The organism is Phosphitispora fastidiosa (assembly GCF_019008365.1).
GTDB lineage: Bacteria > Bacillota > Thermincolia > Thermincolales > UBA2595 > Phosphitispora > Phosphitispora fastidiosa.
Genome location: NZ_JAHHUL010000026.1, coordinates 1 through 50,459, shown reverse-complemented (window position 1 = coordinate 50,459; position 50,459 = coordinate 1). Strand labels below are relative to the sequence as shown.

Here is a 50,459-nt window from a genome sequence, read left to right as displayed (position 1 = left end):
TCATCTAGGTAAATATTGGAAATTAATGGAGAAATGACTCCCCCCTGAGGGCTTCCAAGGTCTGTTTCCTCCCACACCCCGTCTTTCATTACTCCCGCTGTCAAGAACTTCTTGACTAGCTTCAAGATACTGCCGGCACTAATTTTTCGGTTAATTCCCTTTAAGATTAATTCATGGTCCAGCCGGTCAAAGCATTTGGACAGGTCCATATCCACTACATGGCATAGGCCATATTTGTTTATGAACATTTCCGCCTTTGCCACTGCCTGATGACAGGAGCGTCCCGGTCTGTATCCATAGCTTGATGGATGAAAGTCGGGTTCAAAGATAGGTTGTAGAATGTTAAGAAGAGCTTGCTGAACTATTCGGTCTCTTACAGTGGGTATTCCAAGCGGACGTTTAGTTCCGTCAGCTTTTGGTATTTCCACTCTTAACACTGGGTCTGGTTCGTAAATGCCGGTTTTCAGTTGGTGATGAAGTCGGTTTAGTTCCTCTTGCAAATTTATGCCGTATGCTTCCACGGTTCTTCACGATTTCGCGTCAGTTCCTTCTTGTAACTCTCCAGGCGTCTCTAGCTCTCTGGCAATCTTACCTTTCCTGTCACCTTACTCTGACTAAGCGGACGCACCCTTCAGCAGGTTCGTCACCCCCGATTGGGCCGTTCCCTTCGGCCTTTCATCCTCAGTTATCTTCTTGTCCCATCGCTCTGTTCCTTAGTTGCATACTTTGATTTACCTTCGTCCCTTCGCAAGTACAACTGCTTTTGGCTGGTTGTACCCCACTGCAATTGAATGCAGTGTCCTCCCGGTTTTGTCCTCCAGTCTGTTGCCAGCTTTCGCAGGCCGGGAGTTTATCACTACTACGTACTCATCTGCCACCCCACACCACTTCGCCTCTCCCTTGTGTTTCCACTTGTTCGAGCCTACCCTTCACTGAGGGATGATGCCGGGCTTCTCCGGTTAAATGTACTTGCCTGAGTCTGAACCCATCCGTCCTAACTCCCCAGATTTTCCAGCTTTCGGGCTTTCCCATTTCTTGCAGGGTTACCCATCTGGAGAGCCAACCTCGGTTCACTTCCGCTATGTTCCAGACTCCCCCTTCAGCTTCCTTCAGACCACACCGTTAGCCAGTGACGCCCTTGCTTACGGGTTATCTTCCCGCTGGTTAGGTGATAGGGTTTCTTTCAACCCATCGGCCCGGTACACATGCCGGACGAACAAAAAAAAATGGTCCGCTAAGACCATTTTTGCTTAAACTTAACCGGCAATTATATTTTGATTAATATCTTCAATTCTATTGCAGCCTGTGAGTATCATCGCCTGTTTTAATTCATTGACCATTTTTTTCATAACCACCTTGATACCGTCAATACCTCCGCCAAAAGCTCCCGTAACCAGCGGTCGACCAATAAGCACAGCATCTGCTCCAAGCGCTATCAATTTTAGTACATCGACCCCGTACCTTACTCCGCCATCAGCCAGAATAGTTAGTTCATCTTTAACGGTTTCGGCTATTTCAGGCAGCATCTGAGCCACTCCCTGAGTATGATCCAATATTCTGCCGCCATGATTTGATACCACAATTGCGGCAGCCCCGACATTCATCGCGATTTTTGCTTCATCTGCTGTCATAATACCCTTAATAATAAACGGAAGTTTCGTCATCTTAACTATACTGTAAAGTTCTGCCTCTGTTTTGGGTCCCACCGGCTGGTTCTGCAGAGCCATTGTTATCAATCCGGCCCCGTCAATATCGATGCCAATGGCTAAAGCACCCGCTTCTTCAGCCAGTTTAATACGTTGTCTTATTTCGTCATTTGAGCGGGGCTTAATGAAAGGAATTCCCCAGCCGTTTTCAGTTTTAATTGCATCCACTCCGGAATTATACATGCTTGGGTCTGCCCCGTCTCCCGACATTCCAATTGTCCCTGACTGCCTGGCCCCAGAAATAACAGTTCCAATAAACTCTCTTTCACTTAGCGCTCCTCCCATATTATAAGGTGTTCCAGTCATAGGCGCCGCTAATATCGGGAAACTTATTGTCTTATTAAATAAACTGGTTGATAAATCCGGTTCCATAGTGCCATGCATTGTACGTAAAGCTAACTTATATTTTGCCAAAGCCTCCAGATTAACCTGAAATCCTGCCCCAGTGCCAACCCCTCCCATTCCCGGGACTTCACCGGCACAGGCTTTGCCGTCACATGCCGGACAAACCCGGCAAAAACCTTTCAACTTTTCCCGTGCCTTTGTTCTGATGTCTTTTAAGTCCACGGCATCGCCCCCTAATATGAATAATTTACTTGCCGACTTTTAGTCAAATATTAGCAGCTCTGAGTCGGTGGGTATTCATAATATGCAAAACCAAATACCATTATTATATCTTCATCCCCGGTATTGGCTACCCAATGCCATATGTCCGGCGGGACAAAAATGGCATCGTTTTCCTTAAACGGGATGCATTCATCATTTAGACGGAGTTCTCCCTGTCCCTTAACAACCATCATAAATTCTTCGACCTTGTGTGCAATCGGTTTGGTAACAGTTCCAGGAGTAAAACATGAAAAACCCACTGATGCATGATTATCTTGTACAGTTTCTCTGGTTATTAACAATTTAATCCAACTATCGTTTGCGAGCCTCTTAGTGGGAACGCTAGCCATGGAAATAACTTTAGCCTTACTCATAACTTACCTCCATTTAAGTTATTTTTCAATTAGTACTTTAGCCGTTGATCTTCGTTTTTTGTTCTTGACGCTTGCGAGCAATATGAGAGAATACGACCGCAATAATTAGCGCTCCTCCATAAAAGAGATGCTGGACATATGTCTGGAGCCCTAAAATTGTAAGGCCTGTTATTCCGATGACCAGAAAGTACACTGCAAAAAATGAACCCCAAGGATTGAACCGGCCCGGAACAATTGAAGTTGAGCCAAGGAAAACCCCTGCAAAGGCAGGCAGCATATAGGATAATCCTGATGTAGGATCTGCTGCGCCGGTTGTACCGGCGTAGAGTATTCCGGCAAAGGCGCTGAAAAGACCAGATAACATTAAGTTAATCCAACGCAGCTTATTGACGCGTATGCCGCTCAGCCGGGCAACATTCCGCCCCCGACCGACAAAAAGAATACGCCGTCCAAATGAAGTGAAATCATATAGATACCATACAAATGCAGTCAAAATCAAACCGTAATAAAACTCTAAAGGTATTCCCAAAAGCCTTTTCACCACCACTAGATTAACTAAGCCCGGTGAAATACCACTAATGGTCATTGAATCACTTATTAATAAAACAATCCCATTCAACACTGTTCCAACACCTAAAGTAACAATAAAGGGATCAATATCAAATAAAATCGTGAAGGCACCGTTTACCACACCAACCAAAACCCCCATGGCAAGTGCCGCCAGGATTGCTACAACAATTGGCACATGAAGCTGGGCATTTAAAACCCCAAGCATCATCGCTGAAAGAGTAAGCACACTAGCAATAGATAAATCCATGTCTCCGCTCGTCATTGGAATTAGCAAACCTAAAGTCAACACAACAAGAACTGCCTGTGAACCCAAAATAGTAGCAAAGTTCATCCCGGTGAGAAATGTTGAAGGAGCTAGGATTCCGAATACAATAATAACAATACCTGTAGCACCTAAGATTGCATAACGCTCAATAGCCGAAGTTATCACATTACTTTTTTTAGCATTTGGGGTTTTGCATTCTTTATTAATAACTGGCTCGTCATTCGTCTGTTTCATACTTTTTTCTACCATTCTGTTATTCCTCCTGTCACAAAGATACAACATTGTCCAGGCTATTATAGCACTGTTCGGTAATACGTTCCTTAGTGATATCAATTCCAATAAGCTCTCTGACAACAACTCCATGAGCAAAAATCAAAACCCTGTTACATATTGTGGCTAGCTGCTCGTAATCAGAACTTGCACAGATTACTGAGGTTCCACTTTCGGCTGCTTCCCTGACGATTTTAAATAGCTGCTGCCTGGCGCCTACATCCACACCCTGGGTTGGTTCATCCAACAGCAGTATCTTAGGATTGGTTTGAAACCATTTTGCCAGCAATGCTTTTTGTTGATTACCTCCGCTTAGATTTTGAAAATCTAAACGTGGATTACCGGGACGAACATCAAACTCAGTCAAAAGGGAGTGCGTGGCATTATACATGTCTTTTCGATTTAACCTTAACTTTCTAAAGTAGTTTTGAATGACTTGTATAACCACATTATCCAGTATTGAAAGTGTTCCGATACCGCCTGAGTTCTGGCGATCCCCAGGAATCAAAGCGAGCCCTGTCGAAATAGCTTTATTGGGACTCATTCTCGACAAATCGAAGGATTCACCATCCATTTCCAGGTGACCGCTGGCTTTATCCGCGCCGAAAAGCAGATATGGTATTTCATGAAACCCCGACCCAACCAAACCGGTCAGCCCCAGAATTTCACCTTTTCTTAAGCTTAAGGATACATCCCTGATAATTTTTCCGGAAAGGTTATTCACAAATATATCAATCTTTTTGTTATCAGTAATGGAGTTTCTAAAATCAACTGTTTCGAGTTCGCGCCCGATAATAGCAGAAATTAGCTGCTCTTTAGTTGTTTGACTGGTTTCTACAGTTTTAACTACATGTCCGTCTCGCAATATTGTGATTCTGTTTGTTATTTCCTTGGCTTCATCCAGGTCATGTGAGACAAACAAGACACTTAGCCCGATTTTAGCAATTTCACGAACCAGCCCGAAAAGTTGGTCTATTCCCATTCTTGGTAAAAATACAGTGGGTTCATCCAGAACAAGCAGTCCCCGATTTGATTGTTGTACTGCTTCCTGAGTCTGGATTTCTTTTACTGCACGCACTATCGCCAATAAGGCACGTTCCACCTGGGTCAGGTCTGAAACTTTATCAGATGGATCTATATTCAGATTAAATTGCTTGAATATCTCCTTAGCAAGTTTTCGTTCTTTAGACCAGGATATATTCCATCTGTTTTTTGATGCTATTTCCCCTATCCGAAGGTTTTCAAGTACACTCAATGAGGGTATCAGTCCCAAATCTTGATGCACAAAGCTCATGCCAAGTTTCCGAAATTCGCCAACGTGGAGAGGAAGCTTTATAACCCGGCCATTAATTTCCAGACTTCCACCCGGATCCGGAGCGTGGTAGCCGGCTAATATCTTAATGAGAGTGGACTTTCCGCAGCCGTTTTGGCCAAGTAAACCATGCACTTCTCCTGGCTTTATATTGATATGAGCATCACTCAGGGCACGTTGACCTCCGAAAGTCTTTGAAATGTGTTTCATTACGAGGGTATCAACATTATCTTTCACTCTATCATCCCCACGCCTAAAATTTGTTATATGAACGTTCATATTTAACAAAATATGAACGTTCATATATTTGATTAACTACTTCAAATGAATTATTTGGAGATTCCCCACAGTTTGTTATATCCCTCTAAATATGCGTCTCCGTAGCCTGTTGATAGCTGAGCCGGGTTACCGGCCTTCTCTATATTACTCTCATCCCAAATGTAGAGTGGAATATTTTCGTTATCTACAAAAGGCAGTCCGGCAATAAGTCGCATTTCTGCGTCCATAATTGCTCTGCTAATCCAGTCAAGGTTTTCGCCGATATCCATCTCTACTTTGCCTTGACGAATAAAATCAAGGACAAATGGTGTGCCGTTAAATGTGGCAATTTTTACCCGGTCAGCCGATTGGGTGGTTTCAATTGCGGGTACTACAAATTGAGACATACTGTCATAAATTGGAACAATATAATTAAGTTCAGGATCCCTGATTATCGCTGATTGAACCTCAGACTGAATTTTTGTTGACCAGTCGGGGATGGGTACATTGACATAGGTAACCTTTGCGGAAGGGCACATCTGTTGGAATTCGTCCTTAATTCCATTGACGATGGACTCTGTAGATACAACTTCATTTGAACTGATTACAAGTACATTTGGTTTACCATCCGTCTTGAGAATGGTCCAGTCTGCTAATAATCTGCCGGCCTTGTTATAATCAATTCCCAGGTTTTCCGTAACATAGGGTATTTCCTGTTCAAAACCACTTAAATGTGTGGAAACTACTTTCACCCCGGCTTTTGTAGCGGCTTCAACTTGTGGTTGGAGTACGGAGGGGTTGGTTCCGCCAAGCAAATCAATTAGGTCATACTTTTGATTAAGACCATGGTTCATTCCCTGTACCCACTGGGATGGTTGTCCCTGGTTTGACCATTCAGTGAACTCGAACCCGATTTCCTCTGCTACTTTTTTCATGCCAACCTCGATATTCTCAGTGAACGGATTAGCGCTGGAAACGGGAATACTTAGGATACTTTTTCCCTTCATAACTGCTTTGGCATCAAAGGGTTCCCCTGGGGCTCTGAATTCCGGAAGAGTCTTATACTGCTCAATTTGCTCGGTTACATAGGACAAATCCACTTTTGCATCTGCATCTTCGGGTTTATCCGCCGGGGGATTTGAAGAAGTCGACGTTCCCCCGCAAGCAACAGCAGTTATGGAAAAAATCATTAAAACCATAAACAGGAAAAAGACTTGTACACGTTTCAAATGCCATTCCTCCTATTAATATCTTATTTAATTTAATGTCTTATTTAATTGTTTCTAGCTACCCTTTGGAATTTGCCTTCCACCATTCGGCGATTTCTGCGCGGGTGGCAAACCAGACATCTGTGTATCTGTTCGCATACTCTAAAAACCGCTGCAACCCGCCAATCCGACCCGGGCGTCCAATAATCCTGGGATGCAGCCCAACAGACATCATTTTGGGATGGGTTGCAGATTCAGCGTATAAAACATCAAAAGTATCTTTCAAATAGGTATAAAAGTGGTCAGCAGTTAAAAAGCCAGGTGATTGCCAATAGCAGAAGTCGTTTACATCCGGAGTATATGGAAGCACCAGATGCTTCTTTCCCGATACTTCAACAAAATAAGGTACATCATCATTGTAGGCATCAGAATCATATAAGAATCCGCCTTCTTCTACAACCAATTGTCTCGTGTTTACACTGGGTCCATAACGACAGTACCAGCCTTTCGGACGCTGCCCTGTTGTTCGGATAAATGATTCGATGGCAAGCCTGATATGCTCGCGTTCTTCATCTTTTGACAGGCGAAAAACTTCCTCCCACCTGTATCCATGGCTGCACACCTCGTGGCCCCCATCAACAACTGCTTTTGCAACCTCAGGAGCCTTTTCAAAGGCCACAGCACACGCAAAAAATGTTGATTTAACCTGAGCCTGCTCAAGGGTACGTAATGTGCGCCAGATACCTGCACGTGATCCATATTCGTACATAGACTCCATGGCCAAGTTACGGATTTCTGGGGGAAGCGGGTAAGTACCCCATTCAGTCAATGGTTCCTGATCCGGATCACCTGCAGCAAACGACCTTTCAGACCCTTCTTCATAATTCACAACTATATTAATAGCTAAGCGAGCTCCATTGGGCCAACCTACAGTTGGAAATCTGTTACTATATCCGACTAAGTCACGCATTGATTATATCACCTCTGAATTGGATTTTAGCAAACTTCATCATCAATCTTGGGCCGATATACATCACCTCCATAGATTTCTAAAAACCGAAAACTTCCCCCTTTCTTTTTGCCATTTAATATTGGGCGATCGTTTTAGCTAAATAAAGCCCTAATTAATGCATTTATTAAATAAATTATTAGCAAGAAACATGCCAAGCCGTTTTACCATCGGTAATGCTTGATTTATCCCATATTTGTCTCAGTATAGCATCTAATAATTAGATGCATTATTGCATCTTGATGCATTTTAGCATATAATTACACCAAATACTATCAGAGGAAAAATCAAATAAGAAGGGTGGATAATGAATGAGTGTTTTATCTCAGTTAAGTCACCTCGATCCTGAAGACATAAAGGACTTGATGTTGATTATTGGTTTGGCCTTTGATCAAGTTACTATTTCAGATAATAAAGGATTTATTAAAAAAGTTTACAATCCACCTGAAATAACCTTTGGTATCCGTGACATGGTTGGGATGAATGTTAAAGACTTAGAAAAAAACGGTGTTCTATCAAAATCTATAACGCTGACTGCCATTAACAGCAAAAAACAAGAAACCTTTGTTCAGAACATAAATAATGGCAAAAGGATAATGGCTACAGCTATACCCATCTTTGACAATAACAATAATTTAAAAAAGGTAATCACTTTTTCCAAGGATATTACCCATTGCAGTGACCTTGAGAAACGATTAAGAGAATCAGAAGAAATGATTTCTTGGTATCAAAAAGAGATAGTAAGAATTCGGAACGTAGAGCTTGACGACTTTATTTGGCGCAGTGATACCATAAAAAAGGTAATAGAAATGGCCCATCAGGTTGCGTACACTGAAGCTACTATAACTATTTATGGTGAATCTGGGGTAGGAAAAAGTTTACTGGCAAAATTCATACATAATAACAGTAATCGCAGGAATAATCCATTTGTTTCGGTAAACTGCGGGGCTATTCCGGAAAATCTAATTGAGTCAGAACTTTTCGGTTATACCAAGGGCGCCTTTACCGGCGCCGTTAGAGAAGGTAAATCCGGGTATTTCGAACACGCCAATACAGGTACGGTTTTTCTGGATGAAATAGGAGATATGCCTTTACAATTACAAGTAAAACTTTTACATGTTATACAGGATAGAGAGGTCTACCGAATCGGGGGCCTTAACCCAAGAAAATTAGATATAAGGTTAATCACTGCTTCTAACAAAAACCTCCGTGAGGAAGTTTCCAAAGGCTCCTTCAGAGAAGATCTCTTTTACCGGCTTAATGTTATTCCGATAACAATCCCTCCATTACGAGAACGCAAGGAAGATATCCCGGTTATGGTGGAATATTTTCTCGATAAATTCAGCATCCGCTATCATAAGAGAAAGAAACTAAGCCCTTCGATTATGGACAGGATTATGAAATGTAATTGGCCAGGAAATGTCAGAGAATTAGAAAATTATATTGAACGATTAGTTATTATATGCAATTCGGATATTATAACTGAAAACGACTTACCAAATTCCTTTTTGGAAGAAATCTGCGGAAACCAAATTTTGCCTGTTCTTCCAAAAGAAGCACGGTCACTAAAAGAGGTCAAAGAAATAACGGAAAAACAGATGATCATTGAGGCATGTAAAAACTCAAAGTCAACCAGGCAGTTGGCCCGGCTATTTGGGGTTAATCAGTCCACCATTGTGAGAAAATTAAAGAAATATAATATAGATTTTAATTCCCCTTAAAATAAGCTAACCACCTGCATCATAGCAGGTGGTTAGCTTATATAAAAAGAGAGGGCGGTAGATTTACCGTCCGCTCTTTTTATAAGTACTCTGACCTATGTCTTACCTGGCAGTTAGCTCAAGGGGCTCACTCATACCATGCCATTCCAAGATTACGGCAATAGTATCAATGCAGCTTGTCATTGCTGCGTCTTCTCCGCTAATGCGGCCTGTTATGTTAAGGTATCCGTTCCTGTCCAGGGAGGTTTCTCCCTCCCCTCCGCCATGCTCTGTATTATATGAATACTTGACAGGCCCTACATTTGACAAGTTTGGACCTTTGTATTTTAGACTTAGATTCCAGGAAACAGTATTGCTGTAACTAAATTTGCCGGATAAACTTTTTATCCCGGTTTCATGTATTTTCTCAACATAGCTGGCTGTCCAGTGGCTGCTCTCACCCTCAAATATTATACCGCTGCCATCATTGCACCCATTTACAAACAACGTGGAAACCAGCAGGAATAAAAGAAAACGGCACACGGAATTGATCCCCCCTATTCTAAATTATCATCAACTAATTCTTCATTAGTTATTGTATTCCTGCATAATTTTCATAATATTCCGAATACGGCATTATAAAGTTAATCGGGACCCCGATAGGGCAATAAATACAAAAAAGCTTCCGGGTAAAAACCCGCGAAGCCCTGATTTTACTGGAGCCGAAGAAGAGAGTTGAACCCTCGACCTACGCATTACGAGGACTTAGTTTAAATCCTTTTGCATAATGTTAGATTTTTCATGAATGTGAGAAAGCCTTGAATCTCGAGGCTTTCAAAGTAATCCCAAATAAATCCTTCTAACATTACGTTGTAATTAAAATCTGGTTGTCCAACAAACAATGCGGTTTTATCCTTTCCTCGATTTGTTTAATTTGATTTTTTATTGCATACCTACTCGTCCTTATCTGTTTTACCCTTCAGATATTTGGACATCTCTTTGTCAAACTGCGAAATATAATCCTTGTCCTGCCGAACTCGGAATTGCTCGTAAATTTCTTCAGCCTTTTTTACTGCATCTTCATGAGAAACTTTTCCTTTTCCTTCGAGGACATTTCTGCGGTTGTTCTGCAAAAAATTATCTGTTTCTCGAAGCCAGTCCGCCATGCTCATTGGGACTTCATCCTCAGCCATTAACTCCGCATAGTCAATGAACATTGTCACGATTCGGTTCATTCGTGAAAGTTCCTTTTCATTGAGGTAGTTTTTCGCAATCGCCACATCTTGTTTTATGATTTTCCCGTCTGGAGCTGCTTTCCAAGTAGTTAACCCCATTGTGGGATGCTCAAGATTAACCCTCTCGGCGATCAATTCTGCTGCAGTTTTGCCTGTTATGGCATAATGGAGCTTATTCTGCACAAAGGCATAAAATTCTCGTGTCAGGTTACAGAATTGAACCTTGCGACTAACTTCACGGCTACCCTCGGTTTGAACTATTAAAAAATCCTTAATAGTTGAATCTGAATCCAATTCTTCATCATCCAGAATGTTTTTGATGTGAATGTTTATGTTGGCGGTCGTCGTTTCAAACAGCTCTGCAATCGCTTTTTGAGTCATCCAAAAGTTTTCGTCTTCAAAACGAACTGAAACGGTAACTTTGCCGCTATCTGTCGTATATAAAATGATTTTATCTTCATGCTTCAACTCGTATCACCTTCTATATATGAAATAAATTACCTCTATTACGAAGTAATTTGATTTGCTAAGATTTTAATCCTCTCGAATTCGATGGGCTAAAATCGTTTGAAGAATTCTGTTATTTATATAAATTAGTTTAAACTCTGGTGAAATCCACGAGGCAAACTCAAAGGCGATATCGGAATGCGCAAAGGTAGCTGCATAACGGCCTTGTTTCGAAGTCATACCGATAGCTCCTGTTTTTTCAATCCACTTTTTAGGTGTCAAAACGAAACTATTGAGTCCAGCTTCATTTTCAATTGCCTCGAATTCGAGGCAATTGAAAATCGGATTATTTAATCTCTCCCATAAACCGAGGAATTGCACTACGTTACGATTTCGCATCCAGTTCTGTATCACATAACCCGGATTTTCGTCTGTTTTATACTTTGCAATATCAGTCAAAGAAATATGGTCATTGTCATCTCCGTCGGAAATAACGGCGATTTCAGTCCCTTTAGCGAAAATAGTATCCTTAAAGTTTTTAACCTTTGGCATCGAATTTGCCCCCATTCAATATGTAACAAGCTATAGAATCTCAAATATAATACAGGAAAATCGTACCATATATCGAACACATGAGCGGGCTGATGCTCATTTATGTGCCTTATGATTCGGCTGCATTGAGAATCTGCTTCTTGAGCAAGCTTAGTGTATGCTTTTACATGGGCGTCAAAGTCATTAATCGGTGGCATCTGAGGGAAGGAACCATTCTACCGCCATCTGTTCTAATCCAATAACCCCTGTTTTCGTTAACAGCCTGTAATTTCATTTTTCCCTCCTAATATACCAATCTTTCGACAGTTAATTATAAAGATACAACTAAACGACAGCATTTTCCTCCTTTTCCCCAGGTAAATTTTGGTGTGCTTAACCATAGTCCCCACTTTTTAAAGATAAACACCAAAATAGTCTCCGCTCAAAATAACCCCAAAAAAACAAAAACCGCAATCGCTTGCGGTTGTAAGGTTTCCAATGGAGCCGAAGAAGGGAGTTGAACCCTCGACCTACGCATTACGAGTGCGTTGCTCTACCACTGAGCTACTTCGGCATCAAAGTCAGATAAATTTGCTGCAACAAATATTATAGCAAACATCGCCCCCAAAGGCAACAGGGACAATTTTCTGTTGGCTTGAAGAGCACGGTTATGTTAATATAAAAGAAACTTACTTTATATGGAGTTTTGGCCATAGATATCAACAGGAGGACTGCAAGTGACTGCTGCTAAAAACAAAAATACCAAACATAAAACTTCCGGGAAACAGACCGGTGATAAAAACTGGTCCCAGTTCAGCATTGTATCCCTGACAATTGTTGCCATAATTACACTTACTCTGATAGTGTTAAGCTGGGCAAATGCCCCAGAAGGACAGCCGGTTTCCGATAACCGCCCGCCGGTTTCCGAAACCGGTGAGCAGCCATCCGATAAGAAGCCATCCGATAATGAGCCATCCGGGAATGAACCTTCCGAGAACCAGCCGCCCGCCAATGAGCCTTTGCCAACCGATATAGAGCTTGACAAGGTTCCCGGGCAGACTGACGGTACAGCCTGGCTGTCCATGTCAGGCAAAGAGAAACTGGATGTCGTCAAAAGGGCTATGTCCAACTGGGAGATAACCGGAGTTCAGGTAAACCGTGATGCAGACTGGTTTGTTGAAGCCCTGGACATGTTCTATGAAGATAAACACGCAGACACATCACAGGTCAAGGTAAGTGATGCCATGTCAGTCCTTGGCTTGAGCGGGGGTGCCTTTGGCAGATAGGAAGTTTATCCGATAATATTCTCTACCTGTTCTTCCCTGAGTACTCTGGCTATAAAAATCTCCGGGTTTTTGGACAGGTCTATTTCTTTTATAGACTGCAGTTTAATTTCATTGGAATCATACATTACCCGTATCACTGGCCTGGTCTGCTGCCCCTTGTTAACATCAACAACTATCCCGGTTTCACCCGTGTTCAGGGAAACAACGCTGCCAACAGGATATATGGCCACATTCTCTATAAATACCCTGAGGACTTCAGGGTCAAACTGACCTGTCGAGTTAATAATGATGTCCACAGCCTGGTGAGGAAAAAAGGCCTGCCTGAAAGGCCGGTCCGCCAGGAGCGCATCAAAAACATCCGCTACTGCCAATATCCGTGCAAACAGGCCAATCTCTTCTCCCCTGAGCCCCCCCGGATATCCGGAACCGTCCAAGCGCTCATGGTGCTGCAGGACAGCAAGGGTAACCTCCTCAGGCAGGTGATCACACTCCCTGATAATTTCAAAGCCGTAAGCCGAATGCTTTTTGACTTCTGCAAACTCCTCAACAGTCAGTGGACTGGGCTTGTATAAAATGTGCTTAGGTACCCTGGCTCTGCCCACATCGTGGAGCAGCGCCGCTGTGCCCAAATTTTTAAGCTGCCCTCTTTTTAGTTTAAGAAACAGCCCCAATATCAGGGAGAGCATGCACACATTAAGGGAATGCCCAAATATATAGGTATCCAGTTCTCTGACCTCTGTAAGGTGCAGCAGGACCGCTCTGTCTTTTAACACCGTGCGCAGCATATTGTCTACCGTGCGTTTTATTGTCCCCTTGTTTAACTGGCTGGACAGAGTTATCTCTCTGAAAATGCTTTTTATGGTCTGCGTAATCTCTAACCTGGTAAACTCATTTTCTGCTGCTGAAAAGAGTTTATGTACCACCACACTGTCTGTTTCAATTATTTCAACAAATCTTATTTGGGAGCTGGACAGCTGTTTTAAATGATATTCATTAATCACAGTTCCGGGAGTAAGCAAAACAGAACCGTCACCGGCACAAACGGCCTTTCCTATTACCATTCCCTTTTCAGCCTTTTCGGCAGGCAGTTTCTTCATATCTCTCACCTGGTGGATAGATTATGTAAATGTTTACTAAATTCTGCTAATTGTCCTCTAAATCCTGCTAGAATTATAATTATTCATTCAAACCCAAAATAGGCTTTCCTACAACCTTCGAGAAAAATATCGTAATCTGGAAGGTGAAAAGGAATAATCTGCCGAATTACTTTATTAAACTTGAGTCAGGAGGAGATTGATTTGGCTAAATACCGAAAAATGCTGCGGTCATTTAAGAATTATCTTGATAACTTAAGTTCTCTTGACTATGCAGAGTTAAAAGACTGTATTAATTCAGATGTTGTCTGGGATGATGGTTACACCAGACGCAACCCGACTGCATATGAACTGTTTGCCACTCATGAACACCTTGATTTTGCCAAAGAGGATATATTCAAATTTTCCGGAATTACCCTGGACCTGGAAGCCTTTGAAGCATCTGCAGCCAAAGTCGAAGAAATCTGGCAGAAGAGGCTGCCGGAGCTATTTCCCGGACATGAATTTATACTATATAAAGACCGCCATCACAGGCAAGTGGCTTTTTGCCGCAAGAGGACCGGAGTTACCGAAAATCCCGTAGAAATAATCCGATACCTGACAGATGAACACCACAATATCAGGTGGAATGCCCTGTTATCGTCAACTCTCTACCCGGACCCGCAGTTGGTGCCCCATATCCTGAAAAGGCTGGATGATGATGATATTTATAATGTGCTCAAAGCCATCATTGCCCTTGGAGCATCAAAAGACGAAAGTGTTATCCCCATTCTGAAAGAACGGTTTCTCCTTCTGGAAACCGGTCCTGACGGCAAGCAGTATGTCAATGACTTTTTTGCCTATGACCTTTTCAGAACAATCCTCAAACTTGGTGACAAGGGATATAGCGAAGTATTCGGACTTTTTAAGAATTTTAAGTCCCTTGATATACATACTCTGGAGCATCTGTGTGAGCTCCTTGGCAAAACCGGTAGAAATGAGGTTCTGGAAATACTTCTTGAGATATATTTTACCGAACCCGAAGGGTGTGAATGTGCCCTTACCGGGCTTCTCAGTATGGAAGAAGATGCGCTTGCGGAAATTGTCCCCAAGCTATCTCATCCAGACCCGGATATGCGCAAAAAGGCCATGCTGTTTATGGCAAATTGTTATTTGAGCGATGCCAGAGGCTATCTCCTAAAGGGACTCAATGACCCCATCCAGCATGTACGGGAAGCAGCTGTTCAAGGCATCGGGCGTTTCTACAGCAGGACAAGGAAGAAAATCCTCACAAAATGCCTGGATGATAAGGCAATAGTCGTCAGGGTCCGCGCCATAGAAGCGCTGGGAACGCTGTTTGACCCAAAACTCCTGCCTACATTTCAGATGCTGTGTCTGGACAAAAACCCCAGGGTAAGGCATGAGGCCATGAGAGCAGTGGCATCGCTGGACTCAACCGAGGCGATGAACTTTCTCAGTGAATTGTATGATCAGGTTCCCAGGCAGGATAAAATACGAATTATCGACTCACTTTATGCCTTTACCGGTAACCCTACTTACCTGAAGCAGCTTGTCTCCAAAGCCCTTAATAGTGATGATAAACGACTGGTTCAGGAAGCAACCGAACTGATGGAAATGATGTAAAAAAAAAGCCCCCACATAATTGTGAGGGCTTTTTTTTTACATCATTCCAGGCATTCCGCCGCCAGGCATTCCACCAGGCATTGGGCCATCTTTTTCAGGTTTATCGGCAACCACAGTCTCGGTTGTCAGAAGCATTGCCGCAATACTTGCAGCATTCTGCAGCGCTGAACGGGTCACCTTGGCCGGGTCAACAATACCTGCTTTGATCATGTCAACATACTCTTCAGTAGCAGCATTGAAGCCAACCCCAGAACTCTGTGCCTTGACTTTCTCCACAATTACTGAACCTTCCAGTCCGGCATTATTAGCAATCTGGCGAACCGGTTCTTCCAACGCCTTTTTCACGATTTTAATGCCAACAGCTATTTCACCGGCAGCCTCAATCCCGTCAAGTGCGGGGATAATATTAAGAAATGCAGTGCCGCCTCCGGGGACAATACCTTCCTCAACAGCAGCCCTGGTAGCATTGAGGGCATCCTCTATGCGCAGTTTCTTTTCTTTCAATTCAGTTTCAGTAGCAGCGCCAACTTCAATAACGGCTACACCGCCTGACAGCTTGGCGAGACGCTCCTGAAGCTTTTCACGGTCAAAATCTGAAGTAGTGTCCTCAATCAGGGTCTTAATCTGGGCAATCCTTTTTTCAAGTTCAGCCTGATCACCTGCGCCGCCAACAATAACAGTTTCTTCCTTCTTCACCTTAACCTGGCGGGCCCGGCCAAGCTGCTGAAGGGTAGCATTTTCCAGCTTGATACCTACATCCTCTGAGATAACCTGACCGCCGGTGAGGACTGCGATATCCTCAAGCATAGCCTTGCGGCGGTCGCCGAAACCTGGAGCCTTAACTGCCACACAGGTAAATGTGCCGCGCAGTTTGTTCACAACCAGAGTAGGCAGGGCCTCACCATCAACATCCTCGGCGATAATCATCAGCGGCCTGCCTGCCTGAACAACCTTTTCCAGTACAGGAAGGACTTCCGCAATGGCGCTAATCTTCTTATCACAGATAAGTATGTATGGCTCATCCAGAACTGCTTCCATTTTATCAGTGTCAGTAATCATGTAAGGCGAGATATAACCGCGGTCAAAGTTCATCCCCTCGACCACATCCAGGGTGGTTATAAAGCCCTTGGACTCTTCAACGGTAATAACCCCGTCCTTGCCTACCTTTTCCATTGCCTCTGCAATCAGGTTGCCAATCTCCTCATCACTGGCTGAAACAGAAGCAACCTGAGCGATAGCATTCTTTTCTTCAATAGGCTTGGCTATTTTTTTGATTTCTTCAACTGCTACTTTAACTGCCTTCTCGATACCGCGCTTGATAATCATCGGGTTAGCGCCGGCAGCCACGTTTTTCAAACCTTCACGAATGATTGCCTGAGCCAGCACGGTTGCTGTAGTAGTACCATCTCCGGCCACATCATTGGTTTTGGTGGCAACTTCTTTAACCAGCTGAGCGCCCATATTCTCAAATGGGTCTTCCAGTTCAATTTCCCTGGCAATAGTAACACCGTCATTAGTGATCATCGGGGAACCGAATTTCTTATCCAAAACAACATTTCGGCCTCTTGGGCCAAGAGTAACCCGGACAGCTTCAGCAAGCTGGTTGACACCGCTTTCCAGAGCGCGGCGCGCTTCTTCTGCAAATAAAATTTCCTTAGCCAAAATTAATCAACCTCCTCGAACTTGGATTCCTTAATTTAACAATCTGCGTTTGAATTGTTATTCAACGATTGCCAGAATGTCTCGTTCATTCATGATCATGCATTCTTCACCATCAATCTTGATTTCATTGCCGGCATACTTGGAATAGATAACCTTGTCACCGACCTTAACCTCCAGGTCTACTTTCTGACCATTTTCCAGAAGCCTGCCGCTTCCTACTGCCAGGACCTCCCCCTGCTGTGGTTTTTCCTTGGCGGTATCGGGAAGTACTATCCCACTTGCGGTTTTCTCCTCAGCAGCCAAAGGTTTTACTAAGATTCTGTCACCCAAAGGTTTTACATTCATGACGACCCCTCCTTTATTGGATTTAAGTATTTTCTTTTTTGTTAGCACTCAACAGAGTCGAGTGCTAATACACTATTTATAATATAAAATGAGAATTGGAAAATCAACTTCCTGTAATCGTCAAAATTACAGTGTTTTAGTCCAAAATCTCATTTTACGTTAATCTTACCTTATTTTTCTTGCATTATCATTTAATTTCTTTAAATTGAATTTCTCCTTAAAATCCAATTAAATTCCTACACAATATTAATTTCCATTTTGAGATAGATTTATACATTTATTCCCGTGCTTTTCTGAAATTTTGACAACCCTTATTAGGTAAATAACCACTACCGGGCACACTCCGAATCTGTCCCCTTGAGTATATCCAAACCATGGGGCAAGCACTCCAGGATCCATCCCAGGTTTTCCCGTACAGCCTTGGGACTGCCGGGAAGATTTATGATCAGAGTCTGTTTTCTGATTCCGGCTGCGGCCCTTGAGAGAACAGCTCTTGGAGTTACCTTGTACCCCTCCCGGCGCATTAGTTCAGGTATTCCCGGAACCATCCGGTCAACAACCGTAAGAGTTGCCTCAGGGGTAACATCTCTGGGGCTGAACCCGGTTCCCCCGGTGGTAAATATAAGATCAAGTTTTTTTACATCAGCAAATTCAATCAGTTTATCCTTTATTGTTTCACATTCATCTGGGACTACTATGTATTCCAGGACCTCTCCGTTTATTCTGGCAACTTCTTCCCGGATCACACCGGCGCTGATATCTTCCCGCTCACCCCGGCTGCCTTTGTCACTGGCTGTGATAATTCCCACTTTATACATAAACAATCCCCCCTGTTATGCTAACTCCACGGCATCTCCAACTTTTACCAGGCCTCCCGTGAGAACCTTGATGAAAATCCCTTCCTTGGGCATTACACAATCACCTGCCTGGTAATAGATGGCACACCTGTCATGGCACACCTTGCCAATCTGAGTGACCTCCCCCAGGGCCTCACTGCCAATCCTGAGTTTTGTCCCCACAGGCAGGTCAACCAGAACCAGCCCCTCTGTGGTAAGATTTTCAGCAAAGTCACCGGGATTTACATCCAATCCCTTAGCCCGCATTTTCTCGATGCTTTCTAAAGCCAGCAGGCTTACCTGGCGGTGCCAGTCCCCTGCATGGGCATCACCCTCAAGCCCGTGGTCAGGTCTTAATATTCCCTCACCGATATTCTTTTTCCGCATGCCCTTTTTTTCACTGGTACAGACAGCTATAATTTTTCCACCCATTTCTCTTCTCCTTCCCTTCCATACCGGCCGCTTTTACCACCGGTTTTTTCCACCAGCCTGACCGCTCCAATCACCATATCCTTATCTATGGCTTTACACATATCGTAAATGGTCAGCCCAGCCACAGAGACCGCAGTCAAGGCCTCCATTTCCACACCCGTTTTGCCGGTTGTCCGGACCGTGGCCTGAATCTCTACCCTGGACCCGGCTTCATCAGGTCTAAACTTCAAATCTGCTCCTGTTATAAACAGCGGGTGACACATAGGAATGAGGTCACCTGTCTTTTTGGCAGCCAAAATCCCGGCGACCTGAGCCACCGCCAGGACATCACCCTTGGCAATCCCGCCTTCCCTGACAGCCTTCAGGGTTTCCGGTTTCATTCTGACTTCCCCTCTGGCAACCGCAACCCGTATGGTGTCATTTTTAGCAGTCACATCTACCATCCTGGCCCGTCCATCCTTATTAAAATGGGTCATTTCACTCAATAAAATTCACTCCTGTCTGTCACACCATCAACCACATCACTGTTTAGCCGCGCCCCTTTTCAGCCGCGCCCCTTTTCAGCCGCACCCCTTTTCAGCCGCCGATCTGGGTCATCCAGCGCCTGTTTCCGGCCCAGCCTGCCTGCTCCATATTATGCTTTTCCGGTTTGCTGCTGATAGCAAACCGGATGACATCAGCCAATTGCTCAGGTGAAGCCCCCTCCCTTAGGGGAGTTTTCAGATCAATCTCCTGCGGAGACTGCAGGCACGGGCGCAGCTGACCTTCAGCAGTAAGGCGCAGCCTATTACAGTCAGCACAGAAATGATTGCTGATAGGGCTGATAAAGCCTATGGTCCCCATAGCGCCCGGTATCCTGTAAGATTTCGCCGGCCCGTTCCCGGCAACCTTTTCAGGAACCAGCTCATGCCGGTTCTGCAGTATCTTAATCAATTCAGTAGTCGATACAAAGCTTTTCCGGTCCCTTAAATCACTTACACCAATTGGCATCAGTTCAATGAAACGGACATTGAGCGGCATTTTAGTAGTCAGCTCGGCAAAGTCATATACTTCCTCTTCATTGAAGCCGCGAATAACTACTGTATTTATTTTAACAGGGTCAAACCCGGCTTCAAGAGCAGTCTCCACACCCAGCCAAGCATCACTAAGCCTGCCTCCCCTGGTAATCCGGCGGAATTTTTCTGGCACGAGGGTATCCAGGCTGATATTTACCCTCCTCAATCCGGCTTTCCTCAGTTCTGCAGCCATTATGGGCAGTAGAATTCCATTAGTGGTCAGGGCAATATCATCAATTTCAGGAATATCGTTAACCCTCTCAATAAGTGACGAAATTCCCTTACGCACCAGCGGTTCCCCTCCGGTAAAGCGGATTTTCCTGATTCCTGCCATGACCGCACTGTTAATCACTCTGATAATTTCCTCAAGGCTCAGAATTTCCTCGTGGTTTATCAGCTCAACACCCTCTTCAGGCATACAGTACACACACCTGAGATTACACCTGTCGGTAACAGATATCCTAAGATAATTAATTTTACGGTGAAATGCATCATTCATTCGGATCATCCTTCCCAGCTCAGCTCAGGTGAGAACACCCTTAGTCTCTCCGATAAACCTCCTGCCCCATGGCTCGGGTGCTGTATCCGCCCAGGCCCTCCACTGCAGTCCGGAAATCGGGGTCATTGAGGACACCCAGCAGACTTTTGATATGATCGGTATCCCAGTGTGCCTGTGGAATAACCAAGTCATACCTCTCCTCGGTTACCGGAACAAAATCCAGCTTCAGGGCATTGGCGGCAGCCCTTATGCCGAGTCCGACGTCAGCGCTGCCCCCGGCAACGGCTGCGGCAACAGCCATATGGGTGTAATCCTCCCTGTCGTATCCTTCGATATCCTCAGGGTCAACCCCCTCTTTTTTCAGGTAATAATCCAGCAGGATTCTGGTTCCCGCGCCCTTCTGCCGGTTGATAAACCTCATATTGGGCCGTGCCAGGTCAACAAAGCTGCGCACACTGCGCGGGTTCCCGCGGGGCACCATAAAACCCTGCTCCCTGTATACCAGGTTGATTAGTATCACTGGAACTCCGGCCAGTAATTTTTCCACATAGGCAGCATTATACTCCCCAGTAGCCTCATCCAGGAGATGAACACCTGCCAGATGTGCTTCCCCGCGTCTTAAGGCCAAAAGACCGCCAAGACTGCCTACATGGGCTGAAGAAAGGCTCCGTCCGGGATACATCTGCCTCAGGGAATTACCGAGAATATCGAGAGATACATCATGGCTGCCTATAATAACCATAGTATTTTCAATCTCATTTTTGTCCCTCAGAAGTTCTACTTCCACTTCACTACCGGCATCATGTCCCTCCATAAACCTGGGGATTTTCAGGATTCCATCAGCTCTGATCAGAGAAGTCAACACCCCTGCCCCGCGGGAAATCGGGGTGGCAATCACCTTTTCACCAACCCGGCCCAATTTTACCCGGACAAACTCGTCCACTCCCTGGGGAGAAACAAGCTTGCGTGACAGGGAGGCATTCATCACCGGCCTGCCAACTATGGAAATCCCCGCTTTTGCTGCAATTACCGGTCTTAAAAATAGCTCACAATCAAGTATTGCTGACACCGGGTAGCCCGGTATACCCAATACCGGTTTACCACTAATAACTCCGAGTACGACAGGTTTACCGGGCTTTATTGCAACCCCGTGGACCACAACTTCTCCCAGTTCTCTTATAATTGCAGAGGTGAAATCCTCCGAACCCGCCGAGGAACCTGCATTGACAACAACTATATCTGACTGCTCAACTGCATTCCGGATTTGTTCTTTTAAAATATCATATTCATCAGCATTGATGGCGGTCCGCACAGCCTGTCCGCCCCATTCGCGGACCAGTCCCCCGATGATCCTGGAATTATACTCTATGATATCTCCTTTTTTCAGGTCTGTCCCTGGTTGAACCAACTCAGTCCCGGTAGGCATTACGGTAACCACCGGCTGCCTGTGGACCTTAACTTCAGTCACCCCTCCGGCAAGAATCCCTCCGATATCCATAGAACGGAGTACATGATTTGCCGGAACAATCATTTCTGTTGCCACAATATCCTCACCAAGGGGCCGGACATGCTGCCAGGGAGCTGCTGCCGCAATAATTTCGATTTCACCGTCAGCAGCAAAATGCACCTGTTCAATCATAATCACGGCATCACAGCCTTCGGGCAGCGGATCCCCGGTGTCCACCGGAAATGCCCTTGAACCAACCTTGAGCCTTACAGGGTTGGTTTCGCCAGCCTTAAATGTATTTTCAGCCTTTACTGCCATCCCATCCATAGCACAGGCATGGTAGTGAGGTGATGATACCTGTGCAAAGACCGGCTCAGCAGTGACGCGCCCCTGGGCCTCATCCACAGCTATAAGTTCACCGGGCAGCGGTTTCAGGGCGTCCAATTCACTGAGCCTCTCTGAGTACTTGCCAACAGCCTCCTCCAGAGGAGTATTATCCAAATAGACATTTCGTTTCACCAATATTTTCACCAACCCAAACAGAATTCGAAAAACTCAAACCAATACGGCCTTAAAACAGAATTACCTTTACCTCTTCTCCAGTTTCGAGCCCTTCTTTAGCCATAGGAACAATCACTACCCCATCAGCCTTAACCATTGTCATTATCAGGCCCGATTTACCCAGAACAGGCTCAGCTCTAAGCCCCCCGTTTTCGTCTTTCAGGGCCACCCTGATATAGTCCAGCCGTCCGCTGGCTGAAGCCATACTCCTGCCCATCAGGGCCCGCACCGTCCTGCGTTCCGGGGAGGTAAAATCCAGGCCCAGCAAGGCTCTCACCAGAGGAACCAGGAATATATCGGCTAAAACCATTGCTGAAGCAGGATGACCGGGCAGTCCCAGAACCGGCCTATTATTGACCACCCCAAGGATGGTCGGTTTACCCGGTTTCACCGAGACGCCGTGAACCAGGACACCCGGTTTGCCAATGGTATCAAGCACCCGGGAAGTAACATCCCTGGTCCCTACTGAGCTGCCCCCAGAGACAACAACAATATCGGTTTCTGCTACCGCCTTTTTCACGGTCTCCTCAAGGCTGGCAAAATCGTCCCTGATAATGCCATAGTTTATCGCCTGTCCACCGGCCTCAGTCACGAGTCCGGCAATAGCGTATGAATTAATATCCCTGACCTGTCCGGGGCCCGGTGTCCTATCAGGTTCCACAATCTCGTCACCGGTTGACAAAATGCCTACCCGCGGTTTGCGGGCAACATGGCAGGATACAATCCCGATGCCGGCCAGCCCGCCCATTTCCTGAGGCCTGATAACAGTCCCGGCTTTTACCAGAACCTGACCTTCTCTGATGTCCTCTCCCTTTTGAACCACATTCTCTCCCGGTGCAACGGGCCGCACGACCAAGATAGTCGCACTGTCCAGTTCTTCGGTGTATTCCACCATAACAACAGCATCAGCGCCATCTGGCAGCATTCCTCCGGTTGCTATCCTCACTGCGTGCCCGGGTTCCAGACCGGTCCGGGCTGCTTCCCCCATCATAACCTCACCGGAAACCTCCAGCATGGCAGGCATAGCTTCAGCAGCTCCAAAGGTATCGGCGGCCCTGACAGCAAAACCATCCATGGTGGAACGAGTGAAGCCCGGAACATCAATCCCGGAAACAATATCCCGGGACAGAACCCTGCCAAGGGAATCGAGAACAGACACCTGTTCCTCAGCCGGTTCGTTGAGGGAGATATTATTCCTAAATGCCTTCCAGGCTTCGGCCACACTTGTAAGTTTAAAGAGTTCAGTCATTGGAACCTCCATTATTTAAAAAGCTTGGCTTTATGCTAGAAACACCCCAGCTGGCAGCTTTTTATTTTAATCTTCAGCTCATCAGCCGCTTTTCCTATCATGAGCAATTCCACATCCAGCCTTTTTGCTAACTCATGGGCAGCAGCACAGCTTATCCTGCCCTCCGGAGCCGCTTCTTTTACCGCTTCCAAAACCTTATCAGGAATTTTGTCCATCTCTATTACCTCCCTTTGTTAAGTCTTTTGGAAATACGATTTCCTTTTAATTCAAGGTTTTGCGCTTATACTTTATGTTCTTTTCTTAACTTAGGCTCTGGTAATGACCGCGAAATATGGTGAGGTATTGTATAAGGTTTTCCTTGCACCGCCGCCGTTATGAGTCTAGCTGCAAATGAGTCATTTCCAGAGCCTGCTGATTGTAAAAAACATATATATGCGCAAAAACACCCCTGGGAAAGGGGTGTCGTGACAGCATTCATCTCCTTTCCAAATACGGGAGGCATCACAGTTTCCTGCGATACCCTTTGCCGGTTACCCGGCAACGGTTGACGGGCCGTACCCGAAGGTCTTAGGCCATGCCAACTCGGAGTTATTATCTTCTTATTTTCATATTATACCTTTTTTATTCGATTTTCGCAATCAGCACAAACCATTCTACATACCTGGTCTCCAATTATGGTAAAATAATAATATGAAAAATCATATTAAAAAGGAGTGTTTTATTTGATTATTACAACTACACCCAGTATTGAAGGGCAAAAAATCACCCGTTACCTCGGTCTTATCGCCGGCGAGGCTATTATGGGGGCAAATGTGGTCAGGGATCTTTTCGCCAGTATCACCGACATCGTCGGGGGTCGTTCCGGGGCTTATGAAACCAAGCTAGTTGATGCCCGGACAATTGCCATCAGAGAAATGGCCGAAAGAGCTGAGCGTCTGGGAGCAAATGCCGTGGTCGGGGTTGACCTTGATTACGAGGTCATCAGGGAAGGTATGCTGATGGTTACTGTAAGCGGAACTGCTGTAGTCACTGAACAGGCATAGATTAACTGAGCTTATCCAGCAGCCTTGAGATTACTGCGGAAAATTCCCCCCAGGTAATCGGGGCATCCAGGTTGTGGCTGCTGTCTACCAAGCCCTCCTCCCTAAGGCGCTTAAAGTGTTCTACAGCCCAATGGGGAGGCGCTTCCGGCTGCTGGGGCGCCGGCTGCGGAGGCGCTAGCTGCAGAGCCCTGATGATGCCATTGACTGTTGCCGCAGCAATTTTATCCCGAAACAAAGGGTCTTGAAGCCGGGCAGCATCCTCCCTTGTATCAATAAATAAATTTTCCGTCAGAATTGCCGGCATATCTGTTTCCCGTAATACGGCAAAATTGGCCTCTTTAAACCCTCTATCAAGAAAACCGGCTGATACATAAAAGTCCGCCGCCGCCCGGTGGATAACTTTCGTTATCTCCCGCGAAGCGGTGGAAGCTGCAGGATAAATGTAGCTTTCAAAACCCGTTCCCCCTCCTGCATTAACATGTACGGAAACAAACAGGTCCGCACCCTCCCTGTTTGCAAACGCGGCCCTGTCGGAAAGACTGACAAAAACATCACCATTCCTTGTCAGGCTTACATCGGCATAATCAACCAGCTTATTCCTGATTTTCTGAGCTATATCCAGGTTAATATTCTTTTCCTGTAGACCATAGCCCTGTGCACCCGGGTCATGCCCGCCATGTCCCGGGTCTATTACTATTTTAGGCGTCATTTTCCATACTCCTTTCTGCAAAAGAATCATTCTGTAATCCTGGTTTATTCTATTCCCCGGAGCATGAAAAAGACAATAAAACAAAAAGTGGCAGTTATCTGCCACTCAGGCTGCTGATAAAGTCAGTAATTTTGAGCTTAAAATGTTATGAGACAGGGGTAGATGTGTTCCGGAGGGCGGAGTCTGTCGTCCGTCCGAGCACGTCGAACGGGCTCTTTGCGCTTTAGCGCTTAGAGCCCGTTGTACCCTTTGGGTAGACCGCAAAGCGGGAGCGGCTGCCGGCGGAGATGTCTGGGGGTCCCCCCGATCCGTCGAAGCCCCGGCCTTTCTGAAAGGCCGGGGTTCGGTAACGGATTGGGGGCCCCGCCCGTGGAATTCATCTACCCCTGTCCATGTTACAGTTTAATAATTAAAAATATGGGGTTTGTCAATAAGCTGAAAGTGGCAGATATCTGCCACTTTCCTTGGTTTCATGGTTAATTTCAGATCAGTTCAGCCGCAATCTGGGCGAGTTCGGAGCGCTCACCCTTAACAAAGGTTACATGACCGGCCAGCTTAACCCCCTTGAATTTTTCCACAACATATGTCAGACCGTTGCTGCTGGAGTCAAGATAGGGATGGTCAATCTGGTAGGGGTCCCCGGTAAGGACTACCTTAGAGCCTTCTCCGGCCCTGGTCAGGATAGTCTTAACTTCGTGTGGTGTCAGGTTTTGGGCCTCATCAACTATGATGTACTGCCGCGGCATAGTCCGTCCCCTGATATAGGTCAGGGCTTCCAGTTCAAGCTGTCCTTTGTCTTTAAAGTAACGGATCATTGTATCGATATTAGTAGACTTGGGTTTATCATGGTCACCCCGGTCAACTTTATCTTTTTTGGTCTCTTTCCCGACACCGAAAATATATTCCAGGTTGTCATAAATGGGGCTCATCCAGGGCCGCATTTTTTCTTCCTTGTCACCGGGGAGGAAACCGATATCGCCTCCAAGGGGTATTACCGGCCTGGTTACCACCAGTTTTTTATAACTTTCGTCATCAATAGTCTTTTCCAATCCGGCTGCAACTGCCAGCAGGGTTTTTCCCGTACCGGCCTGGCCTACCAGAGTTACCAGTTTAATGTTATCATCCATCAGCAGCTCCATAGCATAGCGCTGTTCCTTGTTCCGAGCCCTGATGCCCCAAGCTTCTGACCCGGCATGAATTAATGGCACCAGGCCTTTCTTATCAGGGTTGTATCTGGCCAGAGCAGACTGCCCTGTTTCTTTAATATCCACCAGGTAGGCAAACTGATTGGCATACAATTCCTCAGGGTCGTCTTCCGGCTTCTCCCATGGAAGAAAGCTGTTGCTATAAAACTGGTTAATTATCTCGGGAGCCACTTTTATCTCGAGACTACCGGAATAAAGTTCCTCAATATTCACCTTATCTGTTTTGTAATCCTCTGCTTCTACTCCGGCAACATCAGCCTTAATTCTGAGATAGGTGTCTTTGGTCACCAGGATAACTTTCCGGTCCGGGAATTCTTCCTTATATGCCATAGCAACACAGAGAATCCTATTATCCGCCTTAAACTGCTCTAAAGCGCCAGACAAATTCTGTACCTTCTGGTGATTCAGCTCTACCTTCAGAGTCCCGCCCGTCTCTAATAGTACCCCTTCAAATATCTTACCCTTGTGACGCAGTTCATCAATCAGCTTGGCGACACGGCGCGCATTCCTGCCCACTTCATCCTGCCTGCGCTTCTGGTTATCCATTTCCTCAATTGCTATCAACGGGATGACCACATCATTGTCTTGAAATTTGAAGACAGCCAAAGGGTCATGAAGCAAGACATTTGTGTCGATGATAAAAATCTTTTTCAAAACATCGCCGCCTTTCATGTCTTAACTGTATTGCGTATTAACTGTGTTAACATATAGTATTCGACACTGCTGCCCGGTTTCCTTTATTTTTGCCCTGCACTAACTATGAGTTAAATATACAGCAGCTTGTGGTCGTTATTACCCAGCAGAGGAAGTCCTGCCAGGTCATTTATAAAATCGCTTCTGTATTTGAACAGGTATGGTAAAATGTTGTACACCCGCTCCTGCCAGTTATTGCGCGGAAATAGCTGTTTTTCAATATTATTAAATCTGGTGACCAGGGTATCACAGGACTTCCGGTGGTACTGATGCGTTTTTTTCCTGAAGTATTCCAACTGGTGGAGCAGCTTGCCCTGGCTTTCCTTTCCGTGTCCGGTCAACTCCTTATCAGTTCCGGCAACCTTCAGGATGAAATTCCGGTATGACTGTTCCACCTCGGCCGCATAAGCGTCAAACATTTTATCAATTCCAAGTACATCCCTGTCTTCAAGCTGTTTCTGCAGCTCCCTGTGCAGGCCCTCAACGCCTTCAGCAAGTGAAACCCCGTACTCCTTGATACTTTTGGCAATGCCGGGTTCAATCAACGAAATATTGGCTCTGGGATAAATTACCGGCATCCTTTGGTTAAACAGCCGGTAAATATCCCGGTAGAGGGCATAATAGGAAATCTCCCCCGGTCCTGCAATATAGGCCATTATCGGCAGCAGCACATCCTGAGCCACCGGACGCAAAACCACATTGGGGCTGAAGAGTTCCGGGGTCTCCCTGGCAGCTGCCAGGAGCTCCTCCAGGGTCCATTCCCCTGCTCCGCCCCTCACGCCAAAGCTTTCGCCCAATCTGAACAGAGGCAGCCTTTCACCATTTACATAAATAAACATATTAGCATTATCGTTGTCTTTCTCCACCTGGGGCTCCACACCCAAATCCCTTACCAGGTCAGCGACGGCGCTCAGTTTTGCACTAACCGGGGCGCTATTACCGAGAAATTCCTCAAAAGTACCGCTCCACAGGCGGCGCAGTTCCCTGAGCAGCGGGTTCACCATTACCAGTCCGTGATCCTTAAAGAGCCAGGTCATGATACGGGCAAACCATTCAGCAAGGTTAGCGCTGTTCCGAGCCATTTCGCTGACTTTCTCTAAAATTTCCCCTTTCCATTCCGAGGGGTTTGTACATTCTTCCAGCCTGGCAATAAGGTCAAAAACCGCCTCATCCACACGAACGTGGCCAATTGAATACTTTCCTCCAGGGTCATGTTTCAGCCTTAGGCGCTCAATATTTTTCTCCCGGTTAATCACGTAAATGTGGTCAACCTCAGCAAAATCATGGTCCTCAGCAGCAACCCAAAACATGGGAATAACACTTCTCCCAGTCCTGGCAGTAAGTTCAGCAGCAAGCTGCACAGCGGTAATGGCCTTATAAATTGTATACAGTGGGCCGGTAAAGACGCCCGCCTGCTGCCCGGTGATTACCACTGTGGTGCCGGGGTCCTCCAGTTTTTGCAGGTTCTGTCTGGTCAGGCCGCCACACTGTAATGTTTCGTTATATTCAGTTAAAATACAGACCAGCGTTTTCCGGTCCGTATGATAATCCCGCATAATTATGTCATGCCTGTCAGCAAAGGAACCGGGATTCCCGGGGTCGTGTTCAAAGAGATGGGCCACCTGTTGAAAATCATTCAGGTACATATTGACCAGCGGGCTTTTATATTGTACAGCAGCAGATTCCAGTTTCAAGACTCTCTCTCCTTCAAAATTACGGTTTCACGGTAATCCGGCCTCCGCCGGCCCCGGTAACCTCACCAATTATTACAGCCTCTTTAATGCCTCTGCGGTGCAGGTTTTCTGTCAGCAGGGAAACCTTCTCCCCGGGAAGGGAAATTAACAGTCCTCCTGATGTTATCGCATCAGCAAGTATCAATTGCTGAGTCTCGTCAATTTCCGGCTCAAAATCAACAAACTGTCTGATATATTTGAGATTCGCCCTTGTGCCTGCGGGAACTATACCCATTTTTGCATATCCGTAAGCCGGTTCCAGGACTGGAACACGGGATGCATATATGCTGATTGCTGCATCACTGCCCCGCGCCATCTCAGAGGCATGGCCCAGCAGTCCAAAACCGGTAATATCGGTACATCCGTTAGCGCCAACTTCCTGCATAGCCTCAGCAGCTTCCCTGTTGAGGGCAGACATTACCCGGCAGACAGCCTCAATCTCATCGGCAGTAGCCAGACCACCTTTAATGGCCGTAGTAATAATCCCTATTCCCAGAGGTTTGGTTAATACCAGGGCATCACCCGGTTTGGCTCCGGAGTTTGCCATCACCCTGTCCGGGTGAACAACTCCGGTAACCGACAAGCCGTATTTTGGTTCATCGTCCTCTACAGAATGGCCGCCTACAAGTACAGCCCCGGCTTCCCTGACCTTATCAGCCCCCCCTTTTAAAATCTCGGCAAGTACCGCAAGTTCCAGTTTGCCGGTAGGAAAGCAGATAATATTCATAGCCGTAAGGGGTCTCCCCCCCATGGCATAAACATCACTTAGTGAATTTGCTGCCGCAATCTGTCCGAACAGATACGGATCATCAACAACTGGGGTGAAAAAATCCACGGTCTGGATTAGGGCTGTATCCTCATTAAGCCGGTAAACCCCGGCATCGTCATTGGTATTCAGTCCCACCAACAGATTCGGGTCAGGCAGGGATGGCGGCAGCAGACTGAGTACCTCGGCAAGGTCCTCCGGACCTATTTTGGCCGCTCAGCCGGCTTTGCATGAAAGCGATGTCAGTGTATGTGCTGTCTTAGCTTCCGTCAAATCCTCACCCCGTTTCCATGATTCTCTGCAGGTTTATGGCAATAACTTCACAGTCATTGGCAAGCAGTGTCCTTGGGTCAAATAACAGCCGGTCTTTCTGGATCCTGGCTAGAATGGGAGGTTCCATCTCCCGAAGCCTTTTTTCCAACTTGTTCACACTCATAGACAGAGGCCTGACGGAAACAAGAAATGTCGGGAGATTTTCTTCCGGCAGAGCGCCCCCGCCTACCTGAGAAAAACCTGCCGTTATCTCTGTTTCGATGCTGTCTCCTGTTTTCTCCCGCAGCAGGCCCTGCAGCTTCTCCGCCCTTAACCGTATTTCCTCAGACGGCATCATAATCATCCTCAGGGTGGGTATCTCGGCAACTGCCGTCTCCTCTTCAAAGTACAGGCGCAGTGTTGCCTCCATGGCAGCCAGGGTAAACTTGTCCACCCTGAGAGCCCTGGTAAGCGGGTTTTGCCTTATTTTGTCGATAATATATTTCTTACCTACTATAATGCCTGCCTGGGGTCCGCCGAAAAGCTTATCCCCGCTAAAGGTCACAATATCCACACCTGCTTTGATACTCTCATTAACAGTAGGCTCATGTGTGATACCATATTTCATAAAGTCAACCAGGACTCCGCTGCCCAAGTCTTCATATACAGCAATACCCTTTTTCCTGCCCAAGCCTGTCAATTCCCCGGCTGACACCTCAGCCGTAAAACCGATCACCTTATAATTACTGGTATGTACCTTTAACAGCAGCGCAGTATCTTCAGTGACGGCGCTTTCATAATCCCGTAAATGGGTCTTGTTAGTAGTGCCAACCTCCACCAAGAGAGCGCCGCTCTGTGACATAACATCCGGGATTCGGAAAGAACCGCCAATCTCCACCAACTGGCCCCGGGAGACAATAACTTCCCGGTCCTTGGCCAGTGTGTTTAACACCAGCAGCACCGCAGCGGCGTTATTATTTACTGTCATTCCTGCTTCAGCCCCGGTCAGCCGGCACAGCAGCTTCTCGATATGTGAATACCGTGTCCCCCGTTCGCCTGTGTTCAGGTCCAGCTCAAGATTGGAATAATTGGCAGCCACATCATTAATAGCTTTAACTGCTGAACCGGCAAGGACCGCGCGGCCCAAATTGGTGTGTAATACAATACCGGTTGCATTTATGACCTTCCTCAGATTTGGGCTGATCTTTTCCTGAACCTTTTTTGCCACAACGGCAGCAATTGTGTCCAAATCGGTTATTGTATCCGGTGTCTCATCTCCCGCCAGAATAGCTTCCCTGATACCCTGGACCGTTTCTGAAGCAGCTTCAGAAATCAGGGTATGCGGACAGCGGGATTCGAGCTGCTTAATTCTGGCCTGTTCCAGGATTATATTTATTGCCGGAAGTTTTCTTAACAAATTCTGTTTATTATCCATAAAATACCCCTAACTTCATTTCTTCTAGTAAAATCTTGCAATATAACTATTTATCTCCATTATGACTTTTTCTCCATTATGAACTTTCATCTACAATATAATTTATTTCTACAATACCGCCTTATTTCCTTTTTACGGCATTTGGTTTTACCAGATTAATTCCCTGTACTTCTAATTCTTGCCAGTATTCGGGGTTTTATACTCTACCGTAATCACCCTTAGTGGGAGCATTATTTTTTCACTTTTTAAATTCCCCCCTCTGATTTCAAGAGAACAGTCAGTTTCCGGAATACCTTCAGGAATGCTGATTACGACAGTCCCCTGTGAAAGTGCGCCCGGTTTTATCACTACCTGGGGTTGAGAGGGACCATGCAGTTCATATTTTCTGCCATCCTTAACAGCAATACCTATATCAGGGGCAAAGTCCAGCTGCGTCTTGCCGCTGTTGGCAACCAGCAGGTCGATAAATTTCAGTTCCATATCCTCCTCAGCCGCCGGCCTTGTTTCCACACCAATCACAGCAATTCCAGCCTGCCCGCACCATTTTCCTGCAACTGTCCCCATACCGGCCACAAAAACGCGGTAATCCATTTCTTCAGCGCCTGTGCCGATATCATGGCTCTGCAAAACGGCAAAGCCTGCGGCTGTCAGAATCAGCGCTGCCGCAAGTATCAGCAGCCTGATTTTCCTGATTATTATAATCATAAAAAACCCTCCTTTGTAACTAGTACGCCGAAGGGTTTTTAATAATTCACCAAAAATCATGCTAAAGAGTGGTAAAATCTAGTTTATATCCCGATCACTGCGTTCAAGGGCTGCAGCAATAAAGTCGATACTTCCGCCTTCCTGTATCATATTAATAAAAACAACGACTAATTCGGGGTCCCATTGAGAACCGGCACCCGCGTCAAGTTCATTAAGAGCCTCATCAACAGTCATCCCGGGTCGGTACGGACGGTCAGAAGTCATAGCGTCAAAGGCATCTGCCACAGCCACTATTCTTGCCATCAGGGGTATTTTTTCTCCCTTCAGTCCGTCAGGATAGCCCTTTCCGTCATACCGCTCATGGTGATGCCTGATTATTGGCAGCATATCCCTGGCAAACTTCAGGGACAGGCAGATCCGTTCCCCAATTCCCGGGTGTTTTTTGACCTGCTGAAACTCAATACCGGTCAGCGAACCCGGCTTTCTGAGAATTGAGCCGCTAATCCCAATTTTACCAATGTCATGCAGCAGGGCCGCCCCCCGGATTATGCCAAAATCACGGGTATATAATCCCAAAGCATCGGCAAGCCTGACACTGAACTCGGCAACCCTCTCGGAATGGCCCCTGGTATAAGGGTCTTTAGCCTCAACAGCAACAGCAAGGGCGTAAATTATACTCTGGCTGTCATCAAGGGCCTTCAAGGACGCCTCCAACTCCTGGTTAAGCGCCATTAACTGTTGTTTCTGGCACTCCAGTTCATCCCTCTGATCTGTGAGTTCACCGTTTTTTCCCTCAAGCTCAAGGTTCAACTCATAGAGAGAACGGGTATACTCCTGAATGGATGCTGCCATATAATTAAAGGCATCAGTAAGCTGTTCGATTTCATTACCGGCCAACTGCCGGTATATCATACAGCGGCTGCAGGCATCCTCCTGATGATTACCTTTATCGGATTCACAGCATCTGCTCTTGGGTACAAGCCAGCATTTAAGATTTGGGCTGTTATATGCCGGACATTCAGGAAACTCGCACTGCTTAATCAGCCAACACCTGTTGGGGTTATCTGTGGGGATCTGGACTTCCAGTTCACCCCTGGCAAAACTGATAGCTGAAGTCGACATACTTTGCAGTGGTATCACTATAGCCCTATACAGCCAGTACAGGGCCGCAACAAAAACCAGAGTGAGCACAGCCAGGGTAATTTTAATTTCGTTATCCATCTCGTGCTGCATCTGCAGCAGCGGCGCCTCTTTCAGACCAACATAGAGGGAACCGATGACCCTGTTGTTAATATCCCGAATGGGCTCATATGCAGTAACATACCAGTCATTTACCACAAAAGCCCGCCCCAGATACTTTTCTCCCTTACCAAGGACCGTATCTTCCACAGGGGTTGACAGCAGGGTACCCATGGCCCTTTTCCCGTCTTTATCAGGAACTGTTGTAGAAATGCGGATGTTGTCCATAAAAATCGTCGCACTAATATTATATTCACTATTGAGCCGGTCAACTATATCAAACCTGTTATTAAGAATACGTGCCGTCACAAAGACCCCATGCATTTTTCCGCCGACATAAACAGGTTTAGCCGAAAACATAGCCATAGCGCGTTCTTCCACCGGATATTTAACCCCCCTGGAATTAGGCGTCGGCACAACCGGAACCTTTACCATATCCAACAGACCTTCTGCCTGGAGGACTTCAGCTGGAATAATGTCAAAACCGCTTACAGGCTGGCCTTTTAGCCCTTTTTGCACAGCCTGCAGGGACATAAAACTGCTTTTTATCCCGAGATAATCACTCAAACCAGAAGTCCGGTTGCAGGAATATAAAATATTCCCTCCGTTATCTATGTAAAACACCAGGTCAGGCCTGAGGGGCCGGTCCCAGGTTTTTGCCTCCCGGCAGACCATCCGAAATGTGTCGGCATTTGGGCCAATGTGGTTGATTTCCTGGGCCAACAAATCAGTCTTAAGGGAAAAGCTGTCGGTACTGCTGTAAAGATAGCTATGGGCAAAACTCAAAATTTCATTTACTTTGTCCTCGCCCTGGAGTTCCACAATATAATAATGAGTTGAGGAACTTATCCGGTAAACAAAGACACCCATAATCGCCAGAAACATAACTATGACCTTGGTTCTAATGCTAAGTCTATTCAGTTCCCTTCTAAACTGTTGAATAAAGCCCACGGTAATGCCCACCTTTTTCTTGTTAGGTTAATTGAATACTTCTACAATCATTGACAAATTTCCTCCAATTTCTTGATTCAATCTTCAATTCCCTTAATACTACTAAATATATCCAAGTAATACTACTTTGCTTAATACATAAGAGCAAAACGCAAAAATGCAGCCATCCCGAATAAGGATAGCTGCATTTCAGAGGATTCCCATCCTTCAAGCCTGTTTCAGTCTGTAAACAGGAAAAATATTTTTATGGGCAATAACCGTTTGGGCAAGAGTTCCCGATATTACCTTGGCCATATTGTAAATAGTATTCATCCTGGTATTCTGAATCACCATTTGGGGCATGAACCCGGCAATATTGACAATTCCCTGGATATTTACATGCCCCACCTCAGGCAGGGTCTTGGACACCCCGGTTCCTGGTTTTAAAGGTTTCCTGGCGAAAGTAATCTTTTCGACATTCATTGCCCTGCCCAGGCAGGCATCTATTGCTATCACAAAGGCCTCAGCATGCAGATGGTTTATTCTCTCAATAGTTACATCAAGGTTCTGGGCGTGTACCGGCTTGTCCAGAGTGCCATAAACATTAGCATACCTGCATTCTTCCAGCAGGAAGGTACCTACCATCGGTCCCAGGCTGTCGCCGGAAACACGGTCGGTTCCCACACATACGATTACCATTTCGCGGTAATCAATTGACAGGCTCGTCAGGGAGTTTAACAGGTTTTTTTGTCCTTCAATATCACTGTAATGAAAACAAATATCCATAGCTACCCGCCTTTTTAATTATTTTTTTTTGGGGCTCGTCTGATTTGCTCAAACCTATTATATAAAATCAGGTGTGTCGAATGCCCAAAAAATAAAAAGACGGGGGGAAATAAGTTATCGCGGTATTATGACATTATACCCTTTCTCGGTAGATGTAGCTGTGGGAAATGACTTCGGGTGAATGTGGTGAGGTTTTGTACCGATTTTCCGCACTGCCGCCTGTGAGTCTAAACTGCCACCCCCCCGGCAGCAAGGCAGCGTCCCCGAACTCGATGGCTCATTGGGCATTACCAGTAAGATGGCCGCCTCTCGTTTTGACAAGTCAAAAATCCCCGGCGGCCTTCGCCATCTTCGGACATGCGGGGACTCCCTGCCTTGCTGTCGGTGGCTTGCAGCCAAGACTCACAACGGCGGCAGTGCCAGGAAAATCTTGCACAACACCTCACCACATGCAGAAGGCATTTCCCACAGCCAATACCAGAGAAAGAATATAATACACAAACCGCTAAAATATATAGAAATAAGACAGGGGTAGATGTGTTCCGGAACACGGAACTCATCTACCCCTGTCCATATTAAATTTTAGCTCACTTTTTCCACCTTAACAGCTGCTACCTTCAGTTCAGGTATCTTGCAAATAGAATCACGCGCCGAATTTGTCAGGAAATTGACCGGAGCTTCAGCGAAGTGGAATGAAGTAAATACCATACCCTGCTGGACCATATCGGTAACCTGGGCCTTAACGCTAATCGAACCGCGGCGGGAACTGACTTTAACCAGTTCACCGTCACTGATGCCCAGTTTGCATGCATCTGCAGGATTTATTTCGATAAATTCCTCGCTATAGATGGTATTCAGCCCTTTGGTCCGGCGGGTCATCGTACCTGTATGATAATGATACAGGCGGCGTCCGGTGTTGAGTACAAACGGGTACTCCGCATCCGGCAGCTCTGCCGGAGGTTCAAAGTCTACCCCGGTAAACTTGCCCAGACCGCGGGAGAATTTACCATCATGAAGGTAAATGGTCCCCGGATGCTCCGTATTGGGGCACGGCCACTGGATGCCTTTTTCCTCAAGGCGGGCATAGGAGATACCAGCATACTGCGGGGTAACTCCGGCAGCCTCATCAAATATCTCAGAGGCGCTGCCATACTCATGGGGATATCCCAATGCAGTAAGGACTTCTGAGATAACCTCCCAGTCAGCCTTGCCGGCCAGTGGCTCAATTGCTTTGCGCACACGCTGCACCCGGCGCTCGGTATTGGAAAAGGTACCGTCTTTCTCGGCAAAACTGGCTCCAGGCAGGACCACATCAGCCAGCATGGCGGTTTCTGTCAGGAAGATATCCTGGACAACCAGGAATTCCAGATTTTCCAGAGCCTGCTGGACGTGAGTGATATCCGGGTCACTGAGCATAGGGTTCTCACCAAGGATATACATTGCTTTCATGTCACCATGGTGGGCTGCATCCATCATCTCACCAACAGTAAGACCAGCTTTAGCGGACTGAGGAACGCCCCACGCCTTGGTAAATTTTTCAACATTCTCCGGAACAGCAACCCCCTGGTATCCGGGGAACACATTTGGCAGCGCCCCCATATCGCAAGCGCCCTGAACGTTGTTCTGGCCCCTGAGGGGGTTCACGCCGCTGCTGGGTTTGCCTATTTGACCTGTCAGCATTGCCAGGTTAGCGACAGCCAGGACGTTATTGGTACCGGAAGTATGCTGGGTAATCCCCATCGTATAGAAGATTGCCGCACTGCCCGCCTTGGCATAGCCGCGGGCAATTTCCCTGATAGTTTCTGCCGGAACACCAATGATACCGGCATAATTCTCCGGGGTAAAGTTTTCCACAGCTAACTTCAGTTCTTCAAAGCCTTCGGTGCGGTTGGCCACAAATTCCTTGTCATACAGTCCTTCGGCAATGATTACATTACACATCGTATTAAGCAGCGGAATGTTGGCCCCCGGTCTCAGGGGAACATGCACATCGGCAAGTTCAGCTATCTCAGTTTTTCTCGGGTCAACTACCACCAGTTTGGCCCCACGACTGACAGCTTTTCTCATTTCAAGGCTAATTATGGGGTGGGTCTCAGTGGTATTCGAACCGATTACAAAGAGATAATCACATTCACTGATTTCTCCAATGGAATTAGTCATTGCGCCACTCCCAAATGAAGTTGCCAGACCGGCAACAGTAGCGGAGTGTCAGAGACGCGCGCAGTGGTCTATGTTGTTGGTACCCAAAGCCACCCGTGCCAGCTTGTTCATGAGGTAGTTTTCCTCATTGGTGCAGCGGGCGGAACTGAGTATCCCTATAGCTTCACTGCCATTTTCCTCCTTGATTTCTTTCAGCCTGGAAGCCACATACCTGATGGCTTCATCCCAGGAAACCTCAACAAAATCGCCATCTTTGCCGCCTTTTTTGATCAGCGGCAGTGTCAGGCGGTCAGAACTGTGGATAAAGTCATAGCCGAAACGGCCTTTGACACAAAGATGCCGGCCATTGACTGCACTGGTCGGGTTGGAGGTTACACCCACAACCTTTCCGTCTTTAACATTAAGATCAAAGTTGCAGCCACAGCCGCAGTATGGACAGGTTGTCTTGACCTTTTCCACTTCCCATGGGCGGGCGATACCCTGCATGTTCTTCTCAGTCAGAGCCCCGACCGGACAAACAGCAACACAACTGCCGCAGTTCACACAGCCGGCTTCCTTCTCACCCAGTCCCATTTCAAGGGCCGGGCTTACTATTGTAGTAAAACCGCGGGAAACAAAATCAACCACATTACGGCCCACTATCTCAGCACAGACACGGACACATTTGCCGCAGAGAATGCACTTATTAACATCCCTGGTGATTACCACGCTGGATTCGTCAACCGGCACATTGGTTTGTTCTCCAATAAAAGTAGTCTTTCTCAGCCCATACCTGTATGCATAATCAGCCAGCCGGCAGTCCCCGAACTTCTGGCAGGTCATACAGTCCTGCGGATGGTTAGCCAGGAGCAGGTCCAGGATGGTCCGCCGGGCTTCCACTACGGCTGTTGATTCTGTTTCCACTTCCATGCCTTCAGTAACCGCGGTTACACATGAAGGCGGAAGATTGCGCCAGCCCTTTATTTCAACCACACATATCCGGCAGGCCCCTGGCTTGGACAGCTCAGGGTCATGACAGAAGGTCGGGATATCTATCCCAGTCTGCTGGGCAGCTTCCAGTACGGTTATCCCCGCCTGGACCGTCACCTTCCGGCCGTTTATGGTAAGGGTTACGTTGTCAGCCATATCAGCTTCCCCTCCTTCCTATTTTTTCAGTGCATTGATTTTTTCCACAATCGGAGCGATACCGAGGGCTTCTTCCCATGAGACCTCAACAAACTCGCCATCCTTGTTGATCAGCGGCAAATCTGTTCTGTCAGCATTCTTCATAAACTCGGTACCCAACCGGCCCTTCAGGCACAAAGGCCTGCCGGCAGAAGGGTTCTTGGCAGTAACGCCAACTACCTTTCCGTTCTTATAATTAACATCAAACTTGCATCCGGAGTCACAGAAGGTGCAGGTAACTTCCTCCCTGGAAAACTCCCAGGTACGTCCCTTACCCATCATATTCCGGTCAGATAGGGCTCCGACAGGACAGATGGAGACACAGCGGTTGCAGTAAACACACGCAGAATCCTTCAGCTCAGTATCCATGAAGGTGGCAATCTTGGTATTGAATCCCCTGAAGGCATAATCAATTACATTTCTCTCAGCGACAGCCTTACAGATAGCTACACATTTACCGCAAAGGATACACTTGTTAGGATCTCTGTAGATATACGGGTTGCTGTCATCAACAGCAAATTGCTTTTTCTCACCTTCATATGGAGTCGGACTGCTCACTCCATAACGGTAGGCATAATCCTGAAGCTTGCAGCTGCCGCTCTTCTCACAAGTCATACAGTCCAGCGGGTGATTGGCAACCAACAGCTCAAGGATAGTCTTTCTTGCCTCAATAACCGCAGGAGACTCAGTCTCTACTTCCATTCCCTCAACAACAGCTGTTACACATGAAGGAGGCAGGTTTCTCCAGCCCTTAATTTCCACAACACAGATGCGGCAAGCGCCCGGCGCTGTCAGGTCTTTTTCATGACAGAATGTCGGCACAGAATAACCACACATTTCCGCAGCCTCAAGAACCATAATTCCTGAAGGCACGGTAACCTTTTGCCCATTTATGGTTAAAGTCACATTGGCCATAATTTAGCCCCCCCTCTAACCCTTAATGATGGCATCAAATTTGCATTTTTCGATACAGCTTCCGCATTTAATACACTTGGATGTATCGATTTCATGAGGCTCTTTTTTCTCACCGGTAATTGCTCCAGCCGGGCAGACACGGGCACAGGCGCCGCAGCCTTTACAATTATCAGCAATAATTTTGTATTCCAGCAGAGCGGTGCAAACGCCCGCAGGACACTTCTTATCATTTATATGGGCTTCATATTCATGGCGGAAGTACCTCAGAGTAGCCAGAACCGGGTTAGGAGCTGTCTGCCCCAAACCGCAGAGGGCGGTATTCTTAATAACTGCACCCAAAGTCTCCAGAGTGGTGATATCTTCAGGGATACCCTTGCCGTCACAGATTTTCTGAAGAATTTCCAGCATCCTTTTGGTACCCTCGCGACACGGCGTACATTTGCCACAGGACTCTTTTTGGGTAAAGTTCAGGAAGAACCTGGCCACATCGACCATACAGGAGGTCTCATCCATGACCACAAGACCACCGGAACCCATCATAGCCCCAAGAGCTATCAGGGAATCATAGTCAACCGGAGTATCCAGATGCTGCTCTGGGATACATCCTCCTGAGGGGCCGCCTATCTGGACAGCCTTGAACTTCTTGTCATCCATGATACCGCCGCCGATTTCAAAGATGATTTCCCTCAGGGCAATGCCCATGGGAACTTCAGCCAAACCGGTGTTCCTCAGTTTACCTGTCAGGGCAAATACCTTGGTACCCTTGCTTTTTTCCGTTCCCAGGGTGGCAAACTGGTCAGCGCCATTAAGGAAAATAACAGGTACGTTGGCATATGTTTCCACATTGTTTATATTTGACGGTTTCTGCCAAAGACCTTTCACTGCCGGGAAAGGCGGTCTCGGGTTTGGCATCCCGCGGGAACCTTCAATGGAAGCCATCAGAGCTGTCTCTTCACCACATACGAAGGCTCCGGCGCCCTCTTTGATATGCAGTTGGCAGCTGAATCCGGTACCCATAATATTATCACCCAGAAGTCCCAGTTCCTCAGCCTGAGCAATAGCTACTTTCAGCCGTTTGATGGCAAGGGGATACTCGGCCCGGACATAGATATAACCTTCGTCTGCGCCAATGGCATAAGCGCCAATCAGCATCCCTTCAAGCAAACTATGGGGGTCTCCCTCAAGGACGCTCCGGTCCATAAAAGCTCCGGGGTCACCCTCATCTGCATTACAGATAATGTATTTCTTAGGCCCGGGGGATTTGGAAGCGAATTCCCATTTGAGCCCTGTCGGGAAACCACCGCCTCCACGACCCCTGAGACCTGATTTTTTCATTTCATCAACAACCTGCTGGGGGGTCATGGTTGTCAGGACTTTGGCAAGGCCCTCATAACCTTCCCTGGCAATATATTCCTGGATATGCTCAGGGTCAATATGCCCACAGTTCCTAAGAACAACCCTGTGCTGTTTTTTATAGAAGGCAATATCTTTGTAGGAAGGTACCTGTTCCTCGGTAACCGGGGCTTTAAATAACAGCCTCTGTACTATCCGGCCTTTAAGCAGGTGCTCAGATACAATCTCTGCAATGTCATCAACCTGTACCTGGCAGTAGAAAGTTCCTTCAGGGTAAACAATAACAATCGGACCCATTTCACAAAAACCGTGACATCCGGTCTCAACAAGTTTTATTTCCTTATCAAGATTTTGTTTGGTCAGTTCGTTGGCCATGGCCTCCTGAATCTTCTTTGATCCTGAAGACACACAGCCCGTCCCGCCACAAACCAGCACGTGACCACGATATAACTGCATTTAAAATTCCCTCCTCTCTCTCCCGAAATTTAGTCAAGCTTGGCAACTACAATGTCTTCAACTATCTGACCGTTAATTACATGGGAACTGAATATTCTGGATACATCCTGGGGCTGAACGTTGCCATAAGTAATCCTTTTTTCCCCGGGACGGACGACATCCACCAGAACCTCTTTTTCACACATACCGATACAACCGGTCTGAGTAACCCTTACATCGGATAATTCACGCTTGTTGAGTTCTTCGAGGATGGCGCTCATTACTTCTCTGGCGCCTGCAGCAATACCGCAGGTTCCCATCCCGACAATTATTTCAACACCCTGACCGGCACGAATACCGGTCAGCGCCTTGGCTTCTTCCTTGAGGCGCTTGAGGTCTTCGAAACTTTTAATCACCAAGGGTCACCTCCTTATTTAATAGGATGATTCCATATTTACTCGTATTTTTACTCGTGTTTTTACTCGTATTTTTCCAGTAAAGCTGCAATCTTGTCCGGAGTTAAACGGCCATGAGTTTCATCATTGACCATCATAACAGGAGCCAGACCGCAGGCACCGAGACAGGCAACAGACTCAAAGGTATACCTGAGATCTTCTGTTGTCTCACCGTCTTTAATCCCGATAGCTTTAGTCACCGCTTCAGCGATTTTAGCGCCGCCGCGGACATGACAGGCAGTTCCAAGACACACCCGGACAATATTGCGGCCTCTGGGATTCAGGTGGAACTGGGCATAAAAAGTAACAACCCCATAAATCTTGCTCACAGGAATGCGCAGTCTGGCGGAAATATCCTTCAGCACCTCTGCAGGCAAGTATCCATAGATGTCTTGAGCCGCCTGAAGAACAGGGATTAAGGCTCCTTTTTTGCCCTCATACTTAACATACACCTTTTCCAGTTCAAGGGCTTCATTTGATTTGGGTTCCTCACAGTTACACTGACACATGATTTTCTTCCCCTCCTTCCTTAAGTCTTTCATTTATTTATTTTGGATATGGAATTGTAAAGGCGTAACGCGAAAAACAGGGTAACAGTAAAGTATTAGACAAATAAACCGTGATTCCTGCCGGAGCTGTCTCAATTTTTTGAATATACCATCCGAAGCAGGCAGGAAATTGCCAAGCAGTATAGAACTTATTGATTAATTGAAAAAGGTATCATATTTACAGGCAAATATCTGTTGGGAAATGTTTTATGAAACTATATGCCCATTCATTATTTGATTTGACAAAACTTGCAGAATTCCTGCCTGAAAAGTCTTAATTTTGCGACTAGTCCCCTGAAGCACAGTTTTTAAAAGGATTTTCCTGAAACAGGAAGAACTAATATTAACGTGATTTACAATTGTCTGTAGTACTTTTCATAAAGAGGAACCAAGATTCCCGATACATAAGGGGGGACTAACTTGAATCTGCGAGAATTGTCCAAGCTTCTTGATTCCAAGATACACTGTTGTGAAGAATCTTTGGAAAACGAAATATCTTATGTTTGTGCCGGTGACCTGATGAGTGATATCCTGATGTTTTCCGAACCTAATGCACTGCTCGTTACCGGTCTGGTCAATATCCAGGTAATCAGAACCGCGGAGATGCTCGATATCGCCGCCGTACTTTTTATTCGCGGCAAATCCCCAACAGATGAGATGCTTGACCTGGCTAGAAGAAAAAGAATCCCTTTACTGACCACAGACCATACGTTTTATTTAAGCTGTGGACTCCTATATGAAGCCGGCTTGAAAAATGTTCCCATGAAGACAGCCAAAAATGAATTAAAATACTGATTATTTAGTTCCGGTTACGAAAGGATAGTTAAATTGGAAAAACGCAAAAAACCGGTAAGTAAAGACATCAAACATGAATACCCTATCAAAGGAATGGATTTTGTTGCCGCCGGGGAAGCCTCCAGCAATATCAAGCATACCCTGCAGCTGATAGGCTTTGCTCCTGCCATCATCCGGCGGGCAGCTATTGCTGCCTATGAAGCAGAGATGAATATTGTCATTCACGCCCGGGCGGGCGCTTTGATTACCACAATCAGCCCCGACAGAATTGAAATCATCGCAGCCGATACCGGTCCCGGCATCCCTAACATCGATCTGGCAATGAAGGAAGGATACTCCACTGCTCCCGACCATATCCGTGAAATGGGCTTTGGAGCCGGAATGGGCCTTCCCAACATTAGGAATGTTTCTGATGAGTTCACACTTGATTCAGCTTTGGGTGAAGGCACAACACTGAAGGTTATAATCCATAACCAATAACAGTCGGTCTGGAGTGAAACCTGTGACTAAAAAGCATTTTCTCTGTGATATTGTGGATGCCGAAAAATGCAAAGGATGTACTAACTGTGTCAAGAACTGCCCTACCGAAGCTATCAGGGTCAGAAAAGGTACTGCCGTTACCATTGAGGAACGCTGTATCAACTGCGGCAATTGTATCAGAACATGCCCATATCACGCCAAAATTGCCATCACCGACCCTCTGGACCTTAGGCGTCTGAGGGAATTCAAATACACAATAGCTTTATGTTCACCGGTGCTGTATTCCCAATTTCACCGGGTGATGCCACCGGGGAAAATTTTAAATGCCATAAAGGCTCTGGGTTTTGATGATGTTTTTCAGGAATCTATCGGCGCGGATTCATATATGGTAGCTGCCCGCAACCTGCTTAAGTCACGCCGGTTGAAAAAACCCGTGATATCGTCGGCATGTCCTGCAGTTGTGAAACTTATCCAGGTACGTTTCCCCAGCCTCATAGACAATATAGCCCCACTCCTGTCACCAATGGAAATTGCGGCCAAACTGGCCAGGGAACAGGTTAGCAGGAATAAGGGCATCCCCGAAGACCAGATTGGCATTTTTCTGATTACCCCATGTACCGCCAAAGTTACATCTATTAAAAGGCCGGTCGGTATTGACAAATCCCCCATTGATGGAGCAATTGCCATGATTCACCTTTATGGTAATATTTTAAATGCCCTCAATACTGTCCCCGATGACAGCAGCCTGGCCAAGGCTTCCGGGATGGCCATAGGATGGGCCCGTTCCGGCGGAGAGACTATTGCCGTAAATGCGCCAAACTATCTGGTAGCAGATGGACTTAATAATGTAATCAGTATATTTGAGGAAGCCGAAATGGGGCATTTTAAGGATGTTGACTATATAGAGTGCCTGGTTTGTCAGGGAGGCTGTGTGGGTGGTCCGCTGACTGTAGAAAATCCCTTTTTAGCCCGGATAATGACAAGGAACCTGATTAAAAAACTGCCTGATTCCCTGCCCCAGCAAACCCTGGAAAAAATAGATAACCGCTATCAGGAAGGCTATTTCCATCACAGTAAGAGTATTGAGGCACAATCGGTTATGCCCCTGAATCAGGACATTTCCAAGGCCATCCAAATGGTCAGCCGGGCGGAAGAAATCTTGCGGACCCTTCCGGGACTGGACTGCTGTTCCTGTGGTTCCCCCAGCTGCCGGGCCCTGGCTGAGGATATCGCCCAGGGGTATGCCTCTGTTACTGACTGTATATTCAAGCTTCTGGAAAATATTCAGGATTCAGCCCAGGATATGCTGAACCTTTTAAAGAAAGAAAAACGCATCAGAGACATGGGAAAGGGGAGCAAAAAATGAAACTTAAGGAAACGATCCATGAACTGGAAGCAGAATTTAAATGCTGTGAACTGTCACCGGACCGGGACGTAAGCTGGTGCTACTGCTCAGACCTGTTGAGTGATGTCATGGCAAACGCCAAAAAAGACAGCATCTGGATTACCCTGCAGACCCATCCCAATATTGTTGCCGTGGCATCACTTATTGGACTGTCTGCAATATTAATCTCAAGGGGCGCCGAACCTGATCCGGAAACTGTTGCCAAAGCTGCCCAGGAAAATATCCCCATACTGACAACAAAGCTGCCGACCTTTGAAGCAGCCGGCAGACTCTATAATCTCCTGAAAAAGTAAATAGGGGTGGTAACCAGTGATTCCATATAAAATAGACCTCCACATCCATACTGCCCTCTCACCCTGCGCCGAACAAGAGATGACACCGCCCAAAATAATCCATGCAGCAAGGGCCAAAGGCCTTAAGATGATTGCAATAACCGACCATAACACTGCTGAAAACACAGGTGCAACCATAAAGGCCGCTGAAGGGAGCGGCATTTTTGTTATTCCGGGCATGGAAGTCCAAACCCGCGAAGAAGTCCACATGGTCTGTCTCTTTCCCGACCTCGAAGCATGTCTTGCCTGCCAGGAAAAAGTGTATCATAATCTTCCGAATCAATTAAACAACCCCGGTGTTTTTGGTTCCCAGTCTGTAATGGACAGCACCGGCAGGGTTATTCGGGAACTGGACAAAATGCTCCTGATATCAACAGATATGTCTGTGGAAACAACTGCCAACACTGTCACCGGTCTGGGGGGACTGTGCATCCCGGCCCACGTGGACAGGCCTTCTTACAGCCTCATGGCCGCTCTGGGTTTCGTGCCCCCTGGTCTGTCAGTAATGGCGATGGAGCTGTCCCGGCAAATGTCAGCAGACGAAGCGGCGCTGCGCCTGCCTGAATTGTCCGGATATACCTTTATTAGTTCATCTGATGCTCACTGTCTTCAGGACATTGGTTCAAACCCTTCAGTGATTTATTCAGAAGCTCCCCCGGATTTCAGCGACCTGGTAAAAGCCATAAAAAACATTTCCGGTAGAAAGGTGTTGGCAAAAATGAAAGACCTGGCCATGCACATTATAGACATAGTCCAAAATTCCATTGAGGCAGAAGCAACAGAGGTGAAACTGGCGATAAGTGAAGATACCGCAGCAGACACATTTAACATTGAAATATCAGATAATGGCCGGGGTATGGACAAAGAACTTCGGACTAAAGTAATGGACCCGTTTTTTACCACCAGGACCACAAGACGTGTCGGACTAGGTATTCCCCTGCTCAAGGCTGCCGCGGAACGCTGTGATGGCAGTATGAATATCGAATCAGCTCCCGGAAAAGGGACCACCCTAAAGGCTTTGTTCCGCCACAGCCATATTGACAGGGCCCCTCTGGGAAACATTATTGACACTATCATTAACCTTATCGTGGGAAATCCTAATCTAAACCTGACCTTTATCCATAAAATTAATGCTTGTGAAATAATTTTCGATGCCCGGGAACTCCGGGAACAGCTGGAAGACGTCCCCTTGAACAATCCGGCAGTGATCAACTGGATTAAACAATACCTGACTGAAAACTATAAGGAGTAGGGCTGTCAAAAACGGCATTTTTGTATGCTCAAACTACGGAAACACAGCTAAAATGTTAGATGATGTTGACCCTTGCCCGAATCGACTTTTTGTGGTATTATATGTAATACCAACACGTATTCTTTTGGTATCAAATACGGTATCTTTGACTACAATATTACTGGAGGTTAAAGTGACCAAGATAGAGAAAAGGTTTGAGCGAATTCTTAATAATCCAAAAGACATCAAATGGACCGAGCTTCAAGCAGTTCTGAATAAGTTTGGTTTTGTATGCGAACCTCCAGGAAGTGGCAGCCACTGGGCTGTTTACGACGAAAAGTCAGATGCTAACATGACCGTCCCTGTTCACAATAACCGTGTTAAAGCAATCTATGTTAAAAAATTGATTGCTCTCATCAAAGAAATTAGAGAGGAGAAGTAAATAATGACTAAAGACCTTGAATCTTACAAATATCTTAAATATGGAGTTAAGTTAGTCCCTATTTCTGAAGAAGACGGTGGTGGCTGGCTTGCTGAAATACCAGAACTAAAAGGATGCATGTCGGACGGTGAAACACCTGAAGAAGCATTAAAAAATGTAGAGGAAGCAAAGTTAACTTGGATATCTACTGCCCTCAAAAGAGGACAAATAGTACCTTTGCCAAGTTTAGAAACAGACGAATACAGCGGGAAATTCACTCTGCGGCTTCCAAAGTTTCTTCATAAAGAACTTTCACTTGCAGCCCAAAAAGATGATATTAGTCTAAATCAGTATATTCTTAGCCTGGTTGCTCTCAACTTTGGCAAAAGCTCAATCATATCTGAAACTCCCAAAACATCACCACGAAAGCCTTCAAAATCGCGCTCCCAATAATGGGAGTTTTTCTACCAATAGCATCGGGGGGAGCGCAGCAGAACCATTTAGCCTTGGTAGCCTTGGTTGCTACAGCTAACAAACTGCTAAGAATCATCTATGGTATGTGGCGAAAAAACGAACCCTTAAACTTTGACCTAGAATCAACACGGTTACTGCTTTTCTTAAGTCTACCATTGGTAGGCTTGTTTTGCTATGCCTTCTTAAAAGGGCAAAAAATATTTTTTAAAAAACTCTTGACACTTACTAGCTGGTTTAGGCGATGTGTTTTGCCAGCCCGCAAATTGATGTTTCATCTTCCGTCAACTGGCGAATACTATGTATAAATCTTGGGTTGAACAACTGCAAACAAAGGTGGTACAATATGCTTAGAAGTAACGCTAATAATGAAGGTGATAACATGTTAAAAGAGAAAAAGGTTCAACCAAAAAATGAAAAAACTCCAAAAATAGCTGCAAAAACTGTTGTAGCTAAAGCAATTACAAAATCCAATAATAAACATACTAAAATGTTGAAAAAGCTTGCCTAATAAATATGAACATCGTTTATCTTTCAAAAGAACCTATATATGATTCATGAGGAAAGTATAATATTATTTGGCGGTGAACCTGGGTATTATGACTATACTGATGGGCGCATAGAATCAATCCTATCGCTTCAATATCCGATATTTGCTCATGATAAATATCCCAACATATTTCAAAAGGCCGCAATGTTACTGTTCTTCTTTACTAAGGACCATTGCTTTATTGACGGAAATAAGAGAGTCGGTATCCAAAGCACGATTGTTTTTCTCACCATTAACGGATTAATCGATAACTTAGACGATGATGACGGTTATCTGAAATCGATGGAAGTAGCTTCATCAAGAGTATCCGAGGTTAATCGTGACGCTTACATCCAATAAATTAGCTCAGTGGCTTTCCGATAATTTTAAAGACCCCAAATAACTGTCTATTTAAAGACTTTTAGCGTTCGCTAAAGGTAAAACTGGCTGTTTTGTTTCCTCCCCCAAAAATTCGTTCATTCTACCATTTTCCCTTTAGAATTAAAGAAAAACAATTCTTAAGGAGATGGTTACTGGATGCAGTACCGGCCTTCTTATTGGCTTTTCCCCGGCAAGCCTGCGGACAAGCCTATCTCAATCCGGACTGTGCAGCAGGTTTTCGTTGATGCCAAGGTCAGATCCGGAATTCAAAAGGATGTTTCTATTCATACCCTCAGACACGGCTTTGCCACTCATCTGCTGGAAGCGGGGACAGACATTTTGCTTATCCAACAGCTTTTAGAGCATACGGATTTGCGTACTACCTGTATTTATCTTCATTTGCGCAGGATGGATGTTTTAAACGTGAAGAGCCCTCTTGATTTACTGTTGCTTTTTTGAAACAGGCTTTTCTCTTTGGCAAGCTTGTTTTCCCAGGTAAGATTAAATCTTTAGGCAGCAGGGACATGTTTAACTCTTTTCTCAGTCCGCTTTCCAAGGCCAATTGGGTAGTCTACTGTAAACCTCCATTTGCCGGGCCGGAGAAAGTCCTGCAATACCTGGGACAGTACACTCACAGGGTTGCTATTTCTAACAATAGAATTATTAATGTTGAAGACAGCAAGGTTACCTTTAAATGGCGGGATTACCGGGACAATAACAAGACTAAACTGATGACCCTTGGGGCACAGGAGTTCATTCGACGGTTCCTGCTGCATATTCTGCCACAGAGGTTTGTCAGGATTCGTCACTACGGGATTCTGAGCAACAGAAACCGTAATACCAAGCTGAATACCTGTAAGCACCTATTTAAATTGAGTACATCCAGGACGAAAATCACAGACATTGCAGAACTGCTCCTGAAACTGACAGGCAGGGATATCACTCTATGTCCACAGTGTGGTAAAGGCAAAATTAACTACATAAATTTTTGCTGATTTTGGGGAGGGAGAAAGTGCATCCATCGCTTTACCAAATTATATCACAAATGACGTTTTATGTATGAATACTGTTGACTTTCTGCTGTTATCAAGAGTTTAGCCGGGGTTTACAAAACTTTGAATCCCCATAAGTGTTTCTGAACACACGGCTTCGTCCAACACGTGTTGCCGCAATTGAGCATATTGAGTAATGACTTGACGCCGGTAGGGCCAGTGCTTAACCGGTGTTTTTGCATGCTCAACTGCGGAAACACGGCTAAAATGTTAGGTGATGTAGCCCATTCTCAGTAAGCAAAAACCATGTAATATTTCTTTTTTGACTTACATATAATATAAAGACCATCGTGACTACAGTGTGCATCTTGACTACGATGACTAATGAAATTATAATGAAGGAAGAGAGGTAAAATATATGGGCACTGGCAAGGAGGTTGGGAAAATGAGTATGACCATGCCGAGGTATAACATAAGAGACACCAAAAAATATTATTCTGAGCTAAATAATATGGCTTTAAAAGGAATCGAAGTTATCACTTACAATTCTAATAATCAGGGCGAAGAAGTATCTCATATCAAGACTTCATACTTAGATAATCTTTTAGACAAGTTAACCTTTTCTCCCCTTGTTGAAAAAGACGAAGAGTTAGGAGTTCATACTGTTGCATTAAACGAAATTGATCTTTACGGCGAAGGAGATACCGTAGAATCAGCTATTGATGACTTGATCACAAGTATACTTGAGTACTTAACCGTTTATGTTGACAAAATTGATATGTTCTCTAGAGTTGAATCTGATGTGAAACAAGTCTATGTATTAAAGCTCTTAAGATGTAATGGTGATAGAGAAAAAATAAGGAAAGCGATTGGTTTCTAATATTATGCCGATACGATTTAAGCAAGGAGAGATAAAAAAACTATTAGCTCATTTTCTCATGAAACCACAACAAAAAGGGTCAAATCTTTTTTGCGGTATAGGAAAAGATGGAATATGGCGAACTTGTAAGTTTGATTACCATAAAAATAGAGATGTCATCGCTTCCGGTACTGCAAAAGCAATTGCTAATTCATTAAAATTTGGCAATGTACTTGAAATGAAAGAATATATAGAAAAACATTTATAGTGGCTGCAGGCTGCTATTTTTTTTTGACATTCATAGAATGGGCTATTTCGTCTAACCCGGCGCCGCTTATCGCATTGGGGCTAAATGAACTTTTCCCGCCCGCAGGCTGGCTAAAACTGGCTGTTTTGTTTCCTCCCCCAAAAATTCGTTCCTTCTACCATTTTCCCTTTAGAATTAAAGAAAAACAAT

General features: G+C 45.8%; 49 protein-coding genes, 1 tRNA gene, 1 pseudogene and 1 riboswitch. Of the genes and pseudogenes, 17 read left to right on the top strand and 34 right to left on the bottom strand.

Going from position 1 to position 50,459, the window contains the following annotated elements; all coding sequences use genetic code 11:
• The 7 genes from Ga0451573_RS17745 to Ga0451573_RS17715 form a co-directional block, all read right to left on the bottom strand.
• On the bottom strand, window positions 1–521 hold a 521-nt coding region (locus Ga0451573_RS17745), incomplete at its 3' end, for a reverse transcriptase domain-containing protein (RefSeq protein WP_331459444.1).
• Window positions 522–1,256: 735 nt separating this feature from the next.
• Complete coding sequence (locus Ga0451573_RS17740) at window positions 1,257–2,273, bottom strand: alpha-hydroxy-acid oxidizing protein (RefSeq protein ID WP_231685501.1); 1,017 nt, start codon at window positions 2,271–2,273, stop codon at window positions 1,257–1,259.
• A gap of 50 nt (window positions 2,274–2,323) precedes the next feature.
• Window positions 2,324–2,686, bottom strand: a complete 363-nt coding sequence (locus Ga0451573_RS17735) for a cupin domain-containing protein (RefSeq protein WP_231685500.1) — start codon at window positions 2,684–2,686, stop codon at window positions 2,324–2,326.
• A gap of 37 nt (window positions 2,687–2,723) precedes the next feature.
• Window positions 2,724–3,770 carry an ABC transporter permease gene (locus tag Ga0451573_RS17730; protein WP_231685499.1) on the bottom strand — a complete coding sequence of 349 codons (1,047 nt, stop codon included), beginning with the start codon at window positions 3,768–3,770 and terminating at the stop codon, window positions 2,724–2,726.
• A 16-nt stretch (window positions 3,771–3,786) separates the two neighbouring features.
• A complete protein-coding gene (locus Ga0451573_RS17725) occupies window positions 3,787–5,340 on the bottom strand; it encodes a sugar ABC transporter ATP-binding protein (protein ID WP_231685498.1) in 1,554 nt (517 codons plus the stop codon).
• Window positions 5,341–5,432: 92 nt separating this feature from the next.
• Window positions 5,433–6,590, bottom strand: coding sequence for a sugar ABC transporter substrate-binding protein (locus tag Ga0451573_RS17720; protein WP_231685497.1), 1,158 nt, complete (start codon window positions 6,588–6,590; stop codon window positions 5,433–5,435).
• 58 nt (window positions 6,591–6,648) lie between these two features.
• Entirely contained in the window at window positions 6,649–7,539 is an 891-nt protein-coding gene (locus tag Ga0451573_RS17715) for an allantoinase PuuE (RefSeq protein ID WP_231685496.1), read from the bottom strand.
• A 350-nt stretch (window positions 7,540–7,889) separates the two neighbouring features.
• Between Ga0451573_RS17715 and Ga0451573_RS17710 the strand changes: the two genes are divergently transcribed.
• The gene (locus tag Ga0451573_RS17710) at window positions 7,890–9,299 is read left to right on the top strand and encodes a sigma-54 interaction domain-containing protein (RefSeq protein ID WP_231685495.1); all 1,410 of its coding nucleotides are present in this window, start codon (window positions 7,890–7,892) and stop codon (window positions 9,297–9,299) included.
• Between the two features lie 102 nt (window positions 9,300–9,401).
• Here the strand turns inward: Ga0451573_RS17710 and Ga0451573_RS17705 are convergent, their stop codons facing one another.
• From Ga0451573_RS17705 to Ga0451573_RS17690, 4 genes are all read right to left on the bottom strand, one after another.
• Window positions 9,402–9,821, bottom strand: coding sequence for a hypothetical protein (locus Ga0451573_RS17705; protein ID WP_231685494.1), 420 nt, complete (start codon window positions 9,819–9,821; stop codon window positions 9,402–9,404).
• 410 nt (window positions 9,822–10,231) lie between these two features.
• Entirely contained in the window at window positions 10,232–10,981 is a 750-nt protein-coding gene (rhuM, locus tag Ga0451573_RS17700; RefSeq protein ID WP_231685493.1) for a RhuM family protein, read from the bottom strand.
• Between the two features lie 66 nt (window positions 10,982–11,047).
• Window positions 11,048–11,512 (bottom strand): KilA-N domain-containing protein, encoded by a 465-nt coding sequence (locus Ga0451573_RS17695; RefSeq protein WP_231685492.1) that lies wholly within the window; start codon window positions 11,510–11,512, stop codon window positions 11,048–11,050.
• Between the two features lie 478 nt (window positions 11,513–11,990).
• A tRNA-Thr gene (locus Ga0451573_RS17690) sits at window positions 11,991–12,065 on the bottom strand.
• Between the two features lie 163 nt (window positions 12,066–12,228).
• Between Ga0451573_RS17690 and Ga0451573_RS17685 the strand changes: the two genes are divergently transcribed.
• Window positions 12,229–12,777, top strand: coding sequence for a hypothetical protein (locus tag Ga0451573_RS17685; protein WP_231685491.1), 549 nt, complete (start codon window positions 12,229–12,231; stop codon window positions 12,775–12,777).
• 5 nt (window positions 12,778–12,782) lie between these two features.
• On the opposite strand, the gene Ga0451573_RS17680 is transcribed toward Ga0451573_RS17685, so the two are convergent.
• Window positions 12,783–13,874 carry an HD-GYP domain-containing protein gene (locus Ga0451573_RS17680; protein ID WP_231685490.1) on the bottom strand — a complete coding sequence of 364 codons (1,092 nt, stop codon included), beginning with the start codon at window positions 13,872–13,874 and terminating at the stop codon, window positions 12,783–12,785.
• Between the two features lie 201 nt (window positions 13,875–14,075).
• On the opposite strand from Ga0451573_RS17680, the gene Ga0451573_RS17675 reads away from it, so the two are divergent.
• Complete coding sequence (locus Ga0451573_RS17675) at window positions 14,076–15,494, top strand: HEAT repeat domain-containing protein (protein ID WP_231685489.1); 1,419 nt, start codon at window positions 14,076–14,078, stop codon at window positions 15,492–15,494.
• 36 nt (window positions 15,495–15,530) lie between these two features.
• Here the strand turns inward: Ga0451573_RS17675 and groL are convergent, their stop codons facing one another.
• The 9 genes from groL to Ga0451573_RS17630 all read right to left on the bottom strand — a co-directional run bounded on the left by groL (window position 15,531) and on the right by Ga0451573_RS17630 (window position 23,795).
• Window positions 15,531–17,156 (bottom strand): chaperonin GroEL, encoded by a 1,626-nt coding sequence (gene groL, locus Ga0451573_RS17670; protein WP_231685488.1) that lies wholly within the window; start codon window positions 17,154–17,156, stop codon window positions 15,531–15,533.
• Between the two features lie 57 nt (window positions 17,157–17,213).
• Window positions 17,214–17,501: a co-chaperone GroES gene (groES, locus tag Ga0451573_RS17665; RefSeq protein WP_231685487.1), complete on the bottom strand. Its 288-nt coding sequence runs from the start codon at window positions 17,499–17,501 to the stop codon at window positions 17,214–17,216.
• Between the two features lie 329 nt (window positions 17,502–17,830).
• Entirely contained in the window at window positions 17,831–18,319 is a 489-nt protein-coding gene (locus Ga0451573_RS17660) for a MogA/MoaB family molybdenum cofactor biosynthesis protein (protein WP_231685486.1), read from the bottom strand.
• Between the two features lie 15 nt (window positions 18,320–18,334).
• A complete protein-coding gene (locus tag Ga0451573_RS17655; RefSeq protein ID WP_231685485.1) occupies window positions 18,335–18,769 on the bottom strand; it encodes an MOSC domain-containing protein in 435 nt (144 codons plus the stop codon).
• Window positions 18,751–19,254, bottom strand: a complete 504-nt coding sequence (gene moaC, locus Ga0451573_RS17650) for a cyclic pyranopterin monophosphate synthase MoaC (RefSeq protein ID WP_231685484.1) — start codon at window positions 19,252–19,254, stop codon at window positions 18,751–18,753. Before moaC ends, Ga0451573_RS17655 begins: the two co-directional genes overlap by 19 nt.
• A 91-nt stretch (window positions 19,255–19,345) precedes the next feature.
• The gene (moaA, locus tag Ga0451573_RS17645) at window positions 19,346–20,323 is read right to left on the bottom strand and encodes a GTP 3',8-cyclase MoaA (protein WP_231685483.1); all 978 of its coding nucleotides are present in this window, start codon (window positions 20,321–20,323) and stop codon (window positions 19,346–19,348) included.
• 40 nt (window positions 20,324–20,363) lie between these two features.
• Window positions 20,364–22,289, bottom strand: a complete 1,926-nt coding sequence (locus Ga0451573_RS17640) for a molybdopterin biosynthesis protein (protein WP_435052298.1) — start codon at window positions 22,287–22,289, stop codon at window positions 20,364–20,366.
• A 52-nt stretch (window positions 22,290–22,341) separates the two neighbouring features.
• Complete coding sequence (locus tag Ga0451573_RS17635) at window positions 22,342–23,580, bottom strand: molybdenum cofactor synthesis domain-containing protein (protein WP_231685482.1); 1,239 nt, start codon at window positions 23,578–23,580, stop codon at window positions 22,342–22,344.
• A 35-nt stretch (window positions 23,581–23,615) separates the two neighbouring features.
• Window positions 23,616–23,795, bottom strand: coding sequence for a hypothetical protein (locus Ga0451573_RS17630; protein ID WP_231685481.1), 180 nt, complete (start codon window positions 23,793–23,795; stop codon window positions 23,616–23,618).
• A gap of 247 nt (window positions 23,796–24,042) precedes the next feature.
• A riboswitch (molybdenum cofactor riboswitch) is annotated at window positions 24,043–24,180 on the bottom strand.
• A 122-nt stretch (window positions 24,181–24,302) separates the two neighbouring features.
• Between Ga0451573_RS17630 and Ga0451573_RS17625 the strand changes: the two genes are divergently transcribed.
• Window positions 24,303–24,623 carry a heavy metal-binding domain-containing protein gene (locus Ga0451573_RS17625; protein WP_231685480.1) on the top strand — a complete coding sequence of 107 codons (321 nt, stop codon included), beginning with the start codon at window positions 24,303–24,305 and terminating at the stop codon, window positions 24,621–24,623.
• 1 nt (window position 24,624) lies between these two features.
• Here the strand turns inward: Ga0451573_RS17625 and Ga0451573_RS17620 are convergent, their stop codons facing one another.
• From Ga0451573_RS17620 to nuoE, 13 genes are all read right to left on the bottom strand, one after another.
• On the bottom strand, window positions 24,625–25,332 hold the full coding sequence (locus Ga0451573_RS17620) for an N-acetylmuramoyl-L-alanine amidase (RefSeq protein ID WP_231685479.1): 708 nt from the start codon (window positions 25,330–25,332) through the stop codon (window positions 24,625–24,627).
• A gap of 482 nt (window positions 25,333–25,814) precedes the next feature.
• Window positions 25,815–27,191, bottom strand: a complete 1,377-nt coding sequence (locus Ga0451573_RS17615) for a PhoH family protein (RefSeq protein WP_231685478.1) — start codon at window positions 27,189–27,191, stop codon at window positions 25,815–25,817.
• Window positions 27,192–27,301: 110 nt separating this feature from the next.
• Entirely contained in the window at window positions 27,302–28,924 is a 1,623-nt protein-coding gene (gene bshC, locus Ga0451573_RS17610; protein WP_231685477.1) for a bacillithiol biosynthesis cysteine-adding enzyme BshC, read from the bottom strand.
• 19 nt (window positions 28,925–28,943) lie between these two features.
• On the bottom strand, window positions 28,944–29,975 hold the full coding sequence (gene selD, locus Ga0451573_RS17605; RefSeq protein ID WP_435052299.1) for a selenide, water dikinase SelD: 1,032 nt from the start codon (window positions 29,973–29,975) through the stop codon (window positions 28,944–28,946).
• A gap of 31 nt (window positions 29,976–30,006) precedes the next feature.
• Window positions 30,007–31,416, bottom strand: coding sequence for an L-seryl-tRNA(Sec) selenium transferase (gene selA / locus Ga0451573_RS17600; protein ID WP_231685475.1), 1,410 nt, complete (start codon window positions 31,414–31,416; stop codon window positions 30,007–30,009).
• Between the two features lie 171 nt (window positions 31,417–31,587).
• Complete coding sequence (locus tag Ga0451573_RS17595; RefSeq protein WP_231685474.1) at window positions 31,588–32,121, bottom strand: hypothetical protein; 534 nt, start codon at window positions 32,119–32,121, stop codon at window positions 31,588–31,590.
• A gap of 78 nt (window positions 32,122–32,199) precedes the next feature.
• Complete coding sequence (locus Ga0451573_RS17590) at window positions 32,200–34,311, bottom strand: cache domain-containing protein (RefSeq protein WP_231685473.1); 2,112 nt, start codon at window positions 34,309–34,311, stop codon at window positions 32,200–32,202.
• Between the two features lie 207 nt (window positions 34,312–34,518).
• Complete coding sequence (yyaC, locus tag Ga0451573_RS17585) at window positions 34,519–35,076, bottom strand: spore protease YyaC (protein WP_231685472.1); 558 nt, start codon at window positions 35,074–35,076, stop codon at window positions 34,519–34,521.
• Window positions 35,077–35,658: 582 nt separating this feature from the next.
• Window positions 35,659–38,361: a formate dehydrogenase subunit alpha gene (gene fdhF, locus Ga0451573_RS17580; RefSeq protein ID WP_231685471.1), complete on the bottom strand. Its 2,703-nt coding sequence runs from the start codon at window positions 38,359–38,361 to the stop codon at window positions 35,659–35,661.
• 18 nt (window positions 38,362–38,379) lie between these two features.
• Window positions 38,380–39,315: an NADH-quinone oxidoreductase subunit G gene (locus tag Ga0451573_RS17575; RefSeq protein WP_231685470.1), complete on the bottom strand. Its 936-nt coding sequence runs from the start codon at window positions 39,313–39,315 to the stop codon at window positions 38,380–38,382.
• Between the two features lie 15 nt (window positions 39,316–39,330).
• The gene (locus Ga0451573_RS17570) at window positions 39,331–41,124 is read right to left on the bottom strand and encodes an NADH-quinone oxidoreductase subunit NuoF (protein ID WP_231685469.1); all 1,794 of its coding nucleotides are present in this window, start codon (window positions 41,122–41,124) and stop codon (window positions 39,331–39,333) included.
• 29 nt (window positions 41,125–41,153) lie between these two features.
• Complete coding sequence (locus Ga0451573_RS17565; RefSeq protein WP_231685468.1) at window positions 41,154–41,519, bottom strand: (2Fe-2S) ferredoxin domain-containing protein; 366 nt, start codon at window positions 41,517–41,519, stop codon at window positions 41,154–41,156.
• Between the two features lie 62 nt (window positions 41,520–41,581).
• Window positions 41,582–42,067 (bottom strand): NADH-quinone oxidoreductase subunit NuoE, encoded by a 486-nt coding sequence (gene nuoE / locus Ga0451573_RS17560; RefSeq protein WP_231685467.1) that lies wholly within the window; start codon window positions 42,065–42,067, stop codon window positions 41,582–41,584.
• A 459-nt stretch (window positions 42,068–42,526) separates the two neighbouring features.
• Here nuoE and Ga0451573_RS17555 point away from each other — a divergent pair, with 459 nt between their 5' ends.
• The 13 genes and pseudogenes from Ga0451573_RS17555 to Ga0451573_RS17500 all read left to right on the top strand — a co-directional run bounded on the left by Ga0451573_RS17555 (window position 42,527) and on the right by Ga0451573_RS17500 (window position 50,270).
• Entirely contained in the window at window positions 42,527–42,901 is a 375-nt protein-coding gene (locus Ga0451573_RS17555) for a hypothetical protein (RefSeq protein ID WP_231685466.1), read from the top strand.
• A gap of 33 nt (window positions 42,902–42,934) precedes the next feature.
• Window positions 42,935–43,381 (top strand): ATP-binding protein, encoded by a 447-nt coding sequence (locus Ga0451573_RS17550; RefSeq protein ID WP_337833083.1) that lies wholly within the window; start codon window positions 42,935–42,937, stop codon window positions 43,379–43,381.
• A gap of 22 nt (window positions 43,382–43,403) precedes the next feature.
• A complete protein-coding gene (locus Ga0451573_RS17545) occupies window positions 43,404–44,747 on the top strand; it encodes a [Fe-Fe] hydrogenase large subunit C-terminal domain-containing protein (RefSeq protein ID WP_231685465.1) in 1,344 nt (447 codons plus the stop codon).
• The gene (locus tag Ga0451573_RS17540) at window positions 44,744–45,079 is read left to right on the top strand and encodes a DRTGG domain-containing protein (protein WP_231685464.1); all 336 of its coding nucleotides are present in this window, start codon (window positions 44,744–44,746) and stop codon (window positions 45,077–45,079) included. Before Ga0451573_RS17545 ends, Ga0451573_RS17540 begins: the two co-directional genes overlap by 4 nt.
• 16 nt (window positions 45,080–45,095) lie before the next feature.
• A complete protein-coding gene (locus tag Ga0451573_RS20125) occupies window positions 45,096–46,370 on the top strand; it encodes an ATP-binding protein (RefSeq protein WP_231685463.1) in 1,275 nt (424 codons plus the stop codon).
• A gap of 172 nt (window positions 46,371–46,542) precedes the next feature.
• Window positions 46,543–46,791, top strand: coding sequence for a type II toxin-antitoxin system HicA family toxin (locus tag Ga0451573_RS17530; protein ID WP_231685462.1), 249 nt, complete (start codon window positions 46,543–46,545; stop codon window positions 46,789–46,791).
• 3 nt (window positions 46,792–46,794) lie between these two features.
• Window positions 46,795–47,223, top strand: a complete 429-nt coding sequence (locus tag Ga0451573_RS17525) for a type II toxin-antitoxin system HicB family antitoxin (protein ID WP_231685461.1) — start codon at window positions 46,795–46,797, stop codon at window positions 47,221–47,223.
• 364 nt (window positions 47,224–47,587) lie between these two features.
• Window positions 47,588–47,752 (top strand): hypothetical protein, encoded by a 165-nt coding sequence (locus Ga0451573_RS17520; protein WP_231685460.1) that lies wholly within the window; start codon window positions 47,588–47,590, stop codon window positions 47,750–47,752.
• A 39-nt stretch (window positions 47,753–47,791) separates the two neighbouring features.
• Complete coding sequence (locus Ga0451573_RS20335) at window positions 47,792–48,130, top strand: type II toxin-antitoxin system death-on-curing family toxin (protein WP_353740080.1); 339 nt, start codon at window positions 47,792–47,794, stop codon at window positions 48,128–48,130.
• A 177-nt stretch (window positions 48,131–48,307) separates the two neighbouring features.
• Window positions 48,308–48,610 carry a tyrosine-type recombinase/integrase gene (locus Ga0451573_RS17515; protein WP_231685459.1) on the top strand — a complete coding sequence of 101 codons (303 nt, stop codon included), beginning with the start codon at window positions 48,308–48,310 and terminating at the stop codon, window positions 48,608–48,610.
• Window positions 48,604–49,146, top strand: a pseudogene (locus tag Ga0451573_RS17510) (IS91 family transposase); the annotation flags it as partial. The gene Ga0451573_RS17515 and the pseudogene Ga0451573_RS17510, both read left to right, overlap by 7 nt.
• A gap of 415 nt (window positions 49,147–49,561) precedes the next feature.
• A complete protein-coding gene (locus Ga0451573_RS17505) occupies window positions 49,562–50,023 on the top strand; it encodes a hypothetical protein (protein ID WP_231685457.1) in 462 nt (153 codons plus the stop codon).
• The gene (locus Ga0451573_RS17500; RefSeq protein WP_231685456.1) at window positions 50,013–50,270 is read left to right on the top strand and encodes a hypothetical protein; all 258 of its coding nucleotides are present in this window, start codon (window positions 50,013–50,015) and stop codon (window positions 50,268–50,270) included. The genes Ga0451573_RS17505 and Ga0451573_RS17500 overlap by 11 nt, the downstream gene beginning before the upstream one ends.
• Window positions 50,271–50,459: the final 189 nt, after the last annotated feature.

Bases quoted from the DNA above. Each gene is read 5' to 3' on its own strand.
- Ga0451573_RS17735 (WP_231685500.1), bottom strand. From the start codon at position 2,686: ATGAGTAAGGCTAAAGTTATTTCCATGGCTAGCGTTCCCACTAAGAGG.
- Ga0451573_RS17730 (WP_231685499.1), bottom strand. From the start codon at position 3,770: ATGGTAGAAAAAAGTATGAAACAGACGAATGACGAGCCAGTTATTAAT.
- Ga0451573_RS17715 (WP_231685496.1), bottom strand. From the start codon at position 7,539: ATGCGTGACTTAGTCGGATATAGTAACAGATTTCCAACTGTAGGTTGG.
- Ga0451573_RS17710 (WP_231685495.1), top strand. From the start codon at position 7,890: ATGAGTGTTTTATCTCAGTTAAGTCACCTCGATCCTGAAGACATAAAG.
- Ga0451573_RS17695 (WP_231685492.1), bottom strand. From the start codon at position 11,512: ATGCCAAAGGTTAAAAACTTTAAGGATACTATTTTCGCTAAAGGGACT.
- Ga0451573_RS17680 (WP_231685490.1), bottom strand. From the start codon at position 13,874: ATGAAGAAACTGCCTGCCGAAAAGGCTGAAAAGGGAATGGTAATAGGA.
- groES (WP_231685487.1), bottom strand. From the start codon at position 17,501: ATGAATGTAAAACCTTTGGGTGACAGAATCTTAGTAAAACCTTTGGCT.
- Ga0451573_RS17660 (WP_231685486.1), bottom strand. From the start codon at position 18,319: ATGTATAAAGTGGGAATTATCACAGCCAGTGACAAAGGCAGCCGGGGT.
- Ga0451573_RS17655 (WP_231685485.1), bottom strand. From the start codon at position 18,769: ATGGGTGGAAAAATTATAGCTGTCTGTACCAGTGAAAAAAAGGGCATG.
- moaA (WP_231685483.1), bottom strand. From the start codon at position 20,323: ATGAATGATGCATTTCACCGTAAAATTAATTATCTTAGGATATCTGTT.
- Ga0451573_RS17635 (WP_231685482.1), bottom strand. From the start codon at position 23,580: ATGACTGAACTCTTTAAACTTACAAGTGTGGCCGAAGCCTGGAAGGCA.
- Ga0451573_RS17630 (WP_231685481.1), bottom strand. From the start codon at position 23,795: ATGGACAAAATTCCTGATAAGGTTTTGGAAGCGGTAAAAGAAGCGGCT.
- Ga0451573_RS17620 (WP_231685479.1), bottom strand. From the start codon at position 25,332: ATGACGCCTAAAATAGTAATAGACCCGGGACATGGCGGGCATGACCCG.
- selA (WP_231685475.1), bottom strand. From the start codon at position 31,416: ATGGATAATAAACAGAATTTGTTAAGAAAACTTCCGGCAATAAATATA.
- Ga0451573_RS17595 (WP_231685474.1), bottom strand. From the start codon at position 32,121: ATGATTATAATAATCAGGAAAATCAGGCTGCTGATACTTGCGGCAGCG.
- yyaC (WP_231685472.1), bottom strand. From the start codon at position 35,076: ATGGATATTTGTTTTCATTACAGTGATATTGAAGGACAAAAAAACCTG.
- Ga0451573_RS17575 (WP_231685470.1), bottom strand. From the start codon at position 39,315: ATGGCCAATGTGACTTTAACCATAAATGGGCAAAAGGTTACCGTGCCT.
- Ga0451573_RS17570 (WP_231685469.1), bottom strand. From the start codon at position 41,124: ATGCAGTTATATCGTGGTCACGTGCTGGTTTGTGGCGGGACGGGCTGT.
- nuoE (WP_231685467.1), bottom strand. From the start codon at position 42,067: ATGTGTCAGTGTAACTGTGAGGAACCCAAATCAAATGAAGCCCTTGAA.
- Ga0451573_RS17540 (WP_231685464.1), top strand. From the start codon at position 44,744: ATGAAACTTAAGGAAACGATCCATGAACTGGAAGCAGAATTTAAATGC.
- Ga0451573_RS17525 (WP_231685461.1), top strand. From the start codon at position 46,795: ATGACTAAAGACCTTGAATCTTACAAATATCTTAAATATGGAGTTAAG.
- Ga0451573_RS17520 (WP_231685460.1), top strand. From the start codon at position 47,588: ATGCTTAGAAGTAACGCTAATAATGAAGGTGATAACATGTTAAAAGAG.
- Ga0451573_RS20335 (WP_353740080.1), top strand. From the start codon at position 47,792: ATGATTCATGAGGAAAGTATAATATTATTTGGCGGTGAACCTGGGTAT.
- Ga0451573_RS17515 (WP_231685459.1), top strand. From the start codon at position 48,308: ATGCAGTACCGGCCTTCTTATTGGCTTTTCCCCGGCAAGCCTGCGGAC.
- Ga0451573_RS17505 (WP_231685457.1), top strand. From the start codon at position 49,562: ATGGGCACTGGCAAGGAGGTTGGGAAAATGAGTATGACCATGCCGAGG.